The 55,308-nt window shown below is 68.7% G+C and carries 53 protein-coding genes, 1 other RNA gene, 1 pseudogene and 1 riboswitch (1 of these 56 only partly in view); of the genes and pseudogenes, 24 read left to right on the top strand and 31 right to left on the bottom strand.

Annotation, left to right across the window (positions count from 1 at the left end):
- The 11 genes and pseudogenes from cobN to AC07ZS_RS13690 form a co-directional block, all read right to left on the bottom strand.
- Positions 1-189: pseudogene (gene cobN, locus AC07ZS_RS13740) on the bottom strand (cobaltochelatase subunit CobN) (it extends 3,601 nt beyond the left edge of the window).
- Between the two features lies 1 nt (position 190).
- Entirely contained in the window at positions 191-1,255 is a 1,065-nt protein-coding gene (cobW, locus tag AC07ZS_RS13735) for a cobalamin biosynthesis protein CobW (RefSeq protein WP_494799101.1), read from the bottom strand.
- Positions 1,256-1,269: 14 nt separating this feature from the next.
- The gene (locus tag AC07ZS_RS13730; protein ID WP_494799100.1) at positions 1,270-2,103 is read right to left on the bottom strand and encodes an ABC transporter substrate-binding protein; all 834 of its coding nucleotides are present in this window, start codon (positions 2,101-2,103) and stop codon (positions 1,270-1,272) included.
- On the bottom strand, positions 2,103-2,672 hold the full coding sequence (gene cobO / locus AC07ZS_RS13725; RefSeq protein WP_494799099.1) for a cob(I)yrinic acid a,c-diamide adenosyltransferase: 570 nt from the start codon (positions 2,670-2,672) through the stop codon (positions 2,103-2,105). Before cobO ends, AC07ZS_RS13730 begins: the two co-directional genes overlap by 1 nt.
- 25 nt (positions 2,673-2,697) lie before the next feature.
- Positions 2,698-3,459, bottom strand: a complete 762-nt coding sequence (locus AC07ZS_RS13720; protein WP_494799098.1) for an ABC transporter ATP-binding protein — start codon at positions 3,457-3,459, stop codon at positions 2,698-2,700.
- Positions 3,456-4,460: a FecCD family ABC transporter permease gene (locus AC07ZS_RS13715; RefSeq protein WP_494799097.1), complete on the bottom strand. Its 1,005-nt coding sequence runs from the start codon at positions 4,458-4,460 to the stop codon at positions 3,456-3,458. Before AC07ZS_RS13715 ends, AC07ZS_RS13720 begins: the two co-directional genes overlap by 4 nt.
- Positions 4,457-5,341, bottom strand: a complete 885-nt coding sequence (locus AC07ZS_RS13710) for an ABC transporter substrate-binding protein (protein ID WP_494799096.1) — start codon at positions 5,339-5,341, stop codon at positions 4,457-4,459. The genes AC07ZS_RS13715 and AC07ZS_RS13710 overlap by 4 nt, the downstream gene beginning before the upstream one ends.
- The gene (locus tag AC07ZS_RS13705) at positions 5,338-5,892 is read right to left on the bottom strand and encodes a bifunctional adenosylcobinamide kinase/adenosylcobinamide-phosphate guanylyltransferase (RefSeq protein WP_494799095.1); all 555 of its coding nucleotides are present in this window, start codon (positions 5,890-5,892) and stop codon (positions 5,338-5,340) included. The genes AC07ZS_RS13710 and AC07ZS_RS13705 overlap by 4 nt, the downstream gene beginning before the upstream one ends.
- Entirely contained in the window at positions 5,885-6,706 is an 822-nt protein-coding gene (locus AC07ZS_RS13700; protein WP_494799094.1) for a cobalamin-binding protein, read from the bottom strand. Before AC07ZS_RS13700 ends, AC07ZS_RS13705 begins: the two co-directional genes overlap by 8 nt.
- On the bottom strand, positions 6,703-8,040 hold the full coding sequence (locus tag AC07ZS_RS13695; protein ID WP_494799093.1) for a cobyrinic acid a,c-diamide synthase CobB: 1,338 nt from the start codon (positions 8,038-8,040) through the stop codon (positions 6,703-6,705). The genes AC07ZS_RS13700 and AC07ZS_RS13695 overlap by 4 nt, the downstream gene beginning before the upstream one ends.
- Positions 8,022-9,884, bottom strand: a complete 1,863-nt coding sequence (locus AC07ZS_RS13690) for a TonB-dependent receptor domain-containing protein (protein WP_494799092.1) — start codon at positions 9,882-9,884, stop codon at positions 8,022-8,024. Before AC07ZS_RS13690 ends, AC07ZS_RS13695 begins: the two co-directional genes overlap by 19 nt.
- Positions 9,885-9,960: 76 nt before the next feature.
- Positions 9,961-10,218: riboswitch (cobalamin riboswitch) on the bottom strand.
- 50 nt (positions 10,219-10,268) lie between these two features.
- On the opposite strand from AC07ZS_RS13690, the gene AC07ZS_RS13685 reads away from it, so the two are divergent.
- The 8 genes from AC07ZS_RS13685 to AC07ZS_RS13650 all read left to right on the top strand — a co-directional run bounded on the left by AC07ZS_RS13685 (position 10,269) and on the right by AC07ZS_RS13650 (position 17,717).
- On the top strand, positions 10,269-10,508 hold the full coding sequence (locus AC07ZS_RS13685; protein ID WP_494799091.1) for a DUF904 domain-containing protein: 240 nt from the start codon (positions 10,269-10,271) through the stop codon (positions 10,506-10,508).
- Between the two features lie 61 nt (positions 10,509-10,569).
- Positions 10,570-10,953, top strand: coding sequence for a cell division protein ZapA (locus tag AC07ZS_RS13680; protein WP_494799090.1), 384 nt, complete (start codon positions 10,570-10,572; stop codon positions 10,951-10,953).
- Between the two features lie 73 nt (positions 10,954-11,026).
- Positions 11,027-11,206, top strand: a non-coding RNA gene (ssrS, locus tag AC07ZS_RS13675) — 6S RNA.
- Positions 11,207-11,208: 2 nt separating this feature from the next.
- Positions 11,209-12,024, top strand: coding sequence for a sulfite exporter TauE/SafE family protein (locus AC07ZS_RS13670; protein ID WP_494799089.1), 816 nt, complete (start codon positions 11,209-11,211; stop codon positions 12,022-12,024).
- A 222-nt stretch (positions 12,025-12,246) separates the two neighbouring features.
- Positions 12,247-12,696 (top strand): SWIB/MDM2 domain-containing protein, encoded by a 450-nt coding sequence (locus tag AC07ZS_RS13665; protein WP_494799088.1) that lies wholly within the window; start codon positions 12,247-12,249, stop codon positions 12,694-12,696.
- A 140-nt stretch (positions 12,697-12,836) separates the two neighbouring features.
- The gene (locus tag AC07ZS_RS13660; RefSeq protein WP_494799087.1) at positions 12,837-14,669 is read left to right on the top strand and encodes an adenylate/guanylate cyclase domain-containing protein; all 1,833 of its coding nucleotides are present in this window, start codon (positions 12,837-12,839) and stop codon (positions 14,667-14,669) included.
- 16 nt (positions 14,670-14,685) lie between these two features.
- Positions 14,686-15,786, top strand: coding sequence for a phosphatase PAP2 family protein (locus AC07ZS_RS13655; protein ID WP_494799086.1), 1,101 nt, complete (start codon positions 14,686-14,688; stop codon positions 15,784-15,786).
- Positions 15,783-17,717, top strand: a complete 1,935-nt coding sequence (locus tag AC07ZS_RS13650) for a S8/S53 family peptidase (protein WP_494799085.1) — start codon at positions 15,783-15,785, stop codon at positions 17,715-17,717. Before AC07ZS_RS13655 ends, AC07ZS_RS13650 begins: the two co-directional genes overlap by 4 nt.
- Before the next feature lie 12 nt (positions 17,718-17,729).
- On the opposite strand, the gene AC07ZS_RS13645 is transcribed toward AC07ZS_RS13650, so the two are convergent.
- The 3 genes from AC07ZS_RS13645 to AC07ZS_RS13635 all read right to left on the bottom strand — a co-directional run bounded on the left by AC07ZS_RS13645 (position 17,730) and on the right by AC07ZS_RS13635 (position 20,880).
- Positions 17,730-18,383 (bottom strand): Crp/Fnr family transcriptional regulator, encoded by a 654-nt coding sequence (locus tag AC07ZS_RS13645; protein WP_494799084.1) that lies wholly within the window; start codon positions 18,381-18,383, stop codon positions 17,730-17,732.
- Between the two features lie 11 nt (positions 18,384-18,394).
- Positions 18,395-19,090 carry a helix-turn-helix transcriptional regulator gene (locus AC07ZS_RS13640; RefSeq protein ID WP_494799083.1) on the bottom strand — a complete coding sequence of 232 codons (696 nt, stop codon included), beginning with the start codon at positions 19,088-19,090 and terminating at the stop codon, positions 18,395-18,397.
- Positions 19,091-19,176: 86 nt separating this feature from the next.
- Entirely contained in the window at positions 19,177-20,880 is a 1,704-nt protein-coding gene (locus tag AC07ZS_RS13635) for a thiamine pyrophosphate-binding protein (RefSeq protein WP_494799082.1), read from the bottom strand.
- Positions 20,881-20,915: 35 nt separating this feature from the next.
- Between AC07ZS_RS13635 and AC07ZS_RS13630 the strand changes: the two genes are divergently transcribed.
- The 11 genes from AC07ZS_RS13630 to AC07ZS_RS13580 all read left to right on the top strand — a co-directional run bounded on the left by AC07ZS_RS13630 (position 20,916) and on the right by AC07ZS_RS13580 (position 31,548).
- On the top strand, positions 20,916-21,566 hold the full coding sequence (locus AC07ZS_RS13630; protein WP_494799081.1) for a TetR/AcrR family transcriptional regulator: 651 nt from the start codon (positions 20,916-20,918) through the stop codon (positions 21,564-21,566).
- A 79-nt stretch (positions 21,567-21,645) separates the two neighbouring features.
- Positions 21,646-22,653 (top strand): Bug family tripartite tricarboxylate transporter substrate binding protein, encoded by a 1,008-nt coding sequence (locus AC07ZS_RS13625; RefSeq protein ID WP_494799080.1) that lies wholly within the window; start codon positions 21,646-21,648, stop codon positions 22,651-22,653.
- Between the two features lie 21 nt (positions 22,654-22,674).
- Complete coding sequence (locus AC07ZS_RS13620; protein WP_494799079.1) at positions 22,675-23,172, top strand: tripartite tricarboxylate transporter TctB family protein; 498 nt, start codon at positions 22,675-22,677, stop codon at positions 23,170-23,172.
- Between the two features lie 7 nt (positions 23,173-23,179).
- A complete protein-coding gene (locus AC07ZS_RS13615) occupies positions 23,180-24,679 on the top strand; it encodes a tripartite tricarboxylate transporter permease (protein WP_494799078.1) in 1,500 nt (499 codons plus the stop codon).
- On the top strand, positions 24,676-25,506 hold the full coding sequence (locus tag AC07ZS_RS13610; protein WP_494799077.1) for a sugar phosphate isomerase/epimerase family protein: 831 nt from the start codon (positions 24,676-24,678) through the stop codon (positions 25,504-25,506). Before AC07ZS_RS13615 ends, AC07ZS_RS13610 begins: the two co-directional genes overlap by 4 nt.
- Positions 25,503-26,858 (top strand): enolase C-terminal domain-like protein, encoded by a 1,356-nt coding sequence (locus tag AC07ZS_RS13605; protein ID WP_494799076.1) that lies wholly within the window; start codon positions 25,503-25,505, stop codon positions 26,856-26,858. Before AC07ZS_RS13610 ends, AC07ZS_RS13605 begins: the two co-directional genes overlap by 4 nt.
- 236 nt (positions 26,859-27,094) lie before the next feature.
- Entirely contained in the window at positions 27,095-28,066 is a 972-nt protein-coding gene (locus tag AC07ZS_RS13600) for a tripartite tricarboxylate transporter substrate binding protein (protein ID WP_494799075.1), read from the top strand.
- 44 nt (positions 28,067-28,110) lie between these two features.
- Positions 28,111-29,274: a Gfo/Idh/MocA family protein gene (locus AC07ZS_RS13595; RefSeq protein ID WP_494799074.1), complete on the top strand. Its 1,164-nt coding sequence runs from the start codon at positions 28,111-28,113 to the stop codon at positions 29,272-29,274.
- A gap of 4 nt (positions 29,275-29,278) precedes the next feature.
- Entirely contained in the window at positions 29,279-30,466 is a 1,188-nt protein-coding gene (locus AC07ZS_RS13590) for a dihydrodipicolinate synthase family protein (RefSeq protein ID WP_494799073.1), read from the top strand.
- A 3-nt stretch (positions 30,467-30,469) separates the two neighbouring features.
- Positions 30,470-31,348, top strand: coding sequence for a sugar phosphate isomerase/epimerase family protein (locus tag AC07ZS_RS13585; RefSeq protein WP_494799072.1), 879 nt, complete (start codon positions 30,470-30,472; stop codon positions 31,346-31,348).
- Positions 31,349-31,353: 5 nt separating this feature from the next.
- Positions 31,354-31,548: a hypothetical protein gene (locus AC07ZS_RS13580; RefSeq protein WP_494799071.1), complete on the top strand. Its 195-nt coding sequence runs from the start codon at positions 31,354-31,356 to the stop codon at positions 31,546-31,548.
- Here the strand turns inward: AC07ZS_RS13580 and AC07ZS_RS13575 are convergent.
- From AC07ZS_RS13575 to AC07ZS_RS13565, 3 genes are read right to left on the bottom strand one after another with little or no spacing between them, the layout of a single operon-like run.
- Positions 31,518-32,036, bottom strand: coding sequence for a DsrE family protein (locus AC07ZS_RS13575; RefSeq protein WP_494799070.1), 519 nt, complete (start codon positions 32,034-32,036; stop codon positions 31,518-31,520). The two genes, AC07ZS_RS13580 and AC07ZS_RS13575, sit on opposite strands and share 31 nt — an antisense overlap.
- Before the next feature lie 24 nt (positions 32,037-32,060).
- Positions 32,061-32,678, bottom strand: coding sequence for a TetR/AcrR family transcriptional regulator (locus tag AC07ZS_RS13570; protein WP_494799069.1), 618 nt, complete (start codon positions 32,676-32,678; stop codon positions 32,061-32,063).
- A gap of 30 nt (positions 32,679-32,708) precedes the next feature.
- Positions 32,709-32,978, bottom strand: a complete 270-nt coding sequence (locus AC07ZS_RS13565) for a hypothetical protein (protein ID WP_494799068.1) — start codon at positions 32,976-32,978, stop codon at positions 32,709-32,711.
- 186 nt (positions 32,979-33,164) lie between these two features.
- Here AC07ZS_RS13565 and AC07ZS_RS13560 point away from each other — a divergent pair, with 186 nt between their 5' ends.
- On the top strand, positions 33,165-35,405 hold the full coding sequence (locus AC07ZS_RS13560) for a heavy metal translocating P-type ATPase (protein WP_494799067.1): 2,241 nt from the start codon (positions 33,165-33,167) through the stop codon (positions 35,403-35,405).
- A gap of 1 nt (position 35,406) precedes the next feature.
- Here the strand turns inward: AC07ZS_RS13560 and AC07ZS_RS13555 are convergent, their stop codons facing one another.
- The 3 genes from AC07ZS_RS13555 to AC07ZS_RS13545 form a co-directional block, all read right to left on the bottom strand.
- Complete coding sequence (locus AC07ZS_RS13555) at positions 35,407-36,366, bottom strand: diiron oxygenase (protein ID WP_494799066.1); 960 nt, start codon at positions 36,364-36,366, stop codon at positions 35,407-35,409.
- Between the two features lie 7 nt (positions 36,367-36,373).
- Positions 36,374-38,896: a DUF1631 family protein gene (locus AC07ZS_RS13550; RefSeq protein WP_494799065.1), complete on the bottom strand. Its 2,523-nt coding sequence runs from the start codon at positions 38,894-38,896 to the stop codon at positions 36,374-36,376.
- Positions 38,897-39,035: 139 nt separating this feature from the next.
- Entirely contained in the window at positions 39,036-40,277 is a 1,242-nt protein-coding gene (locus AC07ZS_RS13545) for an MFS transporter (RefSeq protein WP_494799064.1), read from the bottom strand.
- An 83-nt stretch (positions 40,278-40,360) separates the two neighbouring features.
- Here AC07ZS_RS13545 and AC07ZS_RS13540 point away from each other — a divergent pair, with 83 nt between their 5' ends.
- Together AC07ZS_RS13540 and AC07ZS_RS13535 are read left to right on the top strand one after the other, a co-directional pair.
- A complete protein-coding gene (locus tag AC07ZS_RS13540) occupies positions 40,361-41,197 on the top strand; it encodes an AraC family transcriptional regulator (protein WP_494799063.1) in 837 nt (278 codons plus the stop codon).
- Between the two features lie 112 nt (positions 41,198-41,309).
- Complete coding sequence (locus tag AC07ZS_RS13535; protein WP_494799062.1) at positions 41,310-41,564, top strand: hypothetical protein; 255 nt, start codon at positions 41,310-41,312, stop codon at positions 41,562-41,564.
- On the opposite strand, the gene AC07ZS_RS13530 is transcribed toward AC07ZS_RS13535, so the two are convergent.
- From AC07ZS_RS13530 to AC07ZS_RS13480, 11 genes are all read right to left on the bottom strand, one after another.
- Positions 41,557-42,237 carry a SpvB/TcaC N-terminal domain-containing protein gene (locus AC07ZS_RS13530; protein ID WP_494799061.1) on the bottom strand — a complete coding sequence of 227 codons (681 nt, stop codon included), beginning with the start codon at positions 42,235-42,237 and terminating at the stop codon, positions 41,557-41,559. The two genes, AC07ZS_RS13535 and AC07ZS_RS13530, sit on opposite strands and share 8 nt — an antisense overlap.
- A gap of 206 nt (positions 42,238-42,443) precedes the next feature.
- Positions 42,444-43,865, bottom strand: coding sequence for a coniferyl aldehyde dehydrogenase (locus AC07ZS_RS13525; RefSeq protein WP_494799060.1), 1,422 nt, complete (start codon positions 43,863-43,865; stop codon positions 42,444-42,446).
- Between the two features lie 76 nt (positions 43,866-43,941).
- The gene (gene clpB, locus AC07ZS_RS13520; protein WP_494799059.1) at positions 43,942-46,560 is read right to left on the bottom strand and encodes an ATP-dependent chaperone ClpB; all 2,619 of its coding nucleotides are present in this window, start codon (positions 46,558-46,560) and stop codon (positions 43,942-43,944) included.
- A gap of 46 nt (positions 46,561-46,606) precedes the next feature.
- Positions 46,607-47,362: a GNAT family N-acetyltransferase gene (locus AC07ZS_RS13515; protein WP_494799058.1), complete on the bottom strand. Its 756-nt coding sequence runs from the start codon at positions 47,360-47,362 to the stop codon at positions 46,607-46,609.
- 1 nt (position 47,363) lies between these two features.
- Positions 47,364-47,837, bottom strand: coding sequence for a molybdenum cofactor biosynthesis protein MoaE (locus AC07ZS_RS13510; protein WP_494799057.1), 474 nt, complete (start codon positions 47,835-47,837; stop codon positions 47,364-47,366).
- 1 nt (position 47,838) lies between these two features.
- Positions 47,839-48,090 carry a MoaD/ThiS family protein gene (locus AC07ZS_RS13505; protein WP_494799056.1) on the bottom strand — a complete coding sequence of 84 codons (252 nt, stop codon included), beginning with the start codon at positions 48,088-48,090 and terminating at the stop codon, positions 47,839-47,841.
- Positions 48,087-49,379 (bottom strand): molybdopterin molybdotransferase MoeA, encoded by a 1,293-nt coding sequence (locus AC07ZS_RS13500; protein WP_494799055.1) that lies wholly within the window; start codon positions 49,377-49,379, stop codon positions 48,087-48,089. The genes AC07ZS_RS13505 and AC07ZS_RS13500 overlap by 4 nt, the downstream gene beginning before the upstream one ends.
- Positions 49,376-49,918: a molybdopterin-guanine dinucleotide biosynthesis protein B gene (mobB, locus tag AC07ZS_RS13495; protein WP_494799054.1), complete on the bottom strand. Its 543-nt coding sequence runs from the start codon at positions 49,916-49,918 to the stop codon at positions 49,376-49,378. The genes AC07ZS_RS13500 and mobB overlap by 4 nt, the downstream gene beginning before the upstream one ends.
- A complete protein-coding gene (gene thrC / locus AC07ZS_RS13490; protein WP_494799053.1) occupies positions 49,915-51,357 on the bottom strand; it encodes a threonine synthase in 1,443 nt (480 codons plus the stop codon). The genes mobB and thrC overlap by 4 nt, the downstream gene beginning before the upstream one ends.
- Entirely contained in the window at positions 51,357-52,679 is a 1,323-nt protein-coding gene (locus AC07ZS_RS13485) for a homoserine dehydrogenase (protein ID WP_494799052.1), read from the bottom strand. The genes thrC and AC07ZS_RS13485 overlap by 1 nt, the downstream gene beginning before the upstream one ends.
- Positions 52,680-52,706: 27 nt before the next feature.
- Positions 52,707-53,930: a pyridoxal phosphate-dependent aminotransferase gene (locus AC07ZS_RS13480; RefSeq protein ID WP_494799051.1), complete on the bottom strand. Its 1,224-nt coding sequence runs from the start codon at positions 53,928-53,930 to the stop codon at positions 52,707-52,709.
- A gap of 138 nt (positions 53,931-54,068) precedes the next feature.
- Here AC07ZS_RS13480 and AC07ZS_RS13475 point away from each other — a divergent pair, with 138 nt between their 5' ends.
- Positions 54,069-54,449: an Mth938-like domain-containing protein gene (locus AC07ZS_RS13475; RefSeq protein ID WP_494799050.1), complete on the top strand. Its 381-nt coding sequence runs from the start codon at positions 54,069-54,071 to the stop codon at positions 54,447-54,449.
- Between the two features lie 182 nt (positions 54,450-54,631).
- The gene (locus AC07ZS_RS13470) at positions 54,632-55,108 is read left to right on the top strand and encodes a peroxiredoxin (RefSeq protein ID WP_204733070.1); all 477 of its coding nucleotides are present in this window, start codon (positions 54,632-54,634) and stop codon (positions 55,106-55,108) included.
- The last annotated feature ends 200 nt before the right edge of the window (positions 55,109-55,308 follow it).

Here is a 55,308-nt window from a genome sequence, read left to right as displayed (position 1 = left end):
CCACATCAGGTTGCAGAGCCGCACGCTGGGGAAGTCGTCGCCCAGGCCGGCGGCCGCGTCGGCCAACAGCGAGAGCGTGGTGTCGGCCGCGCTGAGCACCACGATGTCGCCGGGGGTCTGCTCCACGCGCACGATGCCCTGCCCGCCGTCTTCGACGTGGCCACCCGGGCGTGTGGACAGGAGGTGCATGTCAGGCCACGCTGGTGTCGGTGCTCAGGGCCGACTGGAGCTCGTTCTGCAGCGTGTCGCGGTCGAGGTGGTCGCCGATGAACACCAGCCGCGTCGCGCGCGCTTCGTCGGCGCGCCAGGGGCGGTCGAAGTGGCTGTCGAAGCGCTGGCCCACGCCTTGCACCACCAGGCGCATGGCGGCACCGGGCAAGGCCACGAAGCCCTTGACGCGGTAGATCTCGTGGCGCTGCACCAGGGCCACGAGCGCGTCCAGCAGGCGCTGGCGGTCTGCCACCTCCAGCGTGAGCGAGACCGAGTCGAACTCGTCGTGGTCGTGGTCCTCTTCCTCGTCGTGGTGGGTCTTGCGCTGGTCGATCACGTCTTCCACCGCGCGCTCCAGACCGAGCAGCACGCCCAGGTCCAGCTTGCCGTGCTGCGCATGCACCAGCTTCACGCCGGCCGGCGTCTCGGCGCGGATGATGGCCTCCACCTCGGCCAGCGTGGCGGCATCCAGGCCGTCGGTCTTGTGCACCACCACCAGGTCGGCGGTGGCGAGCTGGTCCTCGAACAGCTCGGCCAGCGGCGAGTCGTGGTCCAGGTTCTCGTCGGCGCGGCGTTGCGCGTCCACCGCCACCGGGTCTTCGGCGAAGCGGCCAGCGGCCACGGCCGGGGCGTCCACCACGGTCACCACGGCATCCACCGTGAAGGCGTTGCGCAGCGCGGGCCACTGGAAGGCCTGCACCAGCGGCTTGGGCAGGGCCAGGCCGGAGGTTTCAATGACGAGGTGGTCGATCTGGTCGCGGCGCGCGGCGAGCTGCTCCATCACGGGCGCGAACTCTTCCTGCACCGTGCAGCACAGGCAGCCGTTGGCGAGCTCGAACAGCTGGCCATTCTCTTCGCCGTTCTCGTCGCAGCCGATGCCGCAGCCGCGCAGCAGCTCGCCGTCGATGCCGAGTTCGCCGAACTCGTTGACGATGACGGCGATGCGCCGGCCCTGCGCGTTCGTGAGCAGGTGGCGCAGCAGCGTGGTCTTGCCGGCACCGAGGAAGCCGGTGACGATGGTGGCGGGGATCTTGCGGGTTTGCATCAGGGGTCTCCTATTCAGGGGCGAGGGGGCAAGGCGAGCAGGCAATCGACCAGCATCTGAGCGGCCTCGCCCAGCCGGGGGCCGGGGCGCGAGAGCAGGTCCATGCGGTCGGCATCGAGCTGGCAGACCTGCTGGCGGCGCAGCGCCTGCAGGCCGGCCCAGCCGGGGCGGTCGGTCATGCCCGAGAGCGTGGACTGGGGGCCGATGATCAGATCGGGCGAGCGGCGCACCACCATCTCGGGGTTGACGCGCGGGAACAGGCCGGCGTCGCCGCTCACGATGTTGACCAGGCCCAGGCGCGCCACGGTTTCGCCGATGAAGCTTTTGGCGCTGGCGGCGGTGGGGCCGATGCCAACCTCCACGTACACCGTGCGACCGCGCAGGGAAGCCGGCACGCGGCGCGCGGCGGCGTCGAGTTCCTGGTCGATGCGCCGCACCAGTTCGAGGGCGCGCGCCGTCTCGCCCAGCGACTGGCCGAGCGCGAGCAGCATGCGTTTGAGGTCGGCGTGGGTGCGGGCGTCGAAGGTCTGCACCGGCACGCCGAGTTCGGTCAGGCGCTCACCGGCGCGGCTGCGCGGCCCGAGCAGCACCATGTCGGGCCGCAGCGCCACGATGTGTTCGATCTGCGCGTCGGCCAGGCCGCCGACCTTGGGCAGCTTGGACACGCTGCCCGGCCAGCTGGAATAGCGGTCGGTGCCGACCAGTTCGGCGCAGTGACCGAGCGCACACACGGCCTCGGTGAGCGAGGGCGAGAGCGTGACGATGCGGTGCTGCGCGAGCGCGGGCACGGCCATGCCGCCGAGCAGCCCCAGCATCGCCAGCGTCGGCACGGGCAGCATCGCGCCCATCAGTCTTCAATGCCTCGCTGTGCGGGAACGCCGGCCTTGAAGTGGTGCTTGATCAGCGTCATCTCGGTCACCGTGTCGGCCAGCTCGACGAGTTCGGCCGGCGCACCGCGCCCGGTGAGCACCACGTGCACCTGCGGCGGTCGCTCGCGCAAGCAGGTCAGCACCGCGTCCAGCGGCACCCAGCCGTAGCGCAGCGGGTACATGATTTCGTCCAGCACCACCATGAAGTGTTCACCGGCGCGAATGGTGGCCTCGGCCTTGGCCCAGCCTTCGAGCGCGAGTTCGGCCGAGTGGTCCAGGTCGCGGCTCTTCCAGCTGAAGCCGTCGCCCAGTCCTTCGATGGGAATGCCCAGCTGCTCGAACAGCCGGTGCTCGCCGAAGCGCGCCGAGGGCACCTTCATGAACTGGTAGACCTTGACCGACTTGCCCCGGCCATGGGCGCGCAGCGCCAGGCCGAATGCGGCCGTGCTCTTGCCTTTGCCGGTGCCGGTGTGCACCAGCACCAGGCCGCGCCGTTCGCCTTGGGGTTTGGGGGTGTCTCGCAGGACGGGAGGGGCTTCGATCTGCATGGTTCGGGCTCCGTTAAAAAGAGGGTCAGCGGGGCAAGGCCACCCACTGGTCGCCCAGCGGATGGATCGCGATGCGGTGGTCAAAGACCTGTTCGAGGGCCTGGTGGGTGGCGGGGTCGTCGCAGGCGCCCTGGTGGTGCACGCGGCCCTGGGCCATCACCACCATCTGGTCGGCGTGCAGCGCCATGCCGATTTCGTGCAGCACGCTGACGACGGTCTTGCCGCGGGCCACGAGTTCGCGCACCAGCAGCAGCCAGTCGGCCTGGTGCGGCGGGTCGAGGTTGGCCAGCGGCTCGTCCATCAGCATGACCTCGGCCTGCACCGCCAGCAGGCGCGCCAGCAGCACGCGCTGGCGTTCGCCGCCGGAGAGCGCGCCCAGCGGACGCTCGCGCCAGTCCCAGGCCTGGGTGGCGCGCAGGGCCTGCTCGACCGCGGCCCGGTCGGCCCCGGACGGCGGGGCCAGCCAGGGCTGGTGCGGCAGGCGGCCGAGCATGGCCACGTCCCACACGCTGAGGTCGTCGGCGCCCTGCTCGCCCTGTCCCAGCCAGGCCAGTCGGCGCGCGCGCTCGCGGCCGCGCCATTGCGCGAGCGGGCGCTCCAGCAGTTGCACCTCGCCGCTGTGCGGCAGCAGGCCCGCGAGGGTTTTCAGAAGCGTCGATTTGCCCGCGCCGTTGGGGCCGACGATGCTGGTCCAGCGCGCGGCGGGCAGGCTCACCTCGATGCCATGCAGCACGGGCGTGCCGCCCAGCGCCACGCCGATGCCATGGGCCTGCAGCGCGGCCGTCACAGGCCTCCTCCTGGCCGGCGGCGCCGGTGCATCAGCCACAGGAGGTAGCTGCCGCCCAGCACCGCGGTGAGCACGCCCACCGGCAGTTCCTGCGGCGCGATGATCCAGCGCGCGAGCACATCGGCGGCCATCAGCAACAGGCCGCCCATCAAGGCGCTCAGCACGATCAGGCGACCGTGCGTGGTCTTCACGATGGAGCGCACCAGGTGCGGCGAGGCCAGGCCCACGAAGGCGATCAGGCCGGTCTGCGCCACCGCCGCGCCGGTGGCCAGCGCCAGCACCGCCACCAGGACGGCGCGCACGGCCACCAGCGGCAGGCCCAGGCTGATCGCGGTGGCTTCGCCCAGCGCCAGGCCGTCGAGCACGCGGCCGAGCGAGGCGGCCACCAGCAGCGCGGCCAGCCCCATGGCGGCCATCACGCCGCAGGCGGCCCAGCCCACGAAGCCGGTGCTGCCCAGCATGAAGCCCTGCATGGCCTGCAAGGTGTCGGGCGAGGCGATGGTGACGAGGTCGCGCGCGGCGCCCAGCACCACCCCCACGATCACGCCGGCCAGCAGCAGGCGCAGGGTGTGCTGCACGCCCTTGGCCAGCGCCAGCGTGAGCACCACGCCGACGACCGCACCGGTGAAGGCCGCGCCGGTCAAACCCAGGCGCACGGCCCACTGGGTGGCGAACGGGGTGGTGCCGAACAGGGCCAGCGCCAGGGCCACGCCGAGCGCCGCGCCCGAGGCGCTGCCCAGCAGGTAGGGATCGGCCAGCGGGTTGCGGAACAGGCCTTGCGCGACCGCGCCGGCCAGGCCGAGCAGGCCGCCGGCCACCCAGGCGCCGAGCGTGCGCGGCAGGCGGATGTCCCACAGGATCTGCCAGGCCACCGGGTCGTGCCGGGCGTGCAGCACGCTGTCGAAGCCGGTGCTGCCCACGCCCGCGCCCAGCAGCAGAACGCCCACGGCCGCGATCAGCAGCGCGCTGCCGAGCCAGAGGCTGTGGCGGGCCCCGCTCACCGAAGGCCTTTCTCGGTGATGCAGCGCGCCATGAGGCGCGCGGCCTCAGCCATGCGCGGGCCCGGGCGCACCAGCACGTCGGACTCCTCGGCCGTGAAGACGCAGAGGCGGCGCTCGCGCAGCGCGCGGATGCCGCGCCAGCCCGGCCGGGTTTCCAGGCCCTGCACGTTGCGCGCGCCGATCATGATGAGGTCGGGGTTGGCGCGCACCACGTACTCGGGGTTGACGCGCGGGAAGGGCCCCAGCGCGGGCGCGACGATGTTCTGCACGCCCAGGCGCGCCATCATCTCGCCGATGAAGGAGCCGGTGCCGGCGGCATAACCCCCGGCGCTCACCTCGTAGTACACGCGCAGCTTGCGCGCCCCCGGCGGAAGCGACTGCGCCACCGCCGACACGCCGGCGTCGATCGCGCGCCAGATGCGCTGCGCATCGGGCACCTCCAGCAGCTGGCCCAGCTTGCCCATCACGCGCTGCGCGTCGGCCGAGCTTCGGGGCTCCATCGCCAGCACCTTCACGCCCAGCGACTCCAGCCGCTGCACGCCACGCGACGAGGTGGCCATGAGCACGACGTCGGGCTTGAGGGCCACGATGGCCTCGATGTTGGGGTCGATGCCGCCGCCCACTTGCGGCAGGCCGCGCACGCTGGCCGGGTAATTGGAGTAGCGGTCCACCCCCACGAGGCGGTGGCACTGGCCCAGCTCGCACACGGTTTCCGTGAGCGAGGGCAGCACGGAGACGATGCGCTGCGGCGATTGCGCCAGCGTCACCGTCACGCCCCGGTCGTCGGTCAGGGTCACATCGGCCGCGTGCGCCGCGCCACCGATCAGGCAGCCCAGCGCAAGAAGGCGCCAGAAACGAAGGGGCATGGATCGGGCTTTCATTTCAAGGTCAGGGGCAGGCCCGCCGCCATCAGCGTGACGCGCTCGCAGGCAGCGGCCACGGCCTGGTTCAGGCCGCCGAGCGCGTCCACGAAGGCGCGCACCTCGCGGCCCATGGGGATCACGCCCAGGCCGATCTCGTTGCCCACCAGCACCACCGGGCCGCGCGCGGCCTCGATGGTCTGGCACAGCTGGCGCGTGGGCCCGGCGGGATCGGTCGCCGGGCCCTCGGCGGGCATCAGCAGGTTGGTCAGCCACAGCGTGAGGCAGTCCACCACCACCAGGGTGTGCGGCGCGCTGTGTTCGCGCAGGGTTTCGGCCAGGGCCCGCGGTTCTTCCACGGTGGCCATGCCGGGCACGCGCTCGGCGCGGTCGCGCTGGTGGCGCGCGATGCGCTCGCGCATCTCGTCGTCCCAGGGCTGGCCGGTGGCGATCATCACCGCGCGGTGGGCGGTGTCCGTCGCCAGCCACTGGCGCGCGAGCAGCTCGGCGCGGCGCGACTTGCCGCTGCGCTGGCCGCCCAGAATGAATTCGCTGCGGGCGATCTCAGCCATGGTGCTCCATCCATTGGGTGACGATGCGGTGCAGTTGCGCCACACCGTCGGTGAGCGCGGCCGGCCCGGGCTGCAGGATGTCGGCCGACTTGATCTCGAACAACTGGCCGTGCGCCACCGCGTTCACGTCCTGCCAGCCGGCGCGCGCGGCCACCTTCTCGGGCCGGAATTTCTTGCCGCACCAGGAGCCGATCACGATGTCGGGGTTGCGGCGCACGATCTCGGCACCGTCGGCAATGATGCGGTCCTTGCCCAGTGGCATGCGCGCGAGCTCGGGGAACACGTCGTCGCCCCCCGCGATGCCCATCAGTTCGGAAACCCAGCGGATGCCGCTGATGTGGGGTTCGTCCCACTCCTCGAAGAACACGCGCGGGCGGCGCTTGCCGCCGGCCTGCAGGGCTTGCACGGCGGCGCGGATGCCGTCGAGCCGGGCCCGCGTGGCCTCGATCCAGGCCAGGCCTTCGTCGGCACAACCCACCATCGCCGCCACCTGGTACAGCATGGACAGGATCTCGTCCACGCTGCGCTGGTTGAACACCGTCACCTGCACACCCGCGCGGATGAGCTCGGCGGCGATGTCGGCCTGCAGGTCGGAAAAACCGAACACGCCGTCGGGTTGCAGCGCGAGGATCTTGTCGATCTTCGCGTTCAGGAAGGCGCTGACCTTGGGCTTCTCGTCGCGCGCGCGGCGCGGCCGCACGGTGTAGCCGGAGATGCCGACGATGCGGTGCTCCTGCCCGAGCAGGTACAGCCACTCGGTGGTTTCTTCGGTCAGGCAGACGATGCGCTGCGGGCCGAGGGACGCCGTGTTCATGCGGCACCTCCTTCGATGAACAGCGAGGCGGCGGCCGCCGGGCTGGACGGGAACCAGGCATGGAAATAGCTGGCCTGCACCGCCCCCACACGGTACACGGCTTCGCCGGCGCCGCCGCGCGCCGCTTCGGTGCGGTGGGCCGGCGCCAGCGCGGTCTCGCAGCGCGAGTAGTGGAAGGTGTGGCCGCGCAAGGCGCCGGCCGGCAGCGCGAGTTGCTGCAACCCCAGGGCCGCCAGCCGCTTCTGCATGAGCACCTGGCCCGGCAGCAGGCCCCACAGGGCGGCGGCTTCGCCGTCGCTGGAAATCATGTGATCGAACAGCGGCATCATGCCGCCGCATTCTGCCCACACCGGCCGCCCGGCCTGGGCGTGCGCGCGCAGGCCGTCGCGGGTGCGGGTGGCAGCCGCCAGCGCGCCGGCGTGCAGCTCGGGATAACCGCCGGGCAACCAGACCGCGTCGCACGCGGGCAGCGGCTCGTCGGCCAGCGGCGAGAAGAAGACCAGTTCGGCACCGAGCGCGCGCAGCACATCGAGGTTGGCCGGGTAGATGAAACAGAAGGCCGCGTCGCGCGCAACGGCGATGGTCTTGCCTGCCAGCAAAGCGGCCTGGGCGGGCACAGCGGTGGGCGCGTCGAACGCCACCGTCCAGCGCGCCAGCGCCGCGCCGTCCATCTGGCCCAGCGGCGTGCGGGCCAGTGCATTGGCGGCGGCATCGAGCCGGGCCAGCGCGTCGGGCAATTCGGCGGCCACCGTCAGGCCCAGGTGGCGCTCAGGCAAGGAAAAAGCGGCATCGCGCATGACGGCACCCAGGAACTGGGCTTCGTCATCGGCCAGCGCCTCGCGCAGCATCTGCGCATGGCGCTCGCTGCCCACGCGGTTGGCGAGCACGCCGGCCCAGGGCAGGCCCGGGCGGAAATGGCGCAGGCCGAAAGCCAGCGCGCCGAAGGTGCCCGCCATGGCCGAGGCGTCGATCACGGCGAGCACCGGCAGGCCGAAACGCTGCGCCAGGTCGGCCGCGCTGGGCTCGCCGTCGAACAGGCCCATCACCCCTTCGACCACGATCAGGTCGGCTTGCATGGCCGCTTCGTGCAGGCGCGCGCGGGCATCGTCTTCGCCCGTCATCCACAGGTCGAGGTTGTGCACCGGGTGCCCGGTGGCCAGCGCGAGCCAGTGCGGGTCCAGGAAGTCGGGCCCGCATTTGAAGGCCCGCACCCGCCGGCCGGCGCGCGCGTGCAGGCGCGCCAGCGCCGCGGCCACGGTGGTCTTGCCCTGGCCCGAAGCCGGGGCCGCCACCAGAATGGCCGGGCAATGCGGCATCACCGCTGCGGCGCCCATTTCATGCCGACGTAGAACGTCTGACCGGCGGTGGCGTAGCCGCGCGCGGTCTGGTAGTCCTTGTCGCCCACGTTGTCCACGCGCGCCAGCAGCGTCCAGTCCGGACCGAGCCGCTTGCTCGCGTACACATTCACCAGCCCGTAGCCGTCCAGGCGCTGGAGGTTGGCGGCGTCGTTGTAGCGGCGGCCCACCAGCTCCAGCTCGGACCCCAGTGTCCAGCCGGCCACTTGCGTGTCGGCGCTCAGCTTGGCCATCTCGCGCGGCCGGCGGGGCAGTTCCTTGCCGGTCGACAGGTCCTTGGGGTGCTGCAGGTCGAGCGAGCCGTGCAGCGTCACCGCGCCGACCTGGCCGCCGGCTTCCACCGTGATGCCCGAGTACTCGGCGCGCGCGGTGTTGGCGTAGCAGCCGGGGAACGCGCCCGTGCCGTTGATGCAGGCGCCGGCCCCGCCGACGTAGGTGATCAGATCGGACACCTTGTTGCGGTAGGCCACCACGCTGAAGAGGCTGCTGCCGACCTCGCGCTTCAGCCCCACTTCGACGTTGCGCGAGGTCTCGGGCCGCAGCGAGGGCACACCGTAGATGCTGAAGCGCTGGTACAGCGTGGGCACGCGGAAGGCGGTGCCCGCCGAGGTCATGACGCGCCAGCCCGGCACGAAGGCATAGGCATACGCCGCGCTGCCGGTGGACTTGGCACCGAACTCGCTGTCGTCGTCGTGGCGCGCATTGAGTTGCAGCGTGTGTTTGCCCTCGCGCCAGCCGTAGCCCAGCGCGAGCGCGTTCTGGTGCCGGTTGGTCGCGACGGGCCGGGTTTCGGCGTTGTCGAAGCGGTCCTCGCGCCGCTCCAGCGTCGCCGTCAACTGGTGCGCACCGAGCTGCCAGCGGTTCTGCCACAGGTAGTTGCTCAGGCGGGTCTTGGACACGTAGGGCGAGGGCCGCGTGGCGTAGCGGTCCGTGCCCTGCGTGATGCCGACCTGCGTGCTGTACACCTCGCTCCAGCGCGCCGACCAGGTCAGGCCCAGCGTGTTCACCTCGCTCAGCGCGTGGTCGTCGCGGCGCGGCGTGGTCGAGTCGTATTGCGCGTCCAGGTCGCTGGAGAGCAGCGTGGCTTCCAGCCGGTGGCCGGGCGCCACTTTCAGGCCCAGGCGGGCCGACGCCGACGTGCTGCGAAAGCCGTCGTGGTCCGGGTTGGCCGCGGGCTGCGCGTTGAAGCCGTGGCTGGTCTCGCGCGTGACGCCGAAGGCGTAGTCGAAGTCGCCGGCGGCGCCGCTGAAGGAGGCATCGAGCTTGGCTGTGCCCTGGTTGCCCAGGCCCACCTCGATCGAGGGCGTGAAGCCGCCCTCGCCCTGGCGCGTGAAGATCTGGATCACGCCCGCCATGGCGTCCGAACCGTAGACCGCCGCCGCTGGGCCGCGCAGCACTTCGATGCGCTCGATGCGCGACAGCGGGATCGCGCTCCAGGATGCGCCACCGCTGCCGCCCTGCGACTCGATGCGCACGCCGTCCACGTAGACGGCGGTGAAGCGGGTTTCGCCGCCGCGGACATAGACGCTGGTGGTGGCGCCCGGGCCGCCATTGCGGCTGATGGAAATGCCCGGCACACGGGCCAGCACGTCGGCCAGGCCGGTGGCGCCGCTGCGCTCGATGGCCGCGCGGTCCACGATGGACACGTCGGCCACGACGTCGGTCAATGGTTGCTCGACCCGGGTGGCGGTGACCACGGTTTCCTTGAGGGCGGTGTCCGCAGGGGACGAAGACGATTGTGCGTGGGCGACCGACGTGCCGAAGCCCGCCAGCAACGCCAGCGGAAGCGCGGCCAGGGGCGCGCGCAGTTTGCGATTTTTCATGATGAAGAACGGACAGGAGGCCCTCACCATCTTCCCCGACGGTGCATGGGCATCACGGTGAGGCGCCCGTTGCCAGACGCTCCACCACCTTGTTGGCCGGTATCCGGGCTGACAGACCGACCTCCATCGCCTTCCCAGATGACACGGCGTGTCGTCCAGTGGCTGTTGGATGGAGGCTGAGAGACCGTTCGCGCATGCGCTCATGGCCACTCGTCTGCTTACCGTTGCGGGGGCAGCGCAGGTTAGGTCCCATCCCTGGGGAATGACCCTCCTGCTTCCCGTTGAACTGCGGCATGTGAACCACACCGCGAGCACCAACAGCCGGCATTCTAAGCGGTACGCTCCCGGGGCAACCCTACAATGTGAAAACTTCGAGTCCCCACCATGGCCGATCCCAAGCACTTTGACCAGATCACCGAACGTGTCGAGCGCCTGTTGCTGCGACACGAGGAACTGCAGCGCACCAACAGCCTGCTGGTTGAACAGGTGCATGCGCTGCAGGCCGAGCGCGACTCGCTCAAGTCCCGGCTGATGGCCGCCCGCGCCCGCATCGATGCCCTGCTGGATCGCCTGCCCCCCGGCATGACCGATGCCGCCCCCGACACCCGCAAGGAACGATCATGAGCGCAGCGTCGGGCCGCCCCAAGCCAGCTCGCACCGCAGTGCGAAGCACGGAGGTATTTAAATGAACAAGCCCGGCAGCAAACAGATTGAAGTGCAGATCATGGGCCAGAGCTACCTGCTCTCGTGCCCACCGGGCGGCGAAGCGTCGCTGCTCGATGCGGTGGAGCGCGTGGACACCGCCATGTGCCGCATCCGCGATGCGGGCAAGGTGAAGGCGCGCGACCGCATCGCGGTGCTGGCCTCGCTCAACCTCGCGTTTGAACTCTCGCAAAAAGAAGCCGAGAGCTTCCAGGCCTCGTCGTTCGGCCAAGCCGAGCAGAGCGCGTTCGCCGAAGCCGGCGGCGGCTTCGACAGCGAGCCGCTCGATCCGCAGACGCAGGCCCGCGTGGAAGAGCTGATGCGCCGCCTGGACCAGACGCTGGACAAGGACGGCCGCCTGCTCTGATGCGCCGCCAGTCACTGCGCAGGAATATATCGACCGATGGTCCGCCAGGGGCCCATGCAGCGCCTACAATTTGCACTGTCTGCAGTGCGCGCCGGGCTTTATATTTCCTTGAACCAATGCTCATAGAGCCCGGGCTTGGTACATTGCGTGGCTGGTGCGAGCGTCTCGCGTCAGACGAACCCGAAGCCCCGCTGCCCTCGCCCACCTGAACCCCGGTTCAGGATGCCGGTCCGGCGGCACTTGCAGACACCTTTCATGCCTTTGGACCCCCTCCTGATTCTTGAGTTGGCCGCCCTCGGCCTTGGTACCGGTTTCCTGGCCGGCTTGTTGGGCATCGGTGGAGGCATGTTGATGGTGCCCTTCATCACCTTCATCCTCGCGGGACGCGGCGTGGAGGCGGACCTCGCGGTCAAGATGGCCATCGCCACCTCCATGGCCACCATCATCTTCACCTCCATCTCCAGCGTGCGCGCGCACCACAAGCGCGGTGCCGTGCGCTGGGACATCGTCAAGGGCCTGGCCCCCGGCATCGTGCTCGGCTCGGCCATCGCCAGCCTGGGCATCTTCGCCCTGCTCAAGGGCTCGTGGCTCGCGCTGTTCTTCGCGGCCTTCGTCGGCTTCTCGGCCACGCAGATGCTGCTCGACAAGAAACCCAAGCCCACGCGCACCCTGCCCGGCACGCCTGGCCTGGTGGGCGCCGGCAGCGTCATCGGTATGCTCTCGGGCCTCGTCGGTGCGGGCGGCGGTTTCGTCAGCGTGCCCTTCATGACCTGGTGCAACGTGACCATCCACAACGCCGTGGCCACCAGCGCGGCGCTCGGTTTTCCCATCGCACTGGCCAACGCCGTGGGCTATGTGATCGCGGGCCAGGGCCTGAGCGATCTGCCGGCCGGATCGTTCGGCTACATCTACCTGCCCGCGTTGGTGGTGATCGCTTTCTTCAGCGTGCTGATGGCACCGATGGGCGTGAAGGCCGCGCATGCGCTGCCAGTCAAATCGCTCAAGCGCGTGTTCGCCGGACTGCTGTACATGCTCGCCTCCTACATGCTCTACAAGGGCCTCACGGCCTGAGCCGCGCGGGCCGAAAATGCCCGCCCTCGCAGGCGCAGAGCGGCTCGAGTGGGAAGAAGTGTTGTTTTCCCCGCCAAAAACCCGCATCTCCCCTGCGCAAAGCTTGAAAAAAGCGCGTTCTCCACCTTGGATTGAAGGTTCATCTCCATTAGCATCCGAGACACCAGTGAGAAAGCGCGTTTTCCACTGGCGCATCGTCAACTTCTAGAAGGAAATTCAACCATGGCAACTGCGAAAAAAGCGCCCGCTAAAAAAGCGGCACCGGCCAAGAAGGCCGCAGCTCCTGCGAAGAAGGCCGCTCCGGCCAAGAAGGCAGCAGCTCCTGCGAAGAAGGCCGCTCCGGCCAAGAAGGCAGCCCCTGCGAAGAAGGCCGCTCCGGCCAAGAAGGCAGCCCCTGCGAAGAAGGCCGCTCCGGCCAAGAAGCGCACCCCGAACGCCGCGTTCATGAAAGCGCTGACCCCCAGCGCCGCCCTTGCCGCCATCGTGGGCAGCTCGCCCCTGCCGCGCACCGAAGTCACCAAGAAGATCTGGGACTACATCAAGAAGAACAAGCTGCAGGACTCGGTCAACCGTCGCATGATCAACGCCGACGCCAAGCTGAAGGAAATCTTCAAGAAGGCCCAGGCCTCGATGTTCGAAATGACCAAGCTGGTCAACGACCACCTGAAGTAAGCCTTCCTTCTTCACCCTCTCGGGTGCAACGAAGATCAGCAAAGCCGGCGCAAGCCGGCTTTGCTGTTTTTGCGCCTTCGCGTCTCAGCGTCGCGCGCGACATGTGAGAAACTGCAACAATTCTTGACACCTCAACAGGCATGACAGCCCGCCAGCCCGTGACCGCTTCGACTCTTCAGGAAGGCCAGGAAAACCCATCGAGCATGCCGCCGCTGCCGCAGCAGCGGCACAAGGTGGTGCTGGTGATCGACCTCGTGGAGTCGGTGCGGCTGATGGCGGCCAACGAGGCAGCGATCGTGAACCAGTGGCGCGGCTTCATGCACCACGCCACCTCGCAGGTGCTGCCGGCGTGCCACGGCCGCCTCGTCAAGAGCCTGGGCGACGGCCTGCTGGTGGAGTTCGACCGCCCCACCGACGGCGTGCGCGCGGCCCTCGCGCTGCACCAGTACTTCGCGCCGCTGAACCAGACGCTGCCGGCCTCCCAGCAGTTGCACCTGCGCGCCGGCCTCAATGCCACGAACCTCTACGTGGACGAGAACGACGTGTACGGCCACGGCGTGAACCTCGCCGCGCGCGTGGCCGACCTCGCGGCCCCCGGTGAGACCCTGGTGACCACCAGCGTGTTCGACGGCATCGTGGTCGGCGTGGACGCCGAGGTCGAAGACCGCGGCGAGAGTTACCTCAAGCACTGGCCCGAGCCGGTGCGCACCTGGCTGCTGTACCCGGTCTCCAGCACCTCGGCCGCCGTGCGCCCACGCGTGCCCGAAGGCGCCGCCACCGACTTCCGCCCGTCCATTGCCGTGGTGCCCTTTGAAACGCGCAGCCACGCCGCGGAACAATTCGTGATCGGCGAACTGATCGCCGACGGCGTGATCGCACAGCTCGCGCGCAGCCAGAACCTGCGCGTGATCTCCCGCATGTCCACCACGGCCTTCCGGGGCCGCCAAAGCAGCACGAACGAGATCGGCCATCACCTGGACGCTACCTTCGTGCTGGGAGGCAGCTATGTGACCTATGGCGACAAGGTCGTCATCATGGCCGAGCTCTCCGACCGCAAGCGCGGTGAAGTGATCTGGGCCGACCGCCTGACGGGCGATACGCGCGACCTGCTGGAGGCCCAGAGCAGCCTGCTCGACGCGCTGTGCGCCGCCTGCGCCAAGGCCCTGCTCAACGACGTGGTGCAGCGCACCCTGGTGCTGCCCGTGCCGCAGCTCGACAGCAACGCCCTGATGCTCGGCGGCATCACGCTCATGCACCGCTCCACGCCGCGCGACCTGCAGCGCAGCCTTCAACTGCTCGAAGCGGTGGTGGAGCGCCACAAGCGCGTGGCCACCCCCTGGGCCTGGCTCGCCAAGTGGCACATCATGCAGGTCGTGCAAGGCCTCTCGGGCGAACCGGCGCGCGACTTCCAGCGCGCCATCGACACCGCCGACCGCGCGCTCGACCTCGAACCGAGCAGCTCGCTGGCCATGGCGATCAAAGGCCACGCGCTGTGCCACCTGGGCGATGACGTGGACGCCTCGCACCGGCTGCTGCAGGAGGCCACGCAGAGCAACCCGAACGACCCGATGGCCTGGCTGTACAACAGCGTGTGGTCGACGATGTGGGGCACGCCGGAAGACTCGATGAATGAGGCGGAAAAAGCGCTGCACCTCTCGCCGCTGGACCCGCAGAAGTATTACTTTGAAATGATGCTGGCCACCAGTTGCGCCGCCCTGGAACAGTGGGACCGCGCCATCGAGCTCTGCAGAGCCTCGCTGATGAAGAACCGCTACCACCTGCCCACGATCCGCTGCCTGATCGTCGCGCAGCTGGAAAGCGGGAGCACCGACGCGGCCAGGGAGTCGTTCCAGCTGATGCGCACGCTGCAACCCGACCTGACCATCACGAAGTACATGGCTTCCGGGGGACAGAGTCCTCTGCGAAAGCGCGTGGCAAACGCACTGACCCAATTGGGTCTCCCTGTCCATTGACCAATAAGGAGTTGACATGAGTGGAGGAATGAGCGGAGGCATGAGTGGCGGCATGAGCGGGGGGATGAGCGGCGGCATGAGCGGCGGCATGAGCGGCGGGATGGGCACCACGGGCGGTGCCATGGTCTCGGCCGACGCCCTGATCCTCAGCCGCGCGGCCATCGTCGGGCCCTTCAACGGGGCGGTGCTGCACGTCAACGAACCGGCGTTCGACAACCCGCCGAACCTGGCGCTCTGGGCCGACGGCCCGCGCCACGAAGCCATCTTCTCGCAGCTCGTCGAGGGCCTGCTGTTCAAGACCCGCAGCGGTCCCAAGGACGCCACGCTCGAGTTCGCCAACCTCCAGACCAGCACCATCCAGCGCAAGCCGCTCGTGCGCATGCGCGCGCCCACCAAGGCGCAGTTCAAGAAGCAGCTCGACCTGGTGGCCTCCTACGCGGACCTGCGGGCCGACCGCGCGATCGAGATCGTGGACCAGCGCACACCGCCGATCCTGTTCTGGTCGTCCCTGCTCGGGCTCACGGCCCACCGCCACAAGAAAACCCTGCAGCTGATCGACCTGGTGTTCTCCTTGAGCGTGCTGGTGGAGATGCGCTTCAAGCAGATCTTCGCCAGCATCCGCCCGGTGGCGTTTTCGCCGCAGATCCAGCCCATGATCGAGACACCGGGACATGGCAGCTGGCCCAGCGGTCATGCCACCGAGGCCTTTGCCGTGGCCGTGCTTATGGAGGCCTTGCTGGATGCTGTACCGGGTACAGGATCCCCGCCCAACGGCACGCTGAACCGCGAGCAGATGCAGCGGTTGGCCGCGCGCATCGCGACCAACCGCGTGGTGGCGGGTGTGCACTACCCCGTGGACAGCGCGGGCGGGCGCCTGCTGGGCACGGCGCTGGCCGAATTCCTGGTGGCGCGCGCCACCGGCACCCGCGTGCACGAGCGCGGCTTCGATGGCCGCCTGTTTGAAGGCCCCAACGGCGAGCCGCTGGACTTCAGCCTGAACCAGTCGATGGACCACACCAGTGGCAACGCCTACACGCGCTCGGCCACGTCCACCGCCGTGGGCAACGCGCCGCTGCTGGCCTGGCTTTGGGGGGAAGCGCTCAAGGAGTGGGCATGAGCGGCCCAGCTTGGCAGCCGCTGCCCACCGGCGAATTCACCGGCATCGACTGGAACGCGCCGGGTGCCATCGACGGTGAAGACCCCTACCTGATCTGGGCAGAGGCTGATCAGTTCGCGGGCTACCACCTCGGCCGCGGCAAGAAGCCGCCCAAGTGGCTGCCGATCGTGATCGAGCTCACCAGCGAGGCCGATGTGCCGGCGCTGGTGGCGGCCTCCTCCACCGCGTGGCTGCAGATTCCCCGCGTGTACCTCAACGTGCCCGGGCTGCGCTTCTGCACCGCGCGGGTGAAGAAGCGCTTCTTCGACCAGTTGCGCAACAACCCGCACCTGCGCAGCCTCATCCTGCGCTTCGAGCTCGGGTTGCCAGTGGGCCACCACACGCACCCCCTGGTTGACCCCTGCACACCCGACAGCCATCCCGACCACGTGCCCGGCCTGCTCGACGGCAAGGTGCTGGGCCTGATCGACGGCGGCCTGGCCTTCGCCAACGAGCAGTTCCTCGATGCCCAGGGCCGCACGCGCGTGAAGCACTTCTGGCGCCAGGATGACACGGTCAACGGCAACTGGCCCGGCAACCAGCCGCACCACTGCGTGCCGCTGGACCCCGCGCGCGCCGGCCCGACCCCGTGCGACATGGGCTACGGGCACGAACTCTCGGGCGCGGCCATCGACGCGGCCATGGCCGCCTACACACGCCACGGCCAGCTGGACGAGGACGCCCTCTATGAACACCTGCAGCTCTGGGACCTCACCCGCCCGGTGAACCACGGCACGCACGTGATGAGCCTGGCCTGCGGCAAGGGCACCCTGCTGCACCCCAGGGACGACGAGGCCAGCCGCTGCGACCTGGTCGCGGTGCAGCTCGACTGGTCGAACGTGCTCGACACCTCGGGCGGCGCGATGAACGTGAGCGTGCTCGACGGGCTGATGTACATCCTCGCGCGCTGCGCGCCCAGCGCGCAGCTGGTGGTCAACATCAGCTGGGGCACGCTGGCCGGTCCGCACGACGGCACCTCGGTGCTGGAAGCGGCGATGGACCAGCTGGTCGCGCTGCTGGGCGGCCGCCTGCAGATCGCCGTGCCCGCCGGCAACGCCTACCAGAGCCGCACCCACGCCAACGCCACGCTGCCCCCCGGCGGCTCGGTGGCGCTGCACTGGCGCGTGCAACCCGACGACCGCACCGAGAGCTACCTGGAGATCTGGCTGCCCGCGGGTGCACAGAACGTGCGGATCAGCGTGACGCCGCCCGGCCAGACCCAGCCCCTGCCGCCGATGGCCATGGGCCAGGGCGGCACCTGGGTGGACGCGCAGGGCGCGCCGCTGTGCGGCCTGATCTACCCCACCACCTCGGCCCTGGGCAGCCACGGCACCTGCGCCCTGCTGGCGCTGGCGCCCACCTTCAGCCGCCGAAAATCGGTGGTGACCGGGCCCTTCGGTACCTGGAAGGTGGTGCTGAGCAACACCGGCACCACGGGCACCCTGTTCGACGCCTACATCGAACGCGACGACGTGGCCATCGGCCAGAACACGGGCGCGCGGCAGTCCTACCTGGAAGACGTGTTCTACGACACCAGCGGCAACCTGGGCTCTTTCGTGGACCACGCCGACAACCCGACGCCGGTGCGCCGCAGCGGCACCTTCAACAGCCTGTCGACCGGCCAGAACACCGTGAGCGTGGGCGGCGTGCGTGCAGAGTCGTCGGCGGGTGGGCACTTCGCGCTGTACTCCCCGCGCAAGCCCGACCCCGATGCGGGCCGTCCGCAGCGACCGGGTGTGAAGATGGTCCCCGAGACGCTCAAGCCCAGCGACGACAACCCCGCCCTCTGGGGCGTGCTCGGTGCGGGCAGCCGCAGCGGCAGCGTGGTGCGCCTCGTCGGCACCAGCTCGGCCGCGCCGCTGCAGGCGCGGGACATGGTCAACGGCCTCTGAGCCGCCGCCCGCTCACCAGCGGGCGGGCAAGGGCTTGCGCAGCACGATCCAGCGCTCGCGCACCGCGATGTAGCCGCCGGTCTCCAGGTCCTTGAGCAGGCGGCTCACCATCTCGCGCGAGCAGGCGAGGTGCTGCGCGATCTGCTGGTGGGTCAGGCGCTCCTTCAGCGGGCGCTCGCCATTCCCGTCGGGCTGGCCGCTGGCCAGCTCGTTGAGCAGGCGCACCAGGCGGCCGTAGACATCGATCAGCGCCACGCTGCGCGCGCTGTCCGTCGCCAGGCGGGCGCGCCGGATCAGCCGGGCCATGAGCTCCAGAGCGAACTCGGGGTGGGCGGCGATGTAGTCGAGCAGGACGGCGCGCGAGACCACCGCGCAGGTGCTGGCGTCGGCGGCTTCCACGTTGGCCGAGCGCGGCCCGCCGTCGAGCGACATCTCGCCCACGTACTCGAGCGGCCCGTACATGCCCAGCGTGAGCTCGCGGCCCTGGTTGTCGGACACGAACGCCCGCAGCCGCCCCTGCAGGACGATGTAGAGCGTGTCGCCGGTCTCGCCTTCCTGGATCAGCAATGCCCCACGGCGGTACCGCCGCGCGACCCCGAGGGTCGCGAGCGCTTCAATGTGGTGGGTGTTGGGAGAGGGTACGAAGGAAACGGCGGGGGCAGGCATCCAGGCTCACGTCACGGGTGGGAATACTCCGTGGCATTGTGAGGCATGGGCGTGATGATGCGCAAGGCAGGGACCACCGGCGGCAGGCTGTTGACCCGGTGCAACAGCCGGCGGATGCTGGGTGCGCCGGCTTTTTCGCGCAGCGTCTTGATCTGGCTGCGCACGGTGGACTCGGCCACGCCGTGGTGCTCGGCGATCTCGTTGATCTGCAGACCGCTGCACAGCCCCATGAGCACCGACTCTTCGCTCGGGCTCAGGTTCAGGGATCGCGCGAACATGCGCACCGCGAGGTTGTCGCAGGTGCTCTGGCGCGACAGCAGCACCAGCACCGAAGGGGCATCGGCCTCCAGCGGGTGGCTCAGCGGCGTGAACGCCATCGACAGCTCCTTGTCGCCCGACGTGAGCATCAGCAGCTTGCGCTGCCCGCGGAACGAGGACTCCATGGCCTGCTGGATCTGCGAGGTGAACTCGGCGCTGCTGCCCAGCAGGCTGTTGCCGTACGACATGATGACCCGCCCGATGGCGAGTTCATGGCGCGCCAGGTGGTTGGCGTGCAGGATGTGACCCTGCGCGTCGATGATCAGCATGCCGTAGTCGATCTCGTCGAACACCCGCATCAGGTGCTGCGAGCCCAGGCTGGCGCGCAGGCCCAAACCGCCCGCGACGTCCGCGCCGCCGTTCCAAACCGTGTCCTTTGCCTGCCACATGACCCACTCCTGTTGATGGATGGGCCAGTCTAGGCAGGGGCGCTATCGACCGGGTGTGTGAAGCTGCCCCGCGCTTTGTGATGTATTCACCGGGCCGCGCGCTGGGCCGCCTGCCGGATCGCGCCGAGCGTGCCGCGCGTGGTGATCACATCCACGTCCAGCAGCACCTCGATGACCGTGCCCACCGGCGCGGCCAGGGCGCGCTGCAGCGCGGGCTCGAATTCGGCGGTGTGGGTGATGCGCTCGGCCGCGTAGCCGTAGGCCCGGGCCAGCGCACAGAAGTCGGGGTTGCTCAGGCCCGAGCCGCTCACGTGCGCCGGGTACTCGCGCTCCTGGTGCATGCGGATGGTGCCGAAGCTGCCGTTGTTGAGCAGCAGCACGATGCTCTTCGCGCCGTGCTGCATGGCGGTGGCCAGTTCCTGCCCGTTCATGAGGAAATCGCCGTCGCCCGCGATGGTGAACGCGGTGCGTCCGCTGACGATGGCCGCGCCGATGCCGGCCGGGACACCGTAGCCCATCGCCCCGTTGGTGGGCGCGAGCTGCGTCTTGTGGCCCTTGGCCAGGCCATGGTGGCGGAAGAAGCGGTGCAGCCAGCTGGCGAAGTTGCCCGCGCCGTTGGTGAGCACGGCGTCGGCCGGCAGGTGCCGCTGCAGGGTGTGGATGATGGCCGGCATGTCGATGGTGCCCGGCAGGGTGATGCCGCCGTTGGCCACGTCGATGTTGGCGAGGTAGTCGGCATGGCAGTCTTGCGCCCACGCGCTCCAGGGCACCGAAGGCGGCGCGGTGAGCACCTCCAGGCTGCGCGCGGCGGCGTTCATGCTGGCGTGGATGGCGAGCGTGGGCTGGTACACCCGCCCCAGTTCCTCGGCGCTGGCGTGGATGTGCACCAGCTTCTGCGCCGGCACCGGCGCCTCGACCAGCGTGTAGCCACCCGTCGTGGCCTCGCCCAGGCGCGGGCCCAGCGCGATCAGCAGGTCGCTCTCGCGCACGCGGCGCGCCAGCGCGGGGTTGATGCCCAGCCCCACGTCGCCCGCGTACAGCGGGTGGTGGTTGTCGAAGGTGTCCTGGAAACGAAACGCATTGGCCACCGGCAGCTGCCAGTTCTCGGCGAAGCGCTGCAGCGCGGCGGCGGACTGCGGCGTCCAGCCGCCGCCCCCGGCGATCACCAGCGGGCGCTCGCTCGCCAGCAGCAGTGTGCGCAGCTCGCGCAGCGCACCCGGGTCGCTCCAGGCCTGCACCGGCTCCACGCGCGGCAGCGGCTCGGCGTCCACCGCCTGCGTGAGCATGTCCTCGGGCAGCACCAGCACCACCGGGCCAGGCCGGCCGTTCATGGCGGTGGCGAAAGCCCGCGCCACGTACTCGGGGATGCGGCGCGCATCGTCGATGCGCTCCACGCGCTTGGCCATGCCCTTGGTGGACGGGCCGAAGAAGGCCGCGTAGTCCACCTCCTGGAAGGCCTCGCGGTCGCGCGCGTCGCTCGCCACATCGCCCACGAACAGCACCATGGGCGTGGAATCCTGGAACGCGGTGTGCAGGCCGATCGAGGCGTTGGTGGCGCCGGGCCCGCGCGTCACGAAACACACGCCGGGCCGGCCGCTCAGCTTGCCGTGGGCCTCGGCCATGAAGGCCGCGCCGCCCTCCTGCCGGTTGGTCACGAAGCGGATGCGATCGGCATGGGCGTGAAAGCCGTCGAGCACCGCCAGATAACTTTCGCCCGGGACACCGAAGGCGTGGGTCACACCCTGGACAATGAGGCATTCCACGAGCAGATGGCCAGCGATCCGGGTCATTTGACTTTATTAACCAATTAGAGAATTATGTTGGTATGAGCAGCACACCCACACCGGTCGCGGAAGAGCGCTTGAGAGACGCCGACCGATCGCAGAATACCATCCTGAACGCGGCGCGGGACGAGTTCTCCGAGCATGGGCTGGGGGGTGCGCGCATGGACCGCATCGCCGAGCGCGCCGGCCTCAACAAGCGCCTCATCTACTACTACTTCGAGGACAAGGAGCGCTTGTTCCAGGCGGTGCTGGAGCAGGCCTACCGCGACATCCGCGAAGAGGAACAGCAGCTCAACCTGCTGCACCTCAAGCCCGAGATCGCGCTGCGCCGGCTGGTCGAGTTCACCTGGAACTACTACCTCGAGCACCCCGAGTTCCTGACCCTGCTCAACAGCGCCAACCTGCACCGGGCGCGGCACCTCGCGCAATCCGAGCGGGCGCGCCAGCTCAACTCGCCGCTGATCGCCACACTGGCCGAGGTGGTCGAACGCGGCCACGCCGACGGCACCTTCCGCGGCGGCGTCGACCCCTTGCAGCTCTACGTGTCGATCGCCGGCCTGTCCTACTTCTACCTCTCGAACAACCACACGCTGTCGGCCATCTTCGGGCGCGACCTCATGACGCCCAAGGCGCACAGCGAACGGCTCTCCCACATGTGCGACGTGATCCTAGGGTATGTCCTGAGGAACTGAGGCAGCTGGCGGCTTGACGGCACAGGGGGGTGGTTTCTAGTATTAACTGCTCGGTGAATTAAAACCCTGGAGACAACGCATGAAGACCGCCCTGCCCCTTCGCCACCTGTTGATCACCTCCCTGTTGGCCGTTGCCTCGGCCAGCGCCATGGCCCAGTGGAAGCCCGACCGACCGATCACCCTGATCGTGCCCTGGGCGCCGGGCGGCTCCACCGACCAGGTCACGCGCGTCACCGCCGCCGAGCTGGAAAAACACCTGGGCCAGAAGATCGTGGTGATGAACCAGCCCGGCGCCTCGGGCTCGGTGGGCACCAAGAACGCGCTGGCGGCACCGGCCGACGGCTACACCTGGACGGCCGGCGGCGCCAAGGACCTGGGCACCTACAAGGTGCTGGGCATGCTCGACACCTCCGCCACCGACTGGAACCTGTACCTGAACGTGGCGCACATCGCGGTGGTCGGCGTCAACGCCGATGCGCCCTACAAGACCATGACCGAGCTGCTGGCCGCGATGAAGGCCAAGCCGGGCGCGGTCTCGGTCGCCACGGCGGGCGTGAACTCCAGCGGCCATTCGGCCATCGAGGCCATCGCGCGCGCCGCCGGCGTCACCTACAAGCACGTTACCTACGACGGCGGCGCACCGGCCGCCGTGGCCGCCGCTTCGGGCGAGACGGAAGTGACGACGCAGCTCGCGGCCGAGCAGACCGACATGATCCGCGCCAAGAAGATCCGCCCGCTGGCGGTGGTGGGCGACAAGTCGATCGAGATCGAGGGCTTCGGCACCATCCCGCCGCTGTCGCAATTCATCCCGGGCTTCAAGGACCCGATCAACTACTTCGGTATCTTCGTGCCCAAGGGCGCGCCGCCGGTGGTGGCGCAGACGCTGGACAGGATCTGGGCCACCGAAATGGTCAAGAGCGAGGCCCTGCGCAAGTACGCGCAGGCGCGCGGCGCCATGTTCGCGCCGATGGCGGGCGAAGAGGCGCAGAAGGCCGTGTTCCCGGCCATCCAGTCCTACGCCTGGACGCAACAGGCCGCCGGCAAGGCCAAGGTGTCGCCCGACACCGTCGGCATTCCCAAGCCCTGATCCCACCACCCGGAAGACAACATGAGCGAGGGTGGAAAAACCGCCCGCTCCGACCTCTGGGGCGGCGCGGGCTGGGTGGTGTTGGGCCTGGTGATCGTGGTTGGTTCGGTGCGCATGGACCGCTTCGAGTCCATGGGCGCGCAGCTCTACACCATGCCGGGCTTCGTGCCCGGCATGATCGGCGGCGTCGTGGCCCTGCTTGGCCTGGTGCTGATGCTGCGCGGCTGGCTGCGGCGCAACCAGGAAACCGCCCCGCAAGAGACGGCGCCGGTCGAGCCGCTGCTCAACCGGCGCATCGGCATCACCATGGTGCTCACGCTGGTGTACGCGGGCCTGCTGATCGGGCGCGCGCCGTTCTGGCTGGTCACGGCCCTGTTCGTCACGGCCTTCGTGGCCCTGTTCGCACCGCCGGGCCAGACGCCCGCGCGCCGCGCCACCGCGGCCCTGCTGGCCGGTGTGCTCACGTCGGCCGCCGTCACCCTGGTGTTCCAGCACATCTTCCTCGTTCGTCTTCCCTAGGAGCTCCATGTTTGACGGACTGATCATGTTCGGGCAATCGATCGCGCGCTTCAGCGGGCCCGAGACAATTGCCTACGCCCTGCTGGCCTCGCTGGTCGGCGTGGTCATGGGTGCCCTGCCGGGCCTCACCGCCACGATGGCCCTGGCGCTGATGACCACGCTCACGCTCAAGCTGCCGCCCAGCCAGGCGCTGCTGATCCTGATCTGCACCTACGTGGGCTCGATCTACGGCGGCTCGCGCTCGGCCATCCTGCTCAACATCCCGGGCACGCCGGCCTCGGCCGCGTCCTGCCTGGACGGCTATGCGCTCGCGCGCCAGGGCCTGGCCGGCCGCGCCATGGGCATCGCCACCACCGGCTCGGTCATGGGCACGCTGATCGGCATGTTCTTCCTGGCCACGCTCACGCCCGTGCTCGGTGGCCTGGCGCTGAAGTTCGGCGCCTACGAGTTCTTCTGGCTGGCGCTCTTCGGCGTCATCATCGCCGGCACGCTCACCGGCGACGACCCGCTCAAGGGCTGGATCGCCGGCATCGCCGGCCTGTTCATCGCCACCATCGGCCAGGAGCCGCAATACGGCTACGAGCGTTTCGCCTGGGGCGTGCGCGACCTCGCGGGCGGCATCCAGCTGGTGCCCGCGCTGGTGGGGGCCTTCGGTTTCGCCGAACTGCTCACCGCCATGCGCAACCGGCAAGCGCCCGTGAAGATCAGCGCCTTCGACACCGTCATCCCCAAGGTGCGCGACGTGCTGCAGTACTGGCGCACCATCCTGCGCTCGGGTCTGATCGGCACCGGTGTGGGCATCGTGCCGGGCGTGGGCGAGGACGTGGCGGCCTGGTCGTCGTACGCTGCCGCCAAGCGCGCGAGCAAAGAGAAAGAGAAGTTCGGCAAGGGCTCGATCGAGGGCCTGATGGCCGCTGAAACGGGCGACAACGCCTGCGTGCCCGGCGCGGTGATTCCGGTGCTCACCCTGGCCATTCCCGGCTCGGCGCCGGCCGCCGTGCTGATGGCCGCGATGATCATCCACGGCGTGAAGCCGGGGCCGCTGATCATGGTGGAGAACCCGGAGTTCGTGTACGACGTGGTGACCATGATGCTGTTCGCCACCATCGGCATCCTGATCTTCGGCCTGGTGCTCACCAAGGCCCTGGTGCAGGTGCTGCGCGTGCCCCAGCACCTGATCACGCCCATCGTCTTCGTGCTGTGCACCGTGGGCAGCTTCGCCATCGCCGGGCGGCTGTTCGACGTCTACGTGATGCTGGCCTTCGGCCTGATCGGTTTCTTCCTGCGCCACCACGGCTACCCCATGGCGCCGCTGGTGCTGGGCATCGTGCTCGGCGACCTGATGGAGAAAAACCTGCGCCGCGCGCTCATCCTGTCTGACGGCGACCTCTCGCCCTTCTTCACCCGCCCCATCGCCGGCACCGTCGCCGCCCTGATCTTCGCCACCATCGCCTGGAAGCTCTGGACGCTGTACGGCCGCCGGGCCCGCCCCGGGGCGCCGGCATGAAACTGGCCCTGTGCAACGAGGTGCTTCAGCCCCTGCCGCTGGCCGCGCAGTGCGAGGCCGCCGAGCGCATGGGCTATGACGCGCTGGAGATCGCCCCGTTCACGCTGACCGACGACCCCGAGGCGCTCGACACCGCCGCCGCCCACCGCGTGCGCGCCACCGCCCACAACCATGGCCTGGCCGTCTCCAGCCTGCACTGGCTGCTGGTCAAGCCCGCCGGCCTTTCGCTGGTGAGCGAAGACGCAGCGCTGCACCGCCGCACACTGGACCTGCTGCGCCGCCTGATCGACTTCGCCGCCGCCTGCGGCGCGCGCGTGCTGGTGCACGGCTCGCCCAGACAGCGCTCGCCCGGCCCCGGGCAGAGCGTGGCGGACGCTGCCGCGCGCTTCGAGGCCGCCATGGCCGAACTCGCGCCACACGCCGCGCAGGCGGGCGTGGTCTATTGCATCGAACCGCTCGGCCGCTTCGAGACCCCGGTGATCAACACCGTGGCCGAAGCCGCCGCGGTGGTGGACCGCATCGGCTCGCCCGCCATCCGCACCATGCTCGACGTGAGCGCCGCCTCGCACAACGAGAGCGAGCCCGTGCACGAGGTGCTGCGCCGCTTTCTCGCCAGCGGCCACATCGCGCACGTGCAGGTGAACGACAGGAACCGCCGCGGCCCCGGCCAGGGCGAGACCGACCAGCGCCCCGTGCTGCAGGCGCTGAAAGACATGCGCTACGCCGGCTGGGTGGCGGTGGAACCCTTTGAATACGTGCCCGACGGCCCAGCCTGCGCCCAGGCCGCAGCTCAGCACGTGCGCGACCTCTGGAGAACCCTGTCATGACCGCTGTGACCCTGCGCGTGCTCGACGTCGAGCTGTACGAGCGCCACGTCACCCTGCGCCTGCCGTTCCGGTTCGGCGCGGCCACCGTCACGCAATGCCCGCAAGCCTTCGTGCGCGTGCTCGCCGAGGTGGAGGGGCGGCGCGTGGAAGGCGCCGGCGCCGAGCTGATGGTGCCCAAGTGGTTCGACAAATCGCCCGCGCTCACCCACGAACAGAACTTCGAGCAGTTGCGCGAGTCGCTGCGCAACGCGCGCGAGGCCGTGCTGGCCACCCGCGGTGCGCTCAGCCCCCATGCCCTTTCGCACGAAGCAGGCGAAGCCGCCATCGAGACCTCGGTGGCCCGGCGCCTGCCGCGCCTGGCCGCGCAATTCGGACCGGCCCTGCTGGACAAGGCCGTGGCAGACGCGGCACTGCGCGCGGCGGGCCGGCCGTGGGTCGACGGCGTGCACGCCGGTGTGCTCGGCGACCCCTGGGGCCCGCGGCTCGAGCTGACGCGCCCCGCGCACGTGGTGCTGCGCCACACCGTGGGCCTGGCCGACCGGCTGGTGGAGAGCGACGAAGGCGCCGACCCGCAGGACGGCCTGCCCGCCACGCTGGAGGCCGCGATCCGGCGCCACGGCCTGCACCACTTCAAGCTCAAGCTCTGCGGCCAGATCGGTGCCGACGTCGAGCGCCTCACGCGCATCGCCGAGGTGCTGCAGCGCCTGGGCGGTGACTACCGCGTCACGCTCGACGGCAACGAAACCTTCAACGACGCCACCGGCCTGGGCCGGTTCTGGCAGGCGCTGCGCACCACGCCCGCGCTGGCCGATCTGCTGCGCCGCACCCTGCTGCTCGAACAACCGCTGGCGCGCGCGGTGGCGCTGCGCGAATCGATCGCCTCGCTGGGCATCGGGGTGCCGGTGATCCTGGACGAGTCCGACGACCACGTGGCCGCGCTCGACGAAGGCCTGGCCCTGGGTTACCACGGCATCTCCAGCAAGGCCTGCAAGGGCATCTACCGCTCGCTGCGCAACGCCCACCGCATCGCGCAGGACCCGCGCCTGCTGCTCTCGGGCGAAGACCTCACCTGCCAGGCCGGCCTGGCCGTGCAGCAGGACACCCTGCTCGCGGCCAGCCTGGGCGTGCGCCACATCGAGCGCAACGGCCACCACTACGTGGACGGTTTCGGCACAGCGCCGGCCGACGAAGCGCTGGCCTTCGCCCGCGCCCACCCAGGCTTCTACGAGACCACGGCGGGCCGCCCGCACCTGGCGGTGCACGAGGGCCGGCTCGACCTGAACGCGCTGCACGTCCCGGGATTTGCGACCGCCGCCGTGCCGCAGTGGCGCAGCCTGCAGGCGATCGCCTGACACTTCACCATTTGGTTAATAAAAAGCCGCTGGCGAGAGACCGTCAGTTTTTCGTCCGAAGAGCGTCGGGCGGTTAATCCGCCTCCTACTTGGGAATTTTCCCTGGGGAAAACCCTTAAAAACAAACCCGCAAGCAACACTTGCAGTTCTGCCGCGGCTGCTTCTATAATTTCCTCTATTCACTGAATGGTGAATTAAATCAACAACCGGTCCTTTTCACTGGAGACAAGATCAAGATGAAACTGATTCACGCTACGGCCCTGGCCGCGTTCGCCCTGACCGCCAGCCTGCCCGCCGCCGCCCAGCAGGCCTACCCGAACAAGGCCATCCGCGTGATCGTGCCGTTCGCGGCCGGCAGCACCACGGACATCATTGCGCGCGCGATCACGGACAAGATGAGCCAGAGCATGGGCCAGCCCATCGTGGTGGACAACCGTGGCGGCGCCAGCGGCACCATCGGCCAGGCGGCGGTGGCCACGGCCGCGCCTGACGGCTACACGATCATGATTCACTCGTCTTCGCACACGGTGAGCCCGTCCACCTTCGCCAAGCTGTCCTTCGACACCGTGGGCGACTTCGCGGGCGTGACCCCGATCTCCTCCACGCCGAACGTGCTGGTGATCGCCCCGAGCAAGAACATCAAGACGCTGCCGCAACTGGTGGCCAACGCCAAGGCCAACCCGGGCAAGATGAACTTCGCCTCCGCCGGCCAGGGCAGCGCCACCCACCTCAACGCCGAGAAGTTCAAGATGGCCGCGCACATCGACGCGGTGAACATCCCCTTCAAGGGCTCCGCCGAAGCCGTCACCGAAGTGCTCGCCGGCCGCGTGGACTACTACTTCTCGCCCATCGCCCCGGTGATCGGCCAGATCAAGGAAGGCCAGCTGCTGGCCCTGGCCGTGGGCTCGCCGCGCCGCGCCAGCGCCCTGCCCGACGTGCCCACCACCGCCGAAGCCGGCGTGCCGGGCTCCGAATTCAACTTCTGGATCGGGATGATGGCCCCGGCCAAGACGCCGCGCGACGTCGTCAACCGCCTGCACGACGAAGTCGTCAAGGCCCTGGCCACGCCCGAAGTGAAGGAACGTTTCCTCAAGCTGGGCGCCGACGCCTGGACGCTCAAGCCCGAGCAGTTCGATGCCTACATCAAGGAAGAAATCAAGAGCAACGCCGCGCTGGTGAAAGCCGCCGGCCTGCAAGTGACCAACTGACCCCAGCCCGGGGTTTTCAAAGAGAGAAGAGAAGGAACTCGACAATGGCCGTTCAACAACTCGGGATCATCATGCACGGCGTGACCGGACGCATGGGCATGAACCAGCATCTGATCCGCTCCATCTGCGCGATCCGCGCGCAAGGCGGTGTGACGCTCTCCAACGGCGACCGGGTGATGCCCGACCCCATCCTGATCGGCCGCAACGCCGAGAAGATGGAAGCGCTGGCCAAGGCCCACAACATCCCGCGCTGGGGCACCGACCTCGATGCCGCGCTGGCCAACAAGAGCGACACCATCTTCTTCGACGCCGGCACCACGCAGATGCGCCCCACCCTGCTGGCCAAGGCCATCCGCGCCGGCAAGCACGTGTACTGCGAGAAGCCCATCGCCACCAACCTCAACGAGGCGGTGGAGATCGCGCGCCTGGCGGAGCAGTCCGGCCTCAAGCACGGCGCCGTGCAGGACAAGCTGTTCCTGCCCGGGCTGCGCAAGCTCGACATGCTGCGCCGCGCCGGCTTCTTCGGCCGCATGCTCAGCGTGCGCCTGGAGTTCGGCTACTGGGTGTTCGAGGGCGACCTGCAGCCGATCCAGCGCCCGAGCTGGAACTACCGCAAGGAAGACGGCGGCGGCATGATCCTGGACATGATGTGCCACTGGCGCTACGTGCTGGACAACCTGTTCGGTGAAGTGAAGTCGGTCTCGTGCATCGGCACCACGCACATCCCGACCCGCTGGGACGAAGCCGGCAAGCCTTATGAGTGCACCGCCGACGACGCCGCCTACGCCACCGCCGAACTCACGGGCCACAACGGCGAAAACGTGATCGCGCAGCTCAACATGAGCTGGGCCACCCGCGTGAACCGCGACGACTTGGTGACCTTCCACGTCGACGGCACGCACGGCTCCGCCGTCGCCACGCTGACCGGCTGCAAGGCCCAGAGCCGCGTGAACACGCCGCGCCCGGTGTGGAACCCGGACGTCAAGCAGACCATGAACTTCTCCGAGCAATGGCAGGACGTGCCGGACACGCAGGTGTACGACAACGGCTTCAAGATCCAGTGGGAACACTTCATCCGCCACGTGGTGGAGAACGAGCCCTACAAGTGGACGCTGCCCGAAGGCGCCAAGGGCGTGCAGCTGGTGGAAGCCGCGCTGGAAAGCTGGGAGCAGCGCCGCTGGGTCGACGTGCCCGAACTGAAAGTCTGACGCCATGGCACTGTCCCTGAAACTGCCCTCGGCTTCGGGCAAGGTCGAGGCCTACACCCTGCGCGGCACCACCCCGGTGAAGCCCGCGCCGGGCGTGAAGTTCAACCGCATCGCGTACTCCGCCGCCCACGTCGTCGCCGACCCGCTCGCCGCCATCGATCCCTGGCTGCAGTGCGCGGTGGACTGGGATGCGACCATCGCCTACCGCCAGCGGCTCTGGTCGCTCGGCCTGGGCGTGGCCGAGGCCATGGACACCGCGCAGCGCGGCATGGGCCTGGACTGGCCCACCTCGCTCGAGCTGATCCGCCGCTCGCTCGACGCCGCCAAGGATGTGCCCGGCGCGCTGGTGGCCTCGGGCTGCGGCACCGACCACCTGGTGCCGGAGAACGTGAAGACGGTCGATGAAGTCATCGCCGGCTACGAAGAGCAGATGGCCGCCATCGAAAAGCTCGGCGGCAAGCTGATCGTGATGGCCAGCCGCGCCCTGGCCCGCGTCGCCAAAAGCCCGGCCGACTACGAGCGCGTGTACGACCGCATCCTGAGCCAGGCGAAACAGCCCGTGGTGCTGCACTGGCTGGGCGACATGTTCGACCCCGCGCTCAAGGGCTACTGGGGCGACAACGACCCCGACAAGGCGATGGACACCGCGCTGGCCGTGATCGCCGCGCACCCGGACAAGGTGGGCGGCATCAAGATCTCCCTGCTCGACAAGGACAAGGAGATCGCGATGCGCCGCCGCCTGCCCCCGGGCGTGCGCATGTACACCGGCGACGATTTCAACTACGCCGAACTCATCGCCGGCGACGGCTTCGGCGCCGAGAAGACGCACGGCCAGAGCGACGCGCTGCTGGGCATCTTCGACGCCATCGCCCCCGCCGCCAGCGCCGCGCTGGGCGAACTCGCGCAGGGCAACCTGCAGAAGTTCCACGACATCCTCGGCCCCACGGTGCCGCTATCGCGCCACATCTTTGCCGCGCCCACGCGCTTCTACAAGACCGGCGTGGTCTTCATGGCCTGGCTCAACGGCCACCAGTCGCACTTCACCATGGTCGGCGGCCAGCAGAGCACGCGCTCGCTGCCCCACTTCGCCGAGCTGTTCCGCCTGGCCGATGCGGCCAACCTGCTGGAACAGCCCGAGCTGGCCGTGCGCCGCATGGGCACGCTGCTGGCGCTGCACGGCGTGGAGGCCTGATCGATGCGCGACTTCTCGCAAGACCACCGCTGGCTGTCCCTCAACACCGCGACCGTGCGCAAGAGCCGGGGGCAGGACCTGCCGCTCACCGACATCCTCGACGCCTGCGCGCGCCATGGCATCCCGGCGATCTCGCCGTGGCGCGACCAGGTGGCTGCGGTCGGTCTGAAGACCGTCTCAGCCCAGGTGAAGTCGCTCGGCCTGAAACTCTCGGGCTACTGCCGGGGCGGCATGTTCCCGGCAGTGGACGCCGCCGGGCTGCAGGCCGCGCGCGACGACAACCGCCGCGCGGTGGACGAGGCCTGTGAGTTGAACGCGCCCTGTCTGGTGCTGGTGGTCGGCGCCCTGCCCGGCGCGCTGGCCGGCCAGGCCGCGCACAAGGACATCGGCCACGCGCGCCAGCAGGTGAGCGAGGGCATTGCCGAGCTGCTCGACTACGCCAAGGCCAACGGCATGCCGCTGGCCATCGAGCCCCTGCACCCGATGTACGCGGCCGACCGCGCCTGCATCAACACCATGGAACAGGCGCTGGACGTGTGCGACGCGCTCGACCCGGGCCGGACCGGCGCGATCGGCGTGGCGGTGGACGTGTACCACGTGTGGTGGGACCCCAAGCTGCAGGCGCAGATCGAGCGCGCCGGCAAGAGCCGCCTGCTGGCCTTCCACGTGTGCGACTGGCTCACGCCCACCGCCGACCTGCTCAACGACCGGGGCATGATGGGCGATGGGGTGATCGACATCCCGCGCATCCGTGGCTGGGTGGAAGCGCAAGGCTTCGCCGGCTTTAGCGAGGTGGAGATCTTCTCCACCGGCAACTGGTGGAAGCGCGATCACGACGAGGTCTTGAAGACCTGCATCGAGAGGCACCGAAGCGCGGTGTGATCTCCATGCCCGCACGGCGCTTCCCGCAGCGCGGGCGCTGCGGAGACAACCGCCAGCAAGGCTTTCCTGAGCGCCTGCGCATCGTCCAGCAGCGGAGGCGCAACGCGGTGTTCCGCGAGCGCCCCACCCTCGGCTGGCGCCCCGTGTGTCTGGTGCAAACCTGGCTCGCTCACTTCTTCAACTGCGGCTGGTCCATGTAGCGCACGTCCTTGACGGGCAGCGGGATCGGGTTGATGTAGCGGTAACCCTGGGCCTGCAGGTAGGCGATCTCCGGAAACCCGGCCGGTACCACCGTGATGAAGCCGTGCATGTCGCTGGGCTGGAAACCGGCGGCGCGCATGGCGTTGCTGCACATGCGGAACTCGACGCCGTTCTTCGCCAGCTCGGCCATCTTGTCGACGATGCCCTGGTACTTCTCGTAGTTCTCTTTCGCGAATACCCGAAGCTCGGGACCGTGCGTCACCACCACCATCTTGCCTTTGAGCGGCGTGCGGGTGTTGTTGACGAAGTTGTAGAGGATGTTCATGTCGCCGGGGTTCTCGTAGTTGAGATCGAACACGGCGTTGATGGTCGGGTACTCGTGCATGTCGACCTTGGCGGTGCCGTAGGGCGCGAACTCGTCGGCAGAGGCCGCAACGGCGCCGAAAACCAACGCCGATGCAAGCAAGGTGCGAGCGAAAAATGTCATCGTCAAAACTCCAGGGTGAAAAAACTAACAGGTGCTGGCGCGCGGTTCCAGCGAGCGAAGCCAGGCCTTGATCTGCCTGGCCTGGGTATCGATGACCTTCGGATCCTTGAGTGCGTTCGCGAGCACGCCCATGCCCTGCAGCGAACACAACAGCTGAATGGCGTGCTGGTGCGCGCTGCGCGCGAGGCCCATGGCGGTGAACTGGCGCGTGCACCACGCCATCAGCAGCGCGAAGGGTTTTGACGCCAGCTGGCCAAGCGTCCCGCCGTCCTTGCCCAGCTCGTAGCACAGGCTGCCGACCGGGCAGCCGTGCCGGGTGTCGGACTCCCGGTCGCGCAGCCAGACATCGGCCAGCGACGCGAGCCGGGCGCGCGGGTTCTTGAGCGCGTCCCAAGCCGTCAGGCGGCCCTGGATGACGCCGACGCGCAAATCCATGATGGCGCTGGCGAGCAGCTCCTTGGTCGGGAAATAGAAATGCACGCTGCCCAGCGGGATGCGCGCCGCCGCGGCGATGTCCGCCAGGGAAGTGTTGGCAAAACCGTGGCGATGGACCAGATCGGCCGCCGTCTCGGTCAGGTGCTGGCGCTTCAGTTCACTCTCTGCCCGCGATGCCATGTGATACCCCAAAAACCAGTTGATCAACTGGATTATGGGATTTCGACATGGCGACTGTCAACGCGTGATGAGCGCCTCGTTGCTCGCTGTCAGCACGGCGGCCGGAAGCGAGCCGCGCCGCGCGGCCTCGTCGGCCAGGATCAGCGAGCCCGTCGTGCGCTGCTGCAGGCGGCGCTGTTCGCCGCGCTGCGTCACGTCATCGAGCACCGCCACGAACCACATCAGCAGCAGGCCGGCGGCAGCGAACAGCAGCCAGACCAGGGCGTTGGAAAAGACGTTGAGCCAGCCGCTGTCGCGGGGCGGGCTCAGGCGGGCGGTGCTGTTCATGGGGGTCTCCTCGGTGCGGTGTTGGACTTGAACGGATGATCCGCGCAGGCGCCGGCCGGGCATGTCGGTGCACGGCGACGCCGGTTGTAGGAGCCAGCCGACACAGCGGCAAAGCCGCACCCGCCCGCATGGGCATGCGGGCCTCGCGCTTGACCCTAAAGCGGCTCCAGGGTTTCAAATGCCCTCATGCACAAAGAAAACCCGACTTCCCTCCCCGCTGCATCGACCGTGCTGCAGGTGCCCGACATGTGCTGCGCCGCCGAGTTCAACCTGGTGGAAAAGGAGTTGCGGCGCGTGGACGGTGTTCACGATGTCACGCCGGACTTCATCCGCCGATCGGTGCGCGTCGCCCACCAGGCCGTTCCGGAACCTGAACTGATCGCGGCGGCGGCCCGGTCGGGGTTCGAGGTGCGCCCGGGCCGCGCGCTGCCCCAGGGCAAGGGCCTGGGATCCATCGCCGTCCGCACGGTGAACGCGGCGCCTGCGGCGGCCGCCCACGCGGACCACGAGCACGACCCTGGGCACAAACACGAACATGAACACGAGGAAGCACCGGGTCACACGCACGCCAACAGCACGCCGTCCTGGAAGCTGATCGTGGGGGGCGTGCTGGCGCTCGCGGCGGAGCTCGCGGCACTGGCCTACGGCGACTCGTCGGCCAGCGCCGTGGCGCTCGCCCTCGGCGCCATCGTGCTGGCCGGCCTGGAGACCTACCGCAAGGGGCTCGTGGCCCTGCGCCGCTTCAACCTCAACATCAACGCGCTGATGACGGTGGCGGTGACGGGCGCGGCCATCCTGGGCCAGTGGCCGGAAGCGGCCATGGTGATCGTGCTGTTCGCCATCGCGGAGATGATCGAAGAGAAGTCGCTCGACCGCGCGCGCCGCGCCATCGAAGGCCTGATGGCCATGGCACCCGACATGGCCACGGTGCAACAAGGCACCACGTGGCAGGCGGTGCCGGCGGCCACGGTGGCGGTGGGCGCGGTGGTGCGCGTGCGCCCGGGCGAACGCGTCGCGCTCGACGGCACCGTCACCGCAGGCTCATCGGCGGTCGATCAGGCCGCCATCACCGGCGAGAGTGTGCCGGTGGACAAGCAGGTGGGCGACACCTTGTTCGCAGGCACCATCAACCAGAACGGCGAGCTGCAGTACACCGTCTCCGCCCGTGCCGACGATTCGACCCTGGCCCGGATCATCCGCGCGGTGCAGGAAGCGCAGGCCAGCCGCGCGCCGACCCAGCGCTTCGTGGACACCTTCGCGCGCTACTACACACCCGCCGTGTTCGCCGTGGCGGTGGCCATCGCGGTGCTGCCGCCGCTGCTGCTCACAGGCGCGGACTGGCTCACCTGGGTCTACCGCGCCCTGGTGCTGCTGGTGATCGCCTGCCCCTGCGCGCTGGTGCTGTCCACGCCGATCTCCGTGGTGTCGGGGCTGACCGCGGCCGCCCGGCGCGGCATCCTGGTCAAGGGCGGCCTGCACCTGGAGCAAGGCCATCGGCTGAAGGTGCTGGCGCTGGACAAGACGGGCACGCTGACCCAGGGCCGGCCGGTGCTCACCGACGTCCAGGCGTTGCAGGGCAGCGAAGACGAGGTGCTGGCGCTGGCGATCGCGCTCTCCAGCCGCAGCGACCACCCGGTGTCCCGGGCCATTGCCGCGCGCGGCAAGGGCGCGCTGCAGGAGGTCAGCGACTTCCAGGCGCTGCAGGGGCGCGGCGTCGAGGGACGCATCGCGAACGAGCGCTACCGACTGGGCAACCACCGCCTGGTGGAAGAGTCGGCGGCATGCTCACCGGACCTGGAAGCGCGCCTGGACGCGCTGGAGGCCCAGGGCAAGACGGCCGTGGTGCTCGTGCGCGGCGACGTGCCCATCGGCATCTTCGCCATTGCAGACCAGGTGCGCGCCGAAAGCGTGGAGGCCGTGGCACAGCTGAAGCAGCTGGGCATCCGCCCGGTGATGCTGACCGGTGACAACCGGCACACGGCCGAGGCGATCGCGCGGCAGGTCGGCATCGAGGACGTGCGCAGCGAGCTGATGCCGCAAGACAAGCTCCAGGCCATCGAGGCACTCTCGGCCGACGGCACGGTGGTGGGCATGGTGGGCGACGGCATCAACGACGCCCCGGCGCTCGCCAAAGCCCACATCGGTTTCGCCATGGGAGCGGCGGGCACCGACACCGCGATCGAGACGGCGGACGTGGCCCTGATGGACGACGACCCGCGCAAGCTGGCCGAATTCGTCGACCTGTCGCGCGCCACCCGGGCGGTGCTGTGGCAGAACATCACCCTGGCCCTGGGCATCAAGGTGGTGTTCCTGGCCCTCGCCGTGGTGGGTCAGGCCACGCTGTGGATGGCGGTGTTTGCCGATATGGGCGGCAGCCTGCTCGTGGTGTTCAACGGGCTGCGGCTGCTGCGCCACCGCCGGCGCTGATTCAGTAGGCGCGGTCCCGGTCAAGCAGGCCGCGCTGGACGAAGAGCGCGCACAAGGCATCGTCCTTGAACACGCCGCTGCGCTCCAGCACCTGAAGCGTGTTGCCGCAGCGGCTGCGCATGTGGGCCTGGCGCAGGCGCTCGCCGTTCACCTTGCTCAGCACGCGCTCGGTGGCGGCGGTGTCGAGGCCGGCCTCGCCCAGCAGCCGCCGGTGAAAGCCTTCGTCAAAGGTGTGGAAGGCCGCGACGATGTCGGGCAGCAAACGGCCTAAAAAGGCCTGTCCCTCGCGGTCCAGCAGGGGCCAGATCCGCTCGAACAGGTGGGCGAAGTATTTGGCGTGCACCCACTCGTCTTCCAGGTGCGCGAGCAGCATGCCCTGCACCGCCGAGTGCGCCGTGCCGCGCATGACATCGACGATCGCCTTGGTGATCATGGTCTCGCCGACGAAGCCGACCATGAACCAGGCGAGATCGCGCCGCGCCGGCGGCACCCCGGCCACCAGCGCCTCGATGGTTGCGATCTTCAGGCTCGGCCCGTCGTGCGCCTCCAGCGCGAACACCTCGCGGATGGCGCGGCTCGCCGCTGCCGTGAAGTAGGCGTGGTAGCCCTCGTCCGTGTACAGCTTGAGGGCGTCCAGGGCGAGCGGTTCGGGCACGAAGGCGCGCAGGCGGTTTTCCGCGATGACCTGGGCCGCCACGTTGACGATGCGGTGCTCGGTGAGCGCCATGTCGTCGAGGAAATGCACCAGCCGGGCCGCGCAGAGGCGGTTGCGCGCGGCCATGTCGAGCGGGCGCAGCGCCGGGTGCGACAGGAGTTCGTCGGCCTGGCCGAACACGAACCATTGCACGCTGTTGAATTCGCCCGCGCCGCCGCGGAAGTCGAAGTCCGTGAGCGAGGGCTTGGCGCGCACCGACGCGGTGGCGATCCAGTCCTTGAACGGCGAGTCGGCGCTTTTTCGCATGCCCGGCTCAGGCCGGGACCGGCGCACGCCGGGCCGGCTCGGCCGCCATGGCATCGAGCGCTTTTTTCACCACGCCCTGCTGGGCATTGACCGGGCGCAGCAGGCGGCTGGCGATCAGGCGCTCGCAGCTGCGCTTGGTCATGGAGTGCGGCCGCCCGCCCCGGCTGACAAACATGAACAGCGTGCCCTTGCTGCTGGCCCAGATGAGCTGGGCGCGCAGCCATTCGCGGTGCGAGTACAGGTCGACCCAGTCGCCTTCGTGCAGGCCCATCAGCGTGGCGGCGGCGTTGATGTCTTCCAGTTCCTCGGCTTCTTCGACCAGGGCCGCGGCCTGCGAATCGTCTTCGCTGGCGCGCGCCTGCACCTGGGTTTCGATGAGGTCGCCGTAGTCGGTCGGCATGGTGTCCTCGAAGCCGGCGGCCTCGAGCTCGCGCTTGCCCAGCCAGGGCTGGGCGCGGGGGCGCGGCTTGCGCTGCTCCGCCGTGGCCGGCAGGGTTTCGTCGAGCTCCATGGACATGGACGACGGTACGTCCTCCAGCGGCATCGAGCCGGAATGCTCCATCTGCGGCAAGCCGGAGTGACTGGCGTCGGCGCGGATGCGCGCGCGGCGCAGGCCCAGCACCGGCTGGTGCAGGCGCATCAGCGCGTCGAAGAACGGCTTGGTCTCCTCGCGCGTCTTGCCCAGCATGTCCAGCCCGGCGTGCAGCGTGGCGAGCATGCCGGGGACCATGGCGAACAACTCCTTGGGCCGCTTGAGCGTGACTTCCTTCTTCACGCTCCACAGCAGGTTGGACACCATCTTGCGGTAGCCGCCCGGGTCGGACTGGTCCGGCTCGCGAAGCGTGGCCGAGGCGATCACCAGGGCCCAGGGGCCGTAGAGAAAGTCGAGGATGACGCCGGGCGCGTTGTCCACGTCCGGTCGCTGGCTCAGGTCCCAGGCGATCTGGTCGGCCATGGCCTGCCGCTCTTCGGCATAGCGGATGGACTGCAGGCTGTTGTCCTGCAGCGCCAGCTCCTTCTGGTCCTGGACTTCCCAGCCCTGCCGCAGCTCGGCAAGCACATCGGCGAACGGCTGGGGGTCCCGGGTGGCGGTGGCGTTGAGCTCGTTGAACGCGCTCTGCACCGGCTGGAAGAAGCTGTCGAACTCTTCGGTGAATTCGTCGTTGAACTTGAAGCTGCGCTGCGCCACGCTCTCGATCAGGCGCCGCGCGGGGTGTTCGTCTTCGTTGAAGAAGCGCGGGTTGGCCATGGCCAGGCGCAGCAGCGCCGGCTCCAGCGCCACCACCGCCTCGCGCACCGGCCCGAGCAGCAGCGGGTCGCTCGCCACCTGGCTGACCAGCGTGCGCACCAGGTCCAGGCCCACGGCCTGGCTGACGCGCTGCGCCTTCTGCTTGAGGTGCATGAGCACGCGCGAGCGCTCGTGCGCGGCGGCGTAGGTGCCCCAGGCCTTGTGGCTGAGCTGGCTGGAGATGCCGATCTCGCGCGCCGGCCGGTCCACCACCGGCAGATCGCGGTACTGCGTCTGCTGCTCCAGGATCATGGACTCGTCGAGCACCGGGATCGCGGCAAACGCCTCGATGGCGGCGAGCTCTTCGCTCACCTGCTCGTAGTAGTCCGGGGTCAGGTGGCGCTCGAAGTGCTTGCCACCCTGCTTCAGGAAATCGTGAAAGACCTGGTGATCCTCGGCCGGCTGCATGCGCGCCAGCGTCTGCATGGGCGGGAGCTGATCGGTGCTCGACCAGCCCGGCGCGTGGTGACCGCTGCCTCCGGTGTCGCCCGCGTCCTGCCAATGGCTGTTGGACGGAACGCCCAAGCCGGCCGCGCGGGACGACAGGCCCAGCCCGCCCGAGCGCGTGGACAGGCCGCCCGACCGCGTCGAAGCGCCGGACTCCTCCACCAGGCGCACGCGGTAGCCGGCTTCCTGCACATTGGCGCGCTGCAGGATCAGCGCCACGCGCTCATAGAGTTTCTGCAGCTCTCGGCCCAGGGCGTCGCCCATGTGGCGCAACCACAGGGCACGCACCTCGGGCTCGGACTCGGCAGAGGCCATGAGTTCGCGCAGCGCCCGCACGAAGACCGAGGGCCGCATCGGGTTGCGCTCGGCCTGCACGGTCTGCAGCCCGATCACCGAACTCATCAGGGCATCGAGCACGCCCAGCTGTGGCTCCAGCACCGGCATGAGGCTGTGCACCAGCCGGGCCGATTCGAGCGACTCGTTGACCGCGTCGTCCTCCACCAGCGACAGCAGGGAGGACTCGGACAACAGGGCCGGGCGCGAGCTGTTGGCCTCGGGCGACGCCATCAGGGCATCGCGCAGGTGCTGCGAGAAGTTGCGGCCCCACTGGATCTTGTTCTGCAACAGCCCCCACCAGGCCAAGGCCAGGCGGTCGCGCTGGGCCACTTCCCGAGACGCCTTTTCCGCGGCCTGCAAACTGGCGATGGCCGCGTCGGCGCAGCGCGCCAGCATGTCGGGCGCGCCGGAGAGTGCTTCCTGAAAGCACTGCTGCAACAAACGGGAGGGCGCCGTCATGGGCGGTGGGAGGGATCTGACAACGGGTAAGTGGATGTATCAGGTTGCTTTTATACCCGCTGGCAGGGCCCCCCGCATGACGGGCGCCAAATATTCGGCAGCCGGGCGCATCACCCGCGTCGGCGGTGCCCGGCCGACCTCAGGCCGGCACCAGGGCGGTGCGCCGCACGCGGCGCACGTTGAAGGCGCTCGCGATCAGCACCGCCTGCACCACCGCCAGGCCGATCAGCACGCCCTGGAACTGGCCGTGGTCCATCAGCACACCGAAGATCAGCGGCGAGATCGCCTGGCCGATGTCCAGCCCGGAATAGACCACACCGTACACGCGGCCGGTGGCGTTGTCGGGCGTGGACTTCTTCACCAGCAGGTCGCGCGAGGGGCCGGCGATGCCGGCCGAGAAACCCATGGCACCGAACAGCACCGGCACCGCCGCCGCCGGCACGTGGGCAAAGGCCAGCACCAGCGCGATGCAGGCCGCCAGGCCGAAGCCCACACCCACCACGCGCTCGCAGCGCGCCGGGTCGGCGGCGAGGAAGCCGCCCAGCACCATGCCGCCGGCCGAGCAGACCATGTAGATCGTCAGGCACACCGCCACCAGCGCGAGCGGCACGCCGTGCAACTGGCGCGCGGCCTCGGGCGCAAAGGCCTGCACCACGCTGAGCGCCATGGCGTAAAAGAAGAAGAAACCGAAGCACATCCACACCGCCGGGATGCGCAGGAAGGCCATGGGGTTTTCCACCGCCCCCTGCGACGCGCCCGGCGCGGGCTTGGGCGCGGCAGGCAGGGCGAGCCGCTCGCGGTTGAACCACAGCACGGCCAGCACCACGAAGGCCAGCACCCCGGCGCTGGCCAACGCCGCGCGCCACGAGTAAGCCAGGGCGATCGGCACCATCATGGCCGGCGCAAGCGCCCAGCCCAGGCTGCCGGTGATGCCGTGCACGCTGTAGGCGTGCCCCAGGCGAGGGGCGCTCACCTTGCGGTTGAGCAGGGTGTAGTCCACCGGATGGAAGACGCCGTTGCCGATGCCGGCCACGACGGCGAAGAGGGCCATCATCCAGTAGTGGGTGCTGGCCGCGAACCCGAAGGCCGCCAGCCCGAGCAGGGCCAGGCCGGCAAACAGCACCGGGCGCGGGCCGAGGCGGTCCACCACGAAACCCGAGGCGGCCTGCACCGCACACGAGGTCACGAAGAAGACGGTCATCAGGAAACCCAGTTCGGCGTAACTGGCGTTGAAGGCGTCCTTGAGCCAGGGGAACAGCGGCGCGAGCAGCAACTGGCTGAAGTGGCTGACCATGTGGGCCAGGCCCACCAGCCCGATGAGGCTGGCGTCCTGCCGCAGGGCCACGGGCGGCAGGGTGGAGGTCGTGCTGGAGGAAGACATGGCGCGATCGTAGTCCCGCGCGTCTCAGCCGAATTGCGACGATCTGTCAGAATTCATTGAAAACCCGCCAACGCACCAAAACGATGCCTCGCCCTCCCCGTCCTGGCCCCACGCCTGTCGGCGACACCGACCCCTTCACGCCCGACGCGGCCCGCCCGGTGCGGGTGCGCGCCCGCGACCTGAGCGCGGACACGCACTTCGAGCCGCACCGCCACCCCTGGGGACAGCTGGCCTACTGCACCACCGGCATCGTGCAGGCGATGGCTTCGCCCGACGACCCGAGCCTGCAGGCGGTGACCTACATCGTGCCGCCCTCGCGCGCGGTGTGGATTCCACCCGGCATGCGCCACGCCGTCACGGTGCGCGAAGCCGCCGAGCTGCGCACGCTCTACATCCACGCCGGCGCCGCGCCGCCGGGCTGGACGGCCTGCCGCATGATCGTGGTCTCGCCCTTGCTGCGCGAGCTGATCCAGGCCATGGACGCCGCCACCCGGCGCGCCGCCGAGCCCGCGCGCGACCGCCTGCTCACCGACCTGGTGCTGGACGAACTGGCGCACGCCGACACCCAGCCCCTGGGCGTGCCCCTGCCGCGCGACAAGCGCCTGCGCGCCCTGTGCGAAGCGGTGCTGCGCGCGCCCGGCGAGCGCGCCACGCTGGCCGAGTGGGCGGCCGACACCGGGGCGAGCGAGCGCACGGTGGCGCGGCTGTTCCGCGAGGAGCTCGGCACCACGTACCAGCAATGGCGGCAGCAGGCCGTGCTGGCACACGCCTTGCCTATGTTGGCCCGGGGCATGTCCATCGGTCAGGTGGCGGCGGCCACGGGTTACGCCAGCGACAGCGCATTCAGCGCCATGTTCAAGGCCGCCATGGGCCATCCGCCGACGCGCTGGGGCTTGCGGGCAGACGGCCAGCAGCGCTGAAACCATCACGGCGACGTTGTCTTCCCCACCCTTCAAAGAACTGTCATAACTGACAGGCAGCATGGAACATGCTCGGGCCAGAATGGTGCCGAGAGATTCGGGGAGAACAAACATGGAATGCCATCAACGCTACGTCAAGACGTCCCGCGCCTGGGACGCGCTCACCTGGCCCGACGCGCTGGGCCGCCAGACCCACACCGTTCTGCTGCTGGCCAACGGCCGGCGCAGCGAGCAGGAACTGGTCGGCCTGCTGGGCAACGATGTGAAAGAACTGCTGCAGCGCTTGCAGCAACAAGGCTATCTGCAGTGCGCCGCGGCTGGCGACGACGTGGTGGCTGGACTCGGCAGCGACATCGACTTCAATTGATCCGGGCGCGCCAGACGCCTCGGGTTTTTCCGGCGCCGGTCGCACCACCCTCCGTGTTCATCCGGTTCAACGCCCACACCCTCACCACGCTCTTGCCCTGCACCTCGATCCGCGAGTCCGCAGTCCCGCCGAACTCCAGCGTCAACCCCACCTTGGTCTTGACCGTGAAGCTCTGCGGACCATGGGCCGCATTCCCGTTGGCCGCCCCCTGTGCCGTGACCTTGCTGAAACTCTCCAGCTCCGTTCTGTATTCACTGCCCGCAGCCCCGTACGCGCCGGCGACGTTGATCAGCCTCTGTCCGTCCAGGCAGAACCTGTCTTCCATGTCGTACTTGACGCTGCCTCTGACACCATCCGTGGCCATCGTCTTGGGGCAGCGCGTGATCGCCGAGAGCCCCTCCAGGCTCCACCCCACCCCCACGATCCCGTTGCCCGCCTGGTTGCTGTAGCTCAGCGCCAGCTTGGGCTCCATGCCCGCCACGCCGGGCGGCACATCGATCGGGATCCGGTATGTCGCTGCTCCGCTGGGCGACACCGCAAACGCGCCGGGCAGCTTGCCCGGGACCAGGGTTTGCGCCTCTGCGGTGGCGGCTCCCATGCAGGAGACACCAAGAAGGAGAACGCGAACGCCAATGAGCCACGCGCCAGGGCGCAGCGAAATAGTGAGCAGCATGAGATCCCTCCATGAGCACCGGCCCGCGCAAGATAGCGGGCAGCCTCGTTTTTGTTCAAGACGCGTCCGAGCGAACTGCAGACGCGACGCGCAGTCTAGGCAGCAGCGCCCAAGACGCGTCTCTTGTGAACGGAGTGAATACTCTTTGGCCTGAAATGTCGAAACTCAGGCACCAAATACAGCCAAGGGCACACCCTTGAACCTGGTCAGAACAGCCGCTTGAGCATGCCCATCACGCGCTGGAACCGCGCCCCATAAGGCGGGTAGAACAGCCAGCCCATGGCCCAGCGCGATTGCACCAGCACCGGCTTCTGCTGCGAAAAGCGCAGGAAGCCGGCCTCGCCGTGGTACGAGCCCCAGCCGCTCTCGCCCACACCGCCAAAAGGCAGGCCTTCGTGCGCGATGTGCATCAGGGTGTCGTTCACCGTCACGCCCCCGCTGACCGTGCGGTTGAGCAGGCGGTCGCGCGATGCGGTGTCGGTGCCGAACCAGTACAGCGCCAGCGGGCGTGGGCGCAGGTTGATGAAGGCGATGGCGTCGTCGATGCCGTCGTAAGGCACCACCGGCAGGATGGGGCCAAAGATCTCTTCGCTCATCAGCCGCAGGCCGGGCGCGGCGTCGAACACCAGCGTGGGGCTCATCTGGCGCGCACCGTTTCCGGCGCCACCGGGCGGTGCCACATTCACCACGCGCGCGCCGCGGGCCTGGGCTTCTTCCAGCAGCGCGACGAGGCGGGCCTGGTGCCGCTCGCTCACGATGGCCGCGTAGTCGGGGTTGCCCGCGATGTTCGGAAACAGGCGTGCGACGGCGGCGGTGTAGGCGCGCTCGAAAGCAGCCTCCCGGTCGCGCGGCAGCAGCACGTAGTCGGGCGCGATGCAGGTCTGGCCGGCGTTGAGCAGCTTGCCGTGGGCGATCTTGACGGCGGCATCGTCCAGGTCGCACGAGGCGTCGATCACGCAGGGCGACTTGCCGCCCAGCTCCAGCGTGGTCGGCGTGAGGTTGGCCGCGGCGGCAGCCGCCACCTGGCGACCCACCTGGGTGGACCCGGTGAAGAACAGGTGGTCGAACGGCAGCCGGGAAAAGTCCTGCGCCACATCAGGCCCGCCCAGCACCACGCTGAATTCGTCGGCAGAGAAAGCGTCTTGCACCAGCCTGGCCATGAGGCCCGAGCTGTGGGGCGTGAGTTCACTGGGCTTGAGCATCACGCGGTTGCCGGCCGCGAGCGCGGCGGCGGCCGGTCCGAACGTGAGCTGCAGCGGGTAGTTCCAGGGACCGATGACACCGACGACACCCAGGGGCTGGCGCTGGATGTGGGCGCGCGCAGGCTGCAGATACAGGGGCGTGGCCACGCGCTGCGGTTTCATCCAGGCCGGCAGGTGCTTGTGCAACTGTGCCATGCCGGCGCGCAGCACGAACAGGTCCGCCGCCTCGGTGAGCTGGGCTGAACGCACGCCGAAGTCGGCCTCCACCGCCTCGGCCAGCGCCAAGGCGTGGGTGTCGATCAGGGCCCGCAGCCGGCCCAGCCGGTCGCGCCGCAGTGCCAGGGGAACCTCCACCTGGGCGCGGCTGGCGTTGTATTGCGCGTCGAACAGCGCCCGCAGGGGAAGCGAGGGAGGGATCTGCGTCATGGGTTTCATGATAGGCCGCCCCTCCTCTCAAGGGTAGAGCCCCGACCCCATCCACGACGGACGGGGTCGCAGGGCGTCAGGCCGGGACGACCGCGTCGCCGAACTCGAACACGCCGGGGTTCTGCACCGGATCGACATCCACCGGAATGGACGACTTCGGCGGATAGCGCCCTTCGAGCAGGTACTTCGACAGCGGGTTCTCGATGCGCTGCTGAATCGCGCGCTTGAGCGGGCGCGCACCGAAGACCGGATCGAAACCGACCTTGGCCAACTCAGCCAGGGCCGCGGACGACACATTCAGGTGCAGATCCATCTTGGCCAGGCGCGCTTCAAGCACCTTGAGCTGGATCGCGGCGATGGACTCGATGTGCTGCGCGTCGAGCGCGTGGAACACCACCGTCTCGTCGATGCGGTTGAGGAACTCGGGCCGGAAGTGGTTCTTGAGCTCGTCCCACACCGCTTCCTTCACCTCGTCGTAGGGCGAGCCCACCATGGCCTGGATCATGTGCGAGCCGATGTTGCTCGTCATGACGATCACGGTGTTCTTGAAGTCCACGGTGCGGCCCTGGCCGTCGGTCAGGCGGCCGTCGTCGAGCACCTGCAGCAGCACGTTGAACACGTCGGGGTGGGCCTTCTCGACCTCGTCGAGCAGCACCACGCTGTAGGGCTTGCGGCGCACCGCCTCGGTGAGGTAGCCACCCTCCTCGTAGCCCACGTAGCCGGGCGGCGCGCCGATCAGGCGGGCAACCGAGTGCTTCTCCATGAACTCGCTCATGTCGATGCGGATGAGGTGGTCTTCGCTGTCGAACAGGAAGCCGGCCAGCGCCTTGCACAGCTCGGTCTTGCCCACGCCGGTGGGGCCGAGGAAGAGGAAGGAGCCGGTCGGGCGGTTCGGGTCGGACAGGCCCGAGCGCGAACGGCGGATGGCGTTGGCGACGGCACCGATGGCCTCGTCCTGGCCGACCACGCGCTCGTGCAGCTTGCCCTCCATCAGCAGCAGCTTGTCGCGCTCGCCCTGCATGAGCTTGGACACCGGAATGCCGGTGGCGCGCGCCACGACCTCGGCGATCTCTTCGGCGCCGACCTGCGTGCGCAGCAGCTGCGGGCGTCCCTTGCCGTCCTTGTTCAGCGCCTTGCCCGACTCGACGGCCTGCGCGTCCTTCAGGCGTTTTTCCAGTTCGGGCAGCTTGCCGTATTGCAGCTCGGCGACCTTGTTGAAGTCGCCCTTGTCGGTGAAGGTCTTGATCTGCGAGCGGATGCGGTCCATCTCTTCCATCACGTCCTTGGAGCCGAGCGCGGCGGCCTTCTCGGCCTTCCAGATTTCGTCGTAGTCGGAGATCTCTTTCTCCAGCCGAACGATCTCTTCCTCGATCAGGCCGAAGCGCTTCTGCGACGCCTCGTCCTTCTCGCGGCGCACGGCTTCGCGTTCGATCTGCAGCTGGATCAGGCGGCGGTCGAGCCGGTCCATCACCTCGGGCTTGGAGTCGAGTTCGATCTTGATCTTGGACGCGGCCTCGTCGATCAGGTCGATCGCCTTGTCGGGCAGGAAACGGTCGGTGATGTAGCGGTGGCTCAGCTCGGCCGCGGCCACGATGGCCGGGTCGGTGATCTGCACGCCGTGGTGCACTTCGTATTTCTCCTGCAGGCCGCGCAGGATGGCGATGGTCGCTTCCACGCTGGGCTCGCCCACCAGGATCTTCTGGAAGCGGCGCTCCAGCGCGGCGTCCTTCTCGATGTATTTGCGGTATTCGTCGAGCGTGGTGGCACCCACGCAGTGCAGCTCGCCGCGCGCCAGGGCCGGCTTGAGCATGTTGCCCGCGTCCATCGCGCCTTCGGCCTTGCCCGCACCCACCATGGTGTGCAGCTCGTCGATGAAGACGATGGTCTGGCCCTCGTCCTTGGCCAGTTCGTTGAGCACGGTCTTGAGGCGCTCCTCGAACTCGCCGCGGAACTTGGCGCCGGCCAGCAGCGCGGCCATGTCCAGGCTCAACACGCGCTTGCCCTTGAGCGAGTCGGGCACTTCACCGGCCACGATGCGCTGCGCCAGGCCTTCGACGATGGCGGTCTTGCCCACACCGGGTTCGCCGATGAGCACGGGGTTGTTCTTGGTGCGGCGTTGCAGCACCTGGATGGCGCGGCGGATCTCGTCGTCGCGGCCGATCACCGGATCGAGCTTGCCCAGGCGGGCGCGCTCGGTGAGGTCCAGCGTGTATTTCTTGAGGGCTTCGCGCTGGCCTTCGGCCTCGGGGCTGTCCATCTTCTGCCCGCCGCGCACGGCGGTGATGGCCGCCTCCAGGCTCTTGCGGTTCAGGCCGTTCTCGTTGGCGATGCGGCCAAGCTCGCCCTTGTGGTCGGTCACGGCCAGCAGGAAAAGCTCGCTGGCGATGAACTGGTCACCGCGCTTGAGGGCTTCCTTTTCGGTGGCCTGCAGCAGCTTGGCCAGCTCGGGGCCGACCTGCACCTGCTCTTGCCCCTGCACTTCGGGCAGGCGTTTGACCGCCGCTTCCGCGGCCTTGGCCAAGCCCGGCACGTTGACGCCCGCGCGCTGCAGCAGCGACTGCGGGCCGTCGGCCTGGCGCAGCAAGGCCAGCAGCAGGTGGGCGGGTTCGATGTAGGCGTTGTCGGCGCCCAGGGCCAGCGTTTGCGCTTCGCCGAGGGCTTCCTGGAACTTGGTGGTGAGTTTGTCGAGACGCATGAAAAGGCTCTCCGTGAATTCAGAATTGCCCCACAGGTGGCGCCGATCACCCGGTTTTCAAGGCGCGGCGCCAGTAAGCGTAAGGCCAGGCCGTGGAAAAGCCCAGCCTTCGGTAGAGCGCGAGCGCCGGGGCGTTGCTGGCGTCGACCTGCAGGAAGGCTTGCGAGATGCCCCGTTGCGCGGCCTCCCGCGCCATCGCGCGCAGCACGCGCGCGGCCAGCCCCCTGCCCCGTTGCGCGGCCGCGGTGCGCATGCCGTGCACGCCCAGCCAGCCCTCTCCGAACGAGGCCGCACCGCAGGCCAGGGTGTGGCCGTTCTCGCGCAGGCTGGCATACCGCGTGCCCGTGGCGCGGCTCAGGGAGCGGGCGCGAATCGCCCCGTCCACCGGGTCGAGGCCCTCGCCCAGGAACATGGCCATCCAGGCGGCGTCGGGCGTGTCGGCCAGGTCGGCGGCCGGATCGGCCTCGAGGCTCTGCAGCACCTCGATCGGTGCGGTCTGCGTCAACGTGGGCTGCAGGCGCTCGAACCCCTGCTGCTGCAAGGCCTGCTGGAAGGGCTCGAACGCGGGCAGGTCGGGCAGGCGGAACGCGGGGGTGAAGCCGCGGTCTTCGTACCGCGCCAGGATCGATGCCAGCAAGCCCAGATCGGGCGGTTCATGGTGCAGGGGCACGGCGCTGCGCGCGCGGCCCACGGTGCCGCTGTCCATGGGCAACAACCAGCCCGGCATCGCTTCCACCACCTCGGGCGCCACCGCCTGCAGCGTGGCGCGTTCGATGGCCTCGACGTCGGCGGTGCGGGTCATGTCAGCCGTTGCGCGCCTCGATGCCCCAGCGCGCGAGCGCCGCGTCGTCGCTCACGCGGGCGTCGACCCAACGCGCGCCGTCGGGCGTCTGCTCCTTCTTCCAGAACGGGGCCTGGGTCTTGAGGTAGTCCATGAGGAACTCGCAAGCCTGGAAGCTCTCGCCCCGGTGCGCGGAGGTGACAGCCACGAGCACGATCTGGTCGAGCGGCTGCAACAGGCCCACGCGGTGGATCACGCGTGCGCCATAGAGATCGAAGCGCCGGAAGGCCTCGTCGATCATGGCCTCGATCGACTTTTCGGTCATGCCGGGGTAGTGCTCGAGCTCCATCGTGCTCACGCTCTGGCCGTCGTTGCGGTCCCGCACGGTGCCGATGAAGCTGCACACCGCACCGACCCGTGCGTCCTGCAGGCGCAGTTGCGCGACCTCGGCGCTGAGGTCGAAGTCTTCGCTCTGGATGCGGACGCGACTGCCCATCTCAGCCTCCCGTGACGGGCGGGAAGAAGCCGACTTCCGCGCCCTCGATGAGCGAAGCGGATTCGTCGCTCATGGCCTGGTTCAGGGCGACGCGCACCGCCCGCCCCGGCGCCAGCACGTCGGCGTACGCCCCCCCGCGTGCCACGAGTTCGGCACGCAGGGCAGCGAGCGTGGCGGCCTGGGTTTCCACCGGTTCGCTGCCCGTGCCCAGGGCCTCACGGATGGCGGCGAAATAGCGCAGCTGGACTTTCATGCGAGCAGGTCCGCGAAGGAGATGTAGGACACGGGGTCGCCGTGGGCGATGGTGGTGCCGGCCGGGTTGTCGACCAGGCCATCGCCCCAGACCACCGACGTCAGCACGCCTGAGCTCTGGTTGGGAAACAGGTCCAGCCCGCCCGCCGCATTGCGGCGCACGCGCAGGAACTCGCGTCGTTTGTCGGCGCGCGCCACGGTGAAATGCGCCGGCAGCGTGGTGGCTGGCGGCAGCGCCTGGAAACGGTCCGCCGGCACGCCCTGCAGCTTGAGCAGGAAAGGCCGCACCAGCAACAGGAAGGTGACAAAGCTGGACACCGGGTTGCCCGGCAGGCCGATGAAATGGCAGGTTTCGCCGGCGGCGGCACCGGCGCCCCCATCTCGCCGCACCGTGCCGTAGGCAAAGGGCTTGCCCGGCTTCATGCCGATCTGCCACAGGTCCAGGCTGCCCAACTGTTGCACCGAGGGCTTGATGTGGTCTTCCTCGCCCACCGACACGCCGCCGCTGGTGAGGATCAGGTCGTGGTGGTCGGCGGCGGTCTTGAGTGCGGCCAGCGTGGCCTCGCGCCGGTCGGGCACGATGCCCAGGTCGCTCACCTCGCAGCCCATGCGCTGGAGCAGCGTGCGCAGGAAGAAGCGGTTGGAGTTGTAGATCGCGCCGGGCTTCATGGCCTCGGGCGGCACCTCGCCGGGCATCACGAGTTCGTCGCCGGTGGAGAACAGCGCAACGCGCGGGCGTGCCCGCACCGTCAGGTGTGCCAGGCCCAGGCTCGCGGCCAGTCCCAGGCTCGCGGGCGAGAGCCGCTCGCCCTTGGCGAGCACCACGGCGCCTCGCGTCACGTCCTCGCCCGCGCGGCGCACCCACTGCCCGGGCTCGGGCAACGCCTGGATGTGCACCGCGTGGATATCGCCGCCCACCTCGACGGTGTCTTCCTGCATCACCACCGCATCGGCGCCGGCCGGCATGGGCGCGCCGGTGAAGATGCGCGCGCAAGTGCCCGGCTCCAGGGGCTGGCCCGCGTGGCCGGCGGCGATGCGCTGGCTCACCCGCAGCACCTTGCCCGCTTCGGTCACGTCGGCCGCGCGCACCGCGTAGCCGTCCATGGACGAGTTGTCGTTCGGCGGCACTTGCAGGGCCGAGACCAGGTCCTGCGCGAGCACACGGCGGTCGGCGTCGAAGGTGGCAACCGTCTCGGTCGCGCTCAGCGCCTCGACACGGCCCAGCAGGTCGGTCATGGCGTCGGCCAGCGACATCAACGGTGCGCGCGCGGGAGCTTGGGAGGCGTTCATGGCGTCGTGGAAGGCGGGTGGGCCCGATAGGCGAAGCGGTCTGCATTGTCGAGCAACCACAGCGCCACGTCATCGGGGCGGTTCAAATCCAGCACGGTGCGTGGGGTGGGGTCGGGCAAGGCCTGCGGGCTGTCGGTCACGACGGCGACAACGCGCTCATCCGAGCGGTAGCGCACAGGCTTGCCATGGGCTTCGCGCCAGACCTCGACCTTGAGGAGGTCGCTGTCCTTGAAGCCTTCGACCAGCACCCAGTCCACCGCCGGGTGCAGCTCGGCGATGAGGCTGTGCACCGAGTGCTCCACGCGCCCCTGCAGCTCGCGCATGATCACCAGCCGACGGGATGAGGCGGCCAGCACCTCGAAGGCGCCGGCCTCGCGGTGGCGCCAGGTGTCCTTGCCGGGGTGGTCGATGTCGAAGTCATGGTGGGCGTGCTTGACCACCGAGACGCGTTGCCCGCGCAGTTGCAGCGCGGGAATCAGTTGTTCGACCAGCGTGGTCTTGCCGGATCCGGAGTAGCCTGCGAATCCGACCACCTTCATGCCGGCGCGCAGTGCTCGGCGATGAAGGCCTGCACGACCGCCGTGCGGGCCGGCATGACCTTGACCCGCTTGGGCAGGTCCTCGATGCCCTGGAACTGCGCCGGGCGATCGGGCTGGCGGCCCAGGGCTTCGACGATGGTCTCGGCGAATTTGATTGGCAAGGCGGTCTCCAGCACCACCATGGGCGTGCCTGCTTCGCGGTGTTCGCGCGCCACCTTCACGCCGTCGGCGGTGTGGGTGTCGATCATCAGGCGGTGCCGCTGGAACACGTCCCGGATGGTGTCGAGCCGGTCGGCATGCGTGCTTTTCCCGCTGCGGAAACCATAGTGGCTTGCCGCCTCCGCGAACACCGGGTCGGTGCTCAGGTCGAAGCGGCCCTCGCGCGACAGGCCTTCCCCGAAGAAGGCCTTGACACGGTCGCCGTCGCGTCCCAGCAGGTCGAACACGAAGCGCTCGAAGTTGCTGGCCTTGGAAATGTCCATCGACGGGCTGGAAGTCTCATGCGTGTCGGCACTGCCGCGCACACGGTACACGCCGGTGCGGAAGAACTCGTCGAGCACATCGTTCTCGTTCGTGGCCACCACCAGCGTGCGGATCGGCAGCCCCATCTGCCGCGCCACATGGCCCGCGCAGACGTTGCCGAAGTTGCCGCTGGGCACGGTGAACGACACCCGCTCGGTGTTCTCCGCCGTGGCCTGGAAGTAGCCGGCGAAGTAGTACACCACCTGCGCCAGCAGGCGGGCCCAGTTGATCGAGTTCACGGTGCCGATCTTGTGGGCGCGCTTGAACGCGAGGTCGTTGCTGACGTCCTTGACAATGTCCTGGCAATCGTCGAACACACCTTCGATCGCGATGTTGTGGATGTTCTCGTCCGTCAGGCTGAACATCTGCGCCTGCTGGAACGGGCTCATGCGACCGTGCGGGCTGAGCATGAACACACGCACGCCGTGCTTGCCGCGCATGGCGTACTCGGCCGCGCTGCCGGTGTCGCCGGAGGTCGCGCCCAGGATGTTGAGCTCTTCGCCGCGGCGCGCCAGCTCGTACTCGAACAGGTTGCCCAGCAGCTGCATCGCCATGTCCTTGAAGGCCAGCGTGGGGCCGTTGGACAGGGCTTCCAGGTAGAAGCCTTCTTCCAGCTTCTTCAACGGCACGATCTGCGGCGTGCCGAACACCGCCTCGGTGTAGGTCTTCTCGCACAGCGCGCGCAGATCGGCGGCGGGAATGTCGTCGATGTAGAGCGAGAGGATCTCGAACGCCAGCGCGGCATAGCCGCCGGTCCGCCCGCCGTTGAATGCCTCGCGCAAGCGCTGCAGCGCGGCGGCATCGACCTGCGGATAACGCTCGGGCAGGTAGAGACCGCCGTCGGGCGCCAGGCCTTCCAGCAGGATTTCACAGAAGCGCTTGCGGTCGGCATGACCGCGGGTCGAGAGGTATCGCATCAGTTGAGCTCTTCCTTGCGGATGCGCACGATGGGCGCCAGCACGGTCGGCAAGGTCTGCAGTTGCGCCAGGGCGTCGTTCATGGTGCCCTCGCGCGTGTCGTGCGTGAGGATGATGAGGTCGGTGGAGGTGCCGCCTTCGCCGCTCACCTCGTCGGCCTCGCGCTGCAGCACCGCGTCGATGCTGATGCCCGCGCCGGCCAGCAGGCCGGTGACCTTGGCCAGCACGCCGGCCTGGTCGGCCACGCGCAGGCGCAGGTAGTAGCTCGTCACCACCTCGCTCATGGGCAGCACCGCGACATCGCTCAGGGCATCGGGCTGGAAGGCCAGGTGCGGCACGCGGTGGTGCGGGTCGGCGGTGTGCAGGCGGGTGATGTCCACCAGGTCGGCGATGACGGCGCTGGCCGTGGGCTCGCTGCCCGCGCCCTTGCCGTAATAGAGCGTGGTGCCCACGGCGTCGCCGTTGACCACCACGGCGTTCATCGCGCCTTCCACGTTGGCGATCAGGCGCTTGGCCGGCACCAGGCTCGGGTGCACGCGCAACTCGATGCCCTTCGCCGTGCGCTTGGTGATGCCCAGCAGCTTGATGCGGTAGCCGAGCTGTTCGGCGTACTTGATGTCGGTGGCGCCCAGTTGGGTGATGCCCTCCACGTAGGCCTTGTCGAACTGGACCGGGATGCCGAAGGCGATCGCGCTCATGAGCGTGACCTTGTGGGCCGCGTCCACCCCTTCGATGTCGAAGGTGGGGTCGGCCTCGGCATAGCCCAGCCGCTGCGCTTCCTGGAGCACGACGGCGAAGTCCAGGCCCTTGTCGCGCATCTCGGAGAGGATGAAGTTGGTCGTGCCGTTGATGATGCCGGCGATCCACTGGATGCTGTTGGCGGTGAGGCCCTCGCGCAGCGCCTTGATGATGGGAATGCCACCGGCCACGGCGGCCTCGAAGGCCACCATCACGCCCTTGGCCGATGCGGCCGCAAAAATCTCGGTACCGTGTACGGCCAGCAGGGCCTTGTTGGCGGTGACCACGTGCTTGCCGGCGGCAATGGCTTCCATCACCAGGGCCTTGGCGATGCCATAACCGCCGATGAGCTCGATCACGATGTCGATCTCGGGGTTGGCGATCACGGCGCGGGCGTCGTTCACGACCTTCACATCGGGACCCACGATGGCCTGCGCACGGGCCACGTCCAGGTCGGCCACCATGGTGATTTCAATGCCACGACCGGCGCGCCGGCGAATCTCTTCCTGGTTGCGCTGGAGCACGTTGAAGGTGCCACTGCCTACGGTGCCTATGCCCAGGAGGCCTACTTGGATCGGTTTCATGTCGGTCATGGTTGGAAAGCGGAAAAATCAGGCGTGGCGTTTTCGCCAGCCTTCGAGAAACTTGGCCACGCGCTGGATGGCCTCGCGCAGGTCGTCTTCGTGCGGCAGGAACACGATGCGGAAATGCTGGTTGTCCGGGTAGTTGAACCCGGAGCCCTGCACCAGCATCACGCGCGTTTCCTGGAGCAGCTCCAGGAACATCTGCTGATCGTCCTCGACCGGGTACATCTTCGGGTCGAGCCGGGGGAACATGTAGAGCGCGGCCGATGGCTTGACGCAGCTCACGCCCGGGATGGCGGTGATGAGCTCGTAGGCGAGGTCGCGCTGGCGGCGCAGGCGGCCGCCTTCGCACACCAGGTCGTTGATGCTCTGATACCCCCCCAGGGCGGTCTGGATCGCCCACTGGCCCGGCACGTTCGCGCACAGGCGCATGTTCGAGAGCATGTTCAGGCCCTCGATGTAGTCCTTGGCGGGCTTCTTGTTGCCCGACACCACGAGCCAGCCCGCGCGGTAGCCGCACGAGCGGTAGCTCTTGGAAAGCGAGTTGAAGGTCAGCGTCAGCACGTCTTCCGACAGGCTGGCGATCGCCGTGTGCCTGGCACCGTCGTACAGCACCTTGTCGTACACCTCGTCGGCAAAGATCACCAGGCCGTGCTCGCGCGCGAGTTCCACGATGGCCTTGAGCAGGTCGTCGGAATACAGCGCGCCCGTCGGGTTGTTCGGGTTGATCACCACGATGCCCTTGGTGGCCGGCGTGATCTTGCGGCGGATGTCGTCGATGTCCGGCATCCAGCCGTTGGACTCTTCGCACATGTAGTGCACCGGCGTGCCGCCCGACAGGCTGGCCGCTGCCGTCCAGAGCGGGTAGTCCGGTGCCGGCAGCAGCAGCTCGTCACCGTTGTCCAGCAAGGCATTGGTCGCCATCACGATCAGCTCGCTCGCGCCGTTGCCGAGGTAGATGTCTTCCAGGGCCACGCCCTTGATGCCCTGCTTCTGCGTCTCGTGCATCACCGCCTTGCGCGCCGCGAAGATGCCCTTGCTGTCCGAATAACCTGCCGAATTCGGCAGGTTGCGGATCATGTCCTGCTGGATCTCCTCGGGCGCATCGAAGCCGAACACCGCCAGGTTGCCGATGTTGAGCTTGATGATCTTGTGGCCTTCTTCCTCCATCTGACGCGCCGCGTCCATGATGGGCCCGCGGATGTCGTAACAGACGTTGGCCAGCTTGGCGGATTTCTGGATGCTTTTCAAAGGCCCTCCGGAAGGGGTTGTGGGGTCAAGGCAGACATGCCCCGCCGAGGTGCACCGGGCGTTATATTCGGTCTCGTCAGCAGGGAAAACCTGCAATTTGACCACAGTTCCCCAGCCCTTCCGATCGCACGCCTCCCCATGAAACTCCATGCCGACAAGCTGGACACGCAGTCCATCACCTCCTATGGCGAGGGATGGATCGCCGTGAACGGCCAGCGCCACGCTGGCAGCCTCGTCCTGACCTCGGGCGGCCAGCTGATGCCCTGGGACTGCCAGCGCTTTGAAGACCTCACCGCGGCGCACTTCGAGCAATTGATCGGGCTCATGCCCGAGCCCCCCGAGCTGGTGGTGTTCGGCAGCGGCTCACGCCTGCGCTTCGTGCGACCGGCGATGCTGCAGGGCCTGATGGAACGCCGCATCGGCGTGGAAACCATGGACACCGCCGCCGCCTGCCGCACCTACAACATCCTGGCCGGGGAAGGCCGCCGGGTGGTGGCAGCGCTGTTGGTCGAGGCCTGAGGCCTGCATCCCCCCTATCTGTCTTGTCCCGCGGCCCTGGCGGGTGACGGGAACGCCCATTCAGGGTAAAATAGCGGATTGTTTCCTGCCGTGGCGCCGCCTGCATCCCGCATGCCAGGCCGTCGCGAAGCAGCCGGGAAGCCAACGAATCACCACCAACTTACGTCAGGGGTCCACGCAGTATGGCAGTCGTTGTCAACAAACCCATTCCCGAATTCGAATCGCAGGCCACCGGCGGCGTGAAGGTCAGCAACCAGACGCACCTCGGCCAGACCATCGTTCTGTATTTCTACCCCAAGGACAACACCCCCGGTTGCACCACCGAGGCCATGCAATTCCGTGACAAGTACAAGGACTTTGTGAAGGCCGGTGCGCAGGTGTTCGGTGTGTCGCGCGACAACATGAAGTCGCACGACGACTTCAAGACCAAACTGGAACTGCCCTTCGAGCTGATCGCAGACACCGAAGAGAAGATGTGCCACATGTTCGGCGTGGTCAAGAACAAGATCATGTACGGCAAGAAGGTCAAGGGCATCGAGCGCAGCACCTTCCTGATCGGTCCGGACGGCGTGCTCAAGCAGGAGTGGCGCGGCCTGAAAGTGCCCGGCCACGTGGAAGAGGTCCTCAAGGCCGTCAAGGCCCTCAAGAAGGCCGCCTGACCGCCCGGATCGGGCGGTGTGGGGCCGCGTTGACACAGGGGTTTCCGGGTCACACGACTCGTGCATAATGAATTCATGACAACGGGACGCTTTTCAGCCCCACCCTCTTCCGACAAGCTCCGCAGCTCTCAAAGCCGCCCGGTTTTCCTGGCGGCTTTTTGCTTTCCGGCCCCGCGCTGACACCTCAAGCCCTCCATGCC

This window comes from Hydrogenophaga sp. GW456-12-10-14-TSB4 (assembly GCF_059424305.1).
Note: the sequence above shows the minus strand (reverse complement) of the source record. Positions and strands in the feature narration are given on the sequence as shown.

Coding starts and splice junctions, on each gene's coding strand:
- cobW (WP_494799101.1), bottom strand. CDS start 1,255: ATGCAAACCCGCAAGATCCCCGCCACCATCGTCACCGGCTTCCTCGGT.
- AC07ZS_RS13730 (WP_494799100.1), bottom strand. CDS start 2,103: ATGGGCGCGATGCTGCCCGTGCCGACGCTGGCGATGCTGGGGCTGCTC.
- cobO (WP_494799099.1), bottom strand. CDS start 2,672: ATGCAGATCGAAGCCCCTCCCGTCCTGCGAGACACCCCCAAACCCCAA.
- AC07ZS_RS13710 (WP_494799096.1), bottom strand. CDS start 5,341: ATGAAAGCCCGATCCATGCCCCTTCGTTTCTGGCGCCTTCTTGCGCTG.
- AC07ZS_RS13705 (WP_494799095.1), bottom strand. CDS start 5,892: ATGGCTGAGATCGCCCGCAGCGAATTCATTCTGGGCGGCCAGCGCAGC.
- AC07ZS_RS13700 (WP_494799094.1), bottom strand. CDS start 6,706: ATGAACACGGCGTCCCTCGGCCCGCAGCGCATCGTCTGCCTGACCGAA.
- AC07ZS_RS13695 (WP_494799093.1), bottom strand. CDS start 8,040: ATGGGCGCCGCAGCGGTGATGCCGCATTGCCCGGCCATTCTGGTGGCG.
- AC07ZS_RS13690 (WP_494799092.1), bottom strand. CDS start 9,884: ATGAAAAATCGCAAACTGCGCGCGCCCCTGGCCGCGCTTCCGCTGGCG.
- AC07ZS_RS13685 (WP_494799091.1), top strand. CDS start 10,269: ATGGCCGATCCCAAGCACTTTGACCAGATCACCGAACGTGTCGAGCGC.
- AC07ZS_RS13680 (WP_494799090.1), top strand. CDS start 10,570: ATGAACAAGCCCGGCAGCAAACAGATTGAAGTGCAGATCATGGGCCAG.
- AC07ZS_RS13670 (WP_494799089.1), top strand. CDS start 11,209: ATGCCTTTGGACCCCCTCCTGATTCTTGAGTTGGCCGCCCTCGGCCTT.
- AC07ZS_RS13665 (WP_494799088.1), top strand. CDS start 12,247: ATGGCAACTGCGAAAAAAGCGCCCGCTAAAAAAGCGGCACCGGCCAAG.
- AC07ZS_RS13660 (WP_494799087.1), top strand. CDS start 12,837: ATGACAGCCCGCCAGCCCGTGACCGCTTCGACTCTTCAGGAAGGCCAG.
- AC07ZS_RS13655 (WP_494799086.1), top strand. CDS start 14,686: ATGAGTGGAGGAATGAGCGGAGGCATGAGTGGCGGCATGAGCGGGGGG.
- AC07ZS_RS13650 (WP_494799085.1), top strand. CDS start 15,783: ATGAGCGGCCCAGCTTGGCAGCCGCTGCCCACCGGCGAATTCACCGGC.
- AC07ZS_RS13645 (WP_494799084.1), bottom strand. CDS start 18,383: ATGCCTGCCCCCGCCGTTTCCTTCGTACCCTCTCCCAACACCCACCAC.
- AC07ZS_RS13640 (WP_494799083.1), bottom strand. CDS start 19,090: ATGTGGCAGGCAAAGGACACGGTTTGGAACGGCGGCGCGGACGTCGCG.
- AC07ZS_RS13635 (WP_494799082.1), bottom strand. CDS start 20,880: ATGACCCGGATCGCTGGCCATCTGCTCGTGGAATGCCTCATTGTCCAG.
- AC07ZS_RS13630 (WP_494799081.1), top strand. CDS start 20,916: ATGAGCAGCACACCCACACCGGTCGCGGAAGAGCGCTTGAGAGACGCC.
- AC07ZS_RS13625 (WP_494799080.1), top strand. CDS start 21,646: ATGAAGACCGCCCTGCCCCTTCGCCACCTGTTGATCACCTCCCTGTTG.
- AC07ZS_RS13620 (WP_494799079.1), top strand. CDS start 22,675: ATGAGCGAGGGTGGAAAAACCGCCCGCTCCGACCTCTGGGGCGGCGCG.
- AC07ZS_RS13615 (WP_494799078.1), top strand. CDS start 23,180: ATGTTTGACGGACTGATCATGTTCGGGCAATCGATCGCGCGCTTCAGC.
- AC07ZS_RS13610 (WP_494799077.1), top strand. CDS start 24,676: ATGAAACTGGCCCTGTGCAACGAGGTGCTTCAGCCCCTGCCGCTGGCC.
- AC07ZS_RS13605 (WP_494799076.1), top strand. CDS start 25,503: ATGACCGCTGTGACCCTGCGCGTGCTCGACGTCGAGCTGTACGAGCGC.
- AC07ZS_RS13600 (WP_494799075.1), top strand. CDS start 27,095: ATGAAACTGATTCACGCTACGGCCCTGGCCGCGTTCGCCCTGACCGCC.
- AC07ZS_RS13595 (WP_494799074.1), top strand. CDS start 28,111: ATGGCCGTTCAACAACTCGGGATCATCATGCACGGCGTGACCGGACGC.
- AC07ZS_RS13590 (WP_494799073.1), top strand. CDS start 29,279: ATGGCACTGTCCCTGAAACTGCCCTCGGCTTCGGGCAAGGTCGAGGCC.
- AC07ZS_RS13585 (WP_494799072.1), top strand. CDS start 30,470: ATGCGCGACTTCTCGCAAGACCACCGCTGGCTGTCCCTCAACACCGCG.
- AC07ZS_RS13580 (WP_494799071.1), top strand. CDS start 31,354: ATGCCCGCACGGCGCTTCCCGCAGCGCGGGCGCTGCGGAGACAACCGC.
- AC07ZS_RS13575 (WP_494799070.1), bottom strand. CDS start 32,036: ATGACATTTTTCGCTCGCACCTTGCTTGCATCGGCGTTGGTTTTCGGC.
- AC07ZS_RS13565 (WP_494799068.1), bottom strand. CDS start 32,978: ATGAACAGCACCGCCCGCCTGAGCCCGCCCCGCGACAGCGGCTGGCTC.
- AC07ZS_RS13560 (WP_494799067.1), top strand. CDS start 33,165: ATGCACAAAGAAAACCCGACTTCCCTCCCCGCTGCATCGACCGTGCTG.
- AC07ZS_RS13555 (WP_494799066.1), bottom strand. CDS start 36,366: ATGCGAAAAAGCGCCGACTCGCCGTTCAAGGACTGGATCGCCACCGCG.
- AC07ZS_RS13550 (WP_494799065.1), bottom strand. CDS start 38,896: ATGACGGCGCCCTCCCGTTTGTTGCAGCAGTGCTTTCAGGAAGCACTC.
- AC07ZS_RS13545 (WP_494799064.1), bottom strand. CDS start 40,277: ATGTCTTCCTCCAGCACGACCTCCACCCTGCCGCCCGTGGCCCTGCGG.
- AC07ZS_RS13540 (WP_494799063.1), top strand. CDS start 40,361: ATGCCTCGCCCTCCCCGTCCTGGCCCCACGCCTGTCGGCGACACCGAC.
- AC07ZS_RS13535 (WP_494799062.1), top strand. CDS start 41,310: ATGGAATGCCATCAACGCTACGTCAAGACGTCCCGCGCCTGGGACGCG.
- AC07ZS_RS13530 (WP_494799061.1), bottom strand. CDS start 42,237: ATGCTGCTCACTATTTCGCTGCGCCCTGGCGCGTGGCTCATTGGCGTT.
- AC07ZS_RS13525 (WP_494799060.1), bottom strand. CDS start 43,865: ATGACGCAGATCCCTCCCTCGCTTCCCCTGCGGGCGCTGTTCGACGCG.
- clpB (WP_494799059.1), bottom strand. CDS start 46,560: ATGCGTCTCGACAAACTCACCACCAAGTTCCAGGAAGCCCTCGGCGAA.
- AC07ZS_RS13515 (WP_494799058.1), bottom strand. CDS start 47,362: ATGACCCGCACCGCCGACGTCGAGGCCATCGAACGCGCCACGCTGCAG.
- AC07ZS_RS13510 (WP_494799057.1), bottom strand. CDS start 47,837: ATGGGCAGTCGCGTCCGCATCCAGAGCGAAGACTTCGACCTCAGCGCC.
- AC07ZS_RS13505 (WP_494799056.1), bottom strand. CDS start 48,090: ATGAAAGTCCAGCTGCGCTATTTCGCCGCCATCCGTGAGGCCCTGGGC.
- AC07ZS_RS13500 (WP_494799055.1), bottom strand. CDS start 49,379: ATGAACGCCTCCCAAGCTCCCGCGCGCGCACCGTTGATGTCGCTGGCC.
- mobB (WP_494799054.1), bottom strand. CDS start 49,918: ATGAAGGTGGTCGGATTCGCAGGCTACTCCGGATCCGGCAAGACCACG.
- thrC (WP_494799053.1), bottom strand. CDS start 51,357: ATGCGATACCTCTCGACCCGCGGTCATGCCGACCGCAAGCGCTTCTGT.
- AC07ZS_RS13485 (WP_494799052.1), bottom strand. CDS start 52,679: ATGAAACCGATCCAAGTAGGCCTCCTGGGCATAGGCACCGTAGGCAGT.
- AC07ZS_RS13475 (WP_494799050.1), top strand. CDS start 54,069: ATGAAACTCCATGCCGACAAGCTGGACACGCAGTCCATCACCTCCTAT.
- AC07ZS_RS13470 (WP_204733070.1), top strand. CDS start 54,632: ATGGCAGTCGTTGTCAACAAACCCATTCCCGAATTCGAATCGCAGGCC.